The organism is Stenotrophomonas sp. YJH_SMC_110 (assembly GCF_059369255.1).
Genome location: NZ_JCAFSM010000004.1, coordinates 1 through 53019, shown reverse-complemented (window position 1 = coordinate 53019; position 53019 = coordinate 1). Strand labels below are relative to the sequence as shown.

Annotated in this window: 59 protein-coding genes, 6 tRNA genes, 1 pseudogene and 1 riboswitch (1 of these 67 only partly in view); of the genes and pseudogenes, 48 read left to right on the top strand and 18 right to left on the bottom strand. The window is 66.5% G+C overall.

Annotated elements, in window-relative coordinates; genetic code table 11:
- From uvrC to AC5P6H_RS09320, 9 genes are all read left to right on the top strand, one after another.
- Window positions 1–211, top strand: partial view of an excinuclease ABC subunit UvrC gene (uvrC, locus tag AC5P6H_RS09360; RefSeq protein WP_014646611.1) — the 3' portion only. It extends 1634 nt beyond the left edge of the window; 211 of the gene's 1845 nt are visible here — the last part of the coding sequence; the start codon falls outside the window, past its left edge; it ends in the stop codon at window positions 209–211.
- Window positions 212–229: 18 nt separating this feature from the next.
- Window positions 230–856, top strand: coding sequence for a CDP-diacylglycerol--glycerol-3-phosphate 3-phosphatidyltransferase (pgsA, locus tag AC5P6H_RS09355; RefSeq protein ID WP_012510614.1), 627 nt, complete (start codon window positions 230–232; stop codon window positions 854–856).
- A gap of 249 nt (window positions 857–1105) precedes the next feature.
- Window positions 1106–1181 (top strand) — tRNA-Gly (locus tag AC5P6H_RS09350).
- 139 nt (window positions 1182–1320) lie between these two features.
- Complete coding sequence (locus AC5P6H_RS09345) at window positions 1321–2427, top strand: NAD(P)/FAD-dependent oxidoreductase (protein ID WP_478406377.1); 1107 nt, start codon at window positions 1321–1323, stop codon at window positions 2425–2427.
- 114 nt (window positions 2428–2541) lie between these two features.
- A tRNA-Gly gene (locus AC5P6H_RS09340) sits at window positions 2542–2617 on the top strand.
- A gap of 368 nt (window positions 2618–2985) precedes the next feature.
- The gene (locus AC5P6H_RS09335; protein ID WP_495202547.1) at window positions 2986–4449 is read left to right on the top strand and encodes an efflux transporter outer membrane subunit; all 1464 of its coding nucleotides are present in this window, start codon (window positions 2986–2988) and stop codon (window positions 4447–4449) included.
- On the top strand, window positions 4446–5585 hold the full coding sequence (locus AC5P6H_RS09330; protein WP_032959316.1) for an ABC transporter permease: 1140 nt from the start codon (window positions 4446–4448) through the stop codon (window positions 5583–5585). Before AC5P6H_RS09335 ends, AC5P6H_RS09330 begins: the two co-directional genes overlap by 4 nt.
- Window positions 5586–5595: 10 nt before the next feature.
- Window positions 5596–6324, top strand: a complete 729-nt coding sequence (locus AC5P6H_RS09325) for an ABC transporter ATP-binding protein (protein WP_049404602.1) — start codon at window positions 5596–5598, stop codon at window positions 6322–6324.
- Complete coding sequence (locus AC5P6H_RS09320; RefSeq protein ID WP_495202546.1) at window positions 6321–7235, top strand: HlyD family secretion protein; 915 nt, start codon at window positions 6321–6323, stop codon at window positions 7233–7235. Before AC5P6H_RS09325 ends, AC5P6H_RS09320 begins: the two co-directional genes overlap by 4 nt.
- A gap of 2 nt (window positions 7236–7237) precedes the next feature.
- On the opposite strand, the gene AC5P6H_RS09315 is transcribed toward AC5P6H_RS09320, so the two are convergent.
- Together AC5P6H_RS09315 and AC5P6H_RS09310 are read right to left on the bottom strand one after the other, a co-directional pair.
- Window positions 7238–7687 carry a hypothetical protein gene (locus tag AC5P6H_RS09315; RefSeq protein WP_014646638.1) on the bottom strand — a complete coding sequence of 150 codons (450 nt, stop codon included), beginning with the start codon at window positions 7685–7687 and terminating at the stop codon, window positions 7238–7240.
- A complete protein-coding gene (locus AC5P6H_RS09310) occupies window positions 7680–8081 on the bottom strand; it encodes a hypothetical protein (protein WP_046429875.1) in 402 nt (133 codons plus the stop codon). Before AC5P6H_RS09310 ends, AC5P6H_RS09315 begins: the two co-directional genes overlap by 8 nt.
- A gap of 130 nt (window positions 8082–8211) precedes the next feature.
- Here AC5P6H_RS09310 and AC5P6H_RS09305 point away from each other — a divergent pair.
- The 5 genes from AC5P6H_RS09305 to AC5P6H_RS09285 all read left to right on the top strand — a co-directional run bounded on the left by AC5P6H_RS09305 (window position 8212) and on the right by AC5P6H_RS09285 (window position 10168).
- Window positions 8212–8287 (top strand) — tRNA-Gly (locus tag AC5P6H_RS09305).
- Between the two features lie 142 nt (window positions 8288–8429).
- Window positions 8430–8505, top strand: a tRNA-Gly gene (locus AC5P6H_RS09300).
- A 66-nt stretch (window positions 8506–8571) separates the two neighbouring features.
- A tRNA-Cys gene (locus AC5P6H_RS09295) sits at window positions 8572–8645 on the top strand.
- 121 nt (window positions 8646–8766) lie between these two features.
- Window positions 8767–9681: an ADP-ribosylglycohydrolase family protein gene (locus AC5P6H_RS09290; protein ID WP_401729199.1), complete on the top strand. Its 915-nt coding sequence runs from the start codon at window positions 8767–8769 to the stop codon at window positions 9679–9681.
- Window positions 9682–9898: 217 nt separating this feature from the next.
- A complete protein-coding gene (locus AC5P6H_RS09285) occupies window positions 9899–10168 on the top strand; it encodes a hypothetical protein (RefSeq protein WP_032959304.1) in 270 nt (89 codons plus the stop codon).
- 175 nt (window positions 10169–10343) lie between these two features.
- Here AC5P6H_RS09285 and AC5P6H_RS09280 read toward each other — a convergent pair whose 3' ends face one another.
- On the bottom strand, window positions 10344–11417 hold the full coding sequence (locus AC5P6H_RS09280) for an alpha/beta hydrolase family protein (RefSeq protein ID WP_495202545.1): 1074 nt from the start codon (window positions 11415–11417) through the stop codon (window positions 10344–10346).
- Between the two features lie 260 nt (window positions 11418–11677).
- Between AC5P6H_RS09280 and AC5P6H_RS09275 the strand changes: the two genes are divergently transcribed.
- Together AC5P6H_RS09275 and AC5P6H_RS09270 are read left to right on the top strand one after the other, a co-directional pair.
- Window positions 11678–11974 (top strand): P-loop nucleotide/nucleoside kinase family protein, encoded by a 297-nt coding sequence (locus AC5P6H_RS09275; protein ID WP_495202544.1) that lies wholly within the window; start codon window positions 11678–11680, stop codon window positions 11972–11974.
- A gap of 365 nt (window positions 11975–12339) precedes the next feature.
- Window positions 12340–13173, top strand: a complete 834-nt coding sequence (locus AC5P6H_RS09270) for an AraC family transcriptional regulator (protein ID WP_014646671.1) — start codon at window positions 12340–12342, stop codon at window positions 13171–13173.
- A 3-nt stretch (window positions 13174–13176) separates the two neighbouring features.
- Here AC5P6H_RS09270 and crcB read toward each other — a convergent pair whose 3' ends face one another.
- Together crcB and AC5P6H_RS09260 are read right to left on the bottom strand one after the other, a co-directional pair.
- Window positions 13177–13569, bottom strand: coding sequence for a fluoride efflux transporter CrcB (crcB, locus tag AC5P6H_RS09265; protein ID WP_014646672.1), 393 nt, complete (start codon window positions 13567–13569; stop codon window positions 13177–13179).
- An 81-nt stretch (window positions 13570–13650) separates the two neighbouring features.
- Window positions 13651–13714, bottom strand: a riboswitch (Fluoride riboswitch).
- A 22-nt stretch (window positions 13715–13736) separates the two neighbouring features.
- Entirely contained in the window at window positions 13737–14138 is a 402-nt protein-coding gene (locus AC5P6H_RS09260; RefSeq protein WP_005415999.1) for a helix-turn-helix domain-containing protein, read from the bottom strand.
- Window positions 14139–14249: 111 nt separating this feature from the next.
- Between AC5P6H_RS09260 and AC5P6H_RS09255 the strand changes: the two genes are divergently transcribed.
- Both AC5P6H_RS09255 and AC5P6H_RS09250 read left to right on the top strand, forming a co-directional pair.
- Complete coding sequence (locus AC5P6H_RS09255) at window positions 14250–14453, top strand: helix-turn-helix domain-containing protein (RefSeq protein WP_014646673.1); 204 nt, start codon at window positions 14250–14252, stop codon at window positions 14451–14453.
- A 359-nt stretch (window positions 14454–14812) separates the two neighbouring features.
- Window positions 14813–15049, top strand: a complete 237-nt coding sequence (locus AC5P6H_RS09250) for a hypothetical protein (RefSeq protein WP_005416001.1) — start codon at window positions 14813–14815, stop codon at window positions 15047–15049.
- Window positions 15050–15058: 9 nt separating this feature from the next.
- On the opposite strand, the gene AC5P6H_RS09245 is transcribed toward AC5P6H_RS09250, so the two are convergent.
- Window positions 15059–16114 carry a 4Fe-4S dicluster domain-containing protein gene (locus AC5P6H_RS09245; protein ID WP_111205967.1) on the bottom strand — a complete coding sequence of 352 codons (1056 nt, stop codon included), beginning with the start codon at window positions 16112–16114 and terminating at the stop codon, window positions 15059–15061.
- The gene (locus tag AC5P6H_RS09240; RefSeq protein WP_111205968.1) at window positions 16111–16398 is read right to left on the bottom strand and encodes a hypothetical protein; all 288 of its coding nucleotides are present in this window, start codon (window positions 16396–16398) and stop codon (window positions 16111–16113) included. The genes AC5P6H_RS09245 and AC5P6H_RS09240 overlap by 4 nt, the downstream gene beginning before the upstream one ends.
- 179 nt (window positions 16399–16577) lie before the next feature.
- Here AC5P6H_RS09240 and AC5P6H_RS09235 point away from each other — a divergent pair, with 179 nt between their 5' ends.
- Together AC5P6H_RS09235 and hemN are read left to right on the top strand one after the other, a co-directional pair.
- On the top strand, window positions 16578–17018 hold the full coding sequence (locus tag AC5P6H_RS09235; RefSeq protein ID WP_041863293.1) for a group III truncated hemoglobin: 441 nt from the start codon (window positions 16578–16580) through the stop codon (window positions 17016–17018).
- Between the two features lie 44 nt (window positions 17019–17062).
- Complete coding sequence (gene hemN, locus AC5P6H_RS09230) at window positions 17063–18472, top strand: oxygen-independent coproporphyrinogen III oxidase (RefSeq protein ID WP_041864131.1); 1410 nt, start codon at window positions 17063–17065, stop codon at window positions 18470–18472.
- A 21-nt stretch (window positions 18473–18493) separates the two neighbouring features.
- Here the strand turns inward: hemN and AC5P6H_RS09225 are convergent.
- A tRNA-Leu gene (locus AC5P6H_RS09225) sits at window positions 18494–18580 on the bottom strand.
- Window positions 18581–18711: 131 nt separating this feature from the next.
- Between AC5P6H_RS09225 and AC5P6H_RS09220 the strand changes: the two genes are divergently transcribed.
- The 4 genes from AC5P6H_RS09220 to AC5P6H_RS09205 all read left to right on the top strand — a co-directional run bounded on the left by AC5P6H_RS09220 (window position 18712) and on the right by AC5P6H_RS09205 (window position 22812).
- Complete coding sequence (locus AC5P6H_RS09220; RefSeq protein ID WP_014646679.1) at window positions 18712–19146, top strand: BLUF domain-containing protein; 435 nt, start codon at window positions 18712–18714, stop codon at window positions 19144–19146.
- Between the two features lie 134 nt (window positions 19147–19280).
- On the top strand, window positions 19281–20567 hold the full coding sequence (locus AC5P6H_RS09215) for a nucleotide sugar dehydrogenase (protein ID WP_014646680.1): 1287 nt from the start codon (window positions 19281–19283) through the stop codon (window positions 20565–20567).
- A gap of 55 nt (window positions 20568–20622) precedes the next feature.
- The gene (locus AC5P6H_RS09210; RefSeq protein WP_134808709.1) at window positions 20623–22245 is read left to right on the top strand and encodes an FMN-binding glutamate synthase family protein; all 1623 of its coding nucleotides are present in this window, start codon (window positions 20623–20625) and stop codon (window positions 22243–22245) included.
- A 105-nt stretch (window positions 22246–22350) separates the two neighbouring features.
- The gene (locus AC5P6H_RS09205) at window positions 22351–22812 is read left to right on the top strand and encodes a GNAT family N-acetyltransferase (protein ID WP_032959291.1); all 462 of its coding nucleotides are present in this window, start codon (window positions 22351–22353) and stop codon (window positions 22810–22812) included.
- A gap of 91 nt (window positions 22813–22903) precedes the next feature.
- Here the strand turns inward: AC5P6H_RS09205 and AC5P6H_RS09200 are convergent, their stop codons facing one another.
- Window positions 22904–24151, bottom strand: coding sequence for a TIGR03862 family flavoprotein (locus tag AC5P6H_RS09200; RefSeq protein WP_495202543.1), 1248 nt, complete (start codon window positions 24149–24151; stop codon window positions 22904–22906).
- Window positions 24138–24572 carry an FKBP-type peptidyl-prolyl cis-trans isomerase gene (locus tag AC5P6H_RS09195; RefSeq protein WP_014646684.1) on the bottom strand — a complete coding sequence of 145 codons (435 nt, stop codon included), beginning with the start codon at window positions 24570–24572 and terminating at the stop codon, window positions 24138–24140. Before AC5P6H_RS09195 ends, AC5P6H_RS09200 begins: the two co-directional genes overlap by 14 nt.
- A gap of 69 nt (window positions 24573–24641) precedes the next feature.
- Between AC5P6H_RS09195 and AC5P6H_RS09190 the strand changes: the two genes are divergently transcribed.
- The 4 genes from AC5P6H_RS09190 (at window position 24642) to AC5P6H_RS09175 (ending at window position 27839) form a co-directional block, all read left to right on the top strand.
- Window positions 24642–25007 carry a DUF6164 family protein gene (locus AC5P6H_RS09190; protein ID WP_032959288.1) on the top strand — a complete coding sequence of 122 codons (366 nt, stop codon included), beginning with the start codon at window positions 24642–24644 and terminating at the stop codon, window positions 25005–25007.
- A gap of 313 nt (window positions 25008–25320) precedes the next feature.
- Entirely contained in the window at window positions 25321–26088 is a 768-nt protein-coding gene (locus AC5P6H_RS09185; RefSeq protein WP_164077625.1) for a sulfurtransferase, read from the top strand.
- Between the two features lie 190 nt (window positions 26089–26278).
- Window positions 26279–27274 (top strand): LLM class flavin-dependent oxidoreductase, encoded by a 996-nt coding sequence (locus AC5P6H_RS09180; protein ID WP_495202542.1) that lies wholly within the window; start codon window positions 26279–26281, stop codon window positions 27272–27274.
- Window positions 27275–27341: 67 nt separating this feature from the next.
- Window positions 27342–27839 carry a pyridoxamine 5'-phosphate oxidase family protein gene (locus AC5P6H_RS09175; protein ID WP_014646688.1) on the top strand — a complete coding sequence of 166 codons (498 nt, stop codon included), beginning with the start codon at window positions 27342–27344 and terminating at the stop codon, window positions 27837–27839.
- Window positions 27840–27931: 92 nt separating this feature from the next.
- Here the strand turns inward: AC5P6H_RS09175 and AC5P6H_RS09170 are convergent, their stop codons facing one another.
- Window positions 27932–28591 (bottom strand): exopolysaccharide biosynthesis protein, encoded by a 660-nt coding sequence (locus AC5P6H_RS09170; RefSeq protein WP_014646689.1) that lies wholly within the window; start codon window positions 28589–28591, stop codon window positions 27932–27934.
- Window positions 28575–29879 (bottom strand): hemolysin family protein, encoded by a 1305-nt coding sequence (locus AC5P6H_RS09165; RefSeq protein WP_032959200.1) that lies wholly within the window; start codon window positions 29877–29879, stop codon window positions 28575–28577. Before AC5P6H_RS09165 ends, AC5P6H_RS09170 begins: the two co-directional genes overlap by 17 nt.
- Window positions 29880–30171: 292 nt before the next feature.
- Here AC5P6H_RS09165 and AC5P6H_RS09160 point away from each other — a divergent pair, with 292 nt between their 5' ends.
- Together AC5P6H_RS09160 and AC5P6H_RS09155 are read left to right on the top strand one after the other, a co-directional pair.
- Window positions 30172–30798 (top strand): DUF47 domain-containing protein, encoded by a 627-nt coding sequence (locus AC5P6H_RS09160; protein ID WP_004152833.1) that lies wholly within the window; start codon window positions 30172–30174, stop codon window positions 30796–30798.
- A 13-nt stretch (window positions 30799–30811) separates the two neighbouring features.
- Complete coding sequence (locus tag AC5P6H_RS09155) at window positions 30812–31933, top strand: inorganic phosphate transporter (RefSeq protein WP_014646691.1); 1122 nt, start codon at window positions 30812–30814, stop codon at window positions 31931–31933.
- Window positions 31934–32198: 265 nt separating this feature from the next.
- Here the strand turns inward: AC5P6H_RS09155 and AC5P6H_RS09150 are convergent, their stop codons facing one another.
- The 3 genes from AC5P6H_RS09150 to parE all read right to left on the bottom strand — a co-directional run bounded on the left by AC5P6H_RS09150 (window position 32199) and on the right by parE (window position 36452).
- On the bottom strand, window positions 32199–33695 hold the full coding sequence (locus AC5P6H_RS09150; protein WP_046429900.1) for a S10 family peptidase: 1497 nt from the start codon (window positions 33693–33695) through the stop codon (window positions 32199–32201).
- Window positions 33696–33805: 110 nt separating this feature from the next.
- The gene (locus AC5P6H_RS09145) at window positions 33806–34384 is read right to left on the bottom strand and encodes a GNAT family N-acetyltransferase (protein ID WP_111205705.1); all 579 of its coding nucleotides are present in this window, start codon (window positions 34382–34384) and stop codon (window positions 33806–33808) included.
- A 178-nt stretch (window positions 34385–34562) separates the two neighbouring features.
- The gene (gene parE, locus AC5P6H_RS09140) at window positions 34563–36452 is read right to left on the bottom strand and encodes a DNA topoisomerase IV subunit B (RefSeq protein ID WP_032959196.1); all 1890 of its coding nucleotides are present in this window, start codon (window positions 36450–36452) and stop codon (window positions 34563–34565) included.
- Window positions 36453–36623: 171 nt separating this feature from the next.
- Here parE and AC5P6H_RS09135 point away from each other — a divergent pair, with 171 nt between their 5' ends.
- The 10 genes and pseudogenes from AC5P6H_RS09135 to truD all read left to right on the top strand — a co-directional run bounded on the left by AC5P6H_RS09135 (window position 36624) and on the right by truD (window position 44517).
- Window positions 36624–36857: a hypothetical protein gene (locus AC5P6H_RS09135; protein ID WP_014646695.1), complete on the top strand. Its 234-nt coding sequence runs from the start codon at window positions 36624–36626 to the stop codon at window positions 36855–36857.
- Between the two features lie 400 nt (window positions 36858–37257).
- Entirely contained in the window at window positions 37258–38922 is a 1665-nt protein-coding gene (pyrG, locus tag AC5P6H_RS09130) for a CTP synthase (protein ID WP_014646697.1), read from the top strand.
- An 89-nt stretch (window positions 38923–39011) separates the two neighbouring features.
- Window positions 39012–39842: a 3-deoxy-8-phosphooctulonate synthase gene (gene kdsA, locus AC5P6H_RS09125; protein ID WP_005408999.1), complete on the top strand. Its 831-nt coding sequence runs from the start codon at window positions 39012–39014 to the stop codon at window positions 39840–39842.
- Window positions 39839–40186: a hypothetical protein gene (locus AC5P6H_RS09120; RefSeq protein ID WP_032959194.1), complete on the top strand. Its 348-nt coding sequence runs from the start codon at window positions 39839–39841 to the stop codon at window positions 40184–40186. The genes kdsA and AC5P6H_RS09120 overlap by 4 nt, the downstream gene beginning before the upstream one ends.
- Window positions 40186–40515, top strand: a pseudogene (locus AC5P6H_RS09115) (hypothetical protein). Before AC5P6H_RS09120 ends, AC5P6H_RS09115 begins: the two are co-directional and overlap by 1 nt.
- A 96-nt stretch (window positions 40516–40611) precedes the next feature.
- Window positions 40612–41904, top strand: coding sequence for a phosphopyruvate hydratase (gene eno, locus AC5P6H_RS09110; RefSeq protein WP_014646700.1), 1293 nt, complete (start codon window positions 40612–40614; stop codon window positions 41902–41904).
- A 4-nt stretch (window positions 41905–41908) separates the two neighbouring features.
- Window positions 41909–42262, top strand: a complete 354-nt coding sequence (gene ftsB / locus AC5P6H_RS09105) for a cell division protein FtsB (RefSeq protein WP_005412924.1) — start codon at window positions 41909–41911, stop codon at window positions 42260–42262.
- Window positions 42259–42957, top strand: a complete 699-nt coding sequence (gene ispD / locus AC5P6H_RS09100) for a 2-C-methyl-D-erythritol 4-phosphate cytidylyltransferase (RefSeq protein ID WP_111205682.1) — start codon at window positions 42259–42261, stop codon at window positions 42955–42957. The genes ftsB and ispD overlap by 4 nt, the downstream gene beginning before the upstream one ends.
- Window positions 42958–42991: 34 nt before the next feature.
- Window positions 42992–43489: a 2-C-methyl-D-erythritol 2,4-cyclodiphosphate synthase gene (ispF, locus tag AC5P6H_RS09095; RefSeq protein ID WP_014646702.1), complete on the top strand. Its 498-nt coding sequence runs from the start codon at window positions 42992–42994 to the stop codon at window positions 43487–43489.
- Window positions 43486–44517: a tRNA pseudouridine(13) synthase TruD gene (truD, locus tag AC5P6H_RS09090; RefSeq protein WP_262224881.1), complete on the top strand. Its 1032-nt coding sequence runs from the start codon at window positions 43486–43488 to the stop codon at window positions 44515–44517. The genes ispF and truD overlap by 4 nt, the downstream gene beginning before the upstream one ends.
- A 70-nt stretch (window positions 44518–44587) precedes the next feature.
- Here the strand turns inward: truD and AC5P6H_RS09085 are convergent, their stop codons facing one another.
- Complete coding sequence (locus AC5P6H_RS09085; protein WP_032959185.1) at window positions 44588–45127, bottom strand: Smr/MutS family protein; 540 nt, start codon at window positions 45125–45127, stop codon at window positions 44588–44590.
- A gap of 209 nt (window positions 45128–45336) precedes the next feature.
- Between AC5P6H_RS09085 and surE the strand changes: the two genes are divergently transcribed.
- The 5 genes from surE to AC5P6H_RS09060 all read left to right on the top strand — a co-directional run bounded on the left by surE (window position 45337) and on the right by AC5P6H_RS09060 (window position 49032).
- Entirely contained in the window at window positions 45337–46116 is a 780-nt protein-coding gene (gene surE, locus AC5P6H_RS09080; protein ID WP_032959183.1) for a 5'/3'-nucleotidase SurE, read from the top strand.
- Window positions 46113–46790 carry a protein-L-isoaspartate(D-aspartate) O-methyltransferase gene (locus tag AC5P6H_RS09075; protein WP_014646706.1) on the top strand — a complete coding sequence of 226 codons (678 nt, stop codon included), beginning with the start codon at window positions 46113–46115 and terminating at the stop codon, window positions 46788–46790. The genes surE and AC5P6H_RS09075 overlap by 4 nt, the downstream gene beginning before the upstream one ends.
- Window positions 46791–46808: 18 nt before the next feature.
- Window positions 46809–47423 (top strand): YqaA family protein, encoded by a 615-nt coding sequence (locus AC5P6H_RS09070; protein ID WP_014646707.1) that lies wholly within the window; start codon window positions 46809–46811, stop codon window positions 47421–47423.
- Window positions 47420–48205: a peptidoglycan DD-metalloendopeptidase family protein gene (locus AC5P6H_RS09065; RefSeq protein WP_046429908.1), complete on the top strand. Its 786-nt coding sequence runs from the start codon at window positions 47420–47422 to the stop codon at window positions 48203–48205. The genes AC5P6H_RS09070 and AC5P6H_RS09065 overlap by 4 nt, the downstream gene beginning before the upstream one ends.
- 338 nt (window positions 48206–48543) lie before the next feature.
- Complete coding sequence (locus tag AC5P6H_RS09060) at window positions 48544–49032, top strand: YqhG/Tai3 family protein (RefSeq protein ID WP_046429909.1); 489 nt, start codon at window positions 48544–48546, stop codon at window positions 49030–49032.
- Between the two features lie 27 nt (window positions 49033–49059).
- Here the strand turns inward: AC5P6H_RS09060 and AC5P6H_RS09055 are convergent, their stop codons facing one another.
- Both AC5P6H_RS09055 and yhbY read right to left on the bottom strand, forming a co-directional pair.
- Window positions 49060–49434, bottom strand: a complete 375-nt coding sequence (locus AC5P6H_RS09055; protein WP_495202541.1) for an Mth938-like domain-containing protein — start codon at window positions 49432–49434, stop codon at window positions 49060–49062.
- Window positions 49435–49447: 13 nt separating this feature from the next.
- Window positions 49448–49753, bottom strand: a complete 306-nt coding sequence (gene yhbY, locus AC5P6H_RS09050) for a ribosome assembly RNA-binding protein YhbY (RefSeq protein WP_004152868.1) — start codon at window positions 49751–49753, stop codon at window positions 49448–49450.
- Window positions 49754–49818: 65 nt separating this feature from the next.
- Here yhbY and rlmE point away from each other — a divergent pair, with 65 nt between their 5' ends.
- From rlmE to AC5P6H_RS09035, 3 genes are all read left to right on the top strand, one after another.
- Window positions 49819–50451 carry a 23S rRNA (uridine(2552)-2'-O)-methyltransferase RlmE gene (gene rlmE, locus AC5P6H_RS09045; protein ID WP_005409014.1) on the top strand — a complete coding sequence of 211 codons (633 nt, stop codon included), beginning with the start codon at window positions 49819–49821 and terminating at the stop codon, window positions 50449–50451.
- Window positions 50452–50520: 69 nt separating this feature from the next.
- The gene (gene ftsH, locus AC5P6H_RS09040) at window positions 50521–52455 is read left to right on the top strand and encodes an ATP-dependent zinc metalloprotease FtsH (RefSeq protein ID WP_495202540.1); all 1935 of its coding nucleotides are present in this window, start codon (window positions 50521–50523) and stop codon (window positions 52453–52455) included.
- A 99-nt stretch (window positions 52456–52554) separates the two neighbouring features.
- Window positions 52555–52740 carry a hypothetical protein gene (locus tag AC5P6H_RS09035; RefSeq protein WP_014646713.1) on the top strand — a complete coding sequence of 62 codons (186 nt, stop codon included), beginning with the start codon at window positions 52555–52557 and terminating at the stop codon, window positions 52738–52740.
- Window positions 52741–53019 lie beyond the last annotated feature (279 nt).

Here is a 53019-nt window from a genome sequence, read left to right as displayed (position 1 = left end):
CCAGAAGGCGCGGATGACCAGCAAGCTGGAGGATATCCCCGGCATCGGGCCGCGCCGCCGCGCCAGCCTGCTCAAGCATTTCGGCGGCCTGGTGGGCCTGAAAGCCGCTGGCGAAGCGGAAATCGCCAAGGTGGAAGGCATCAATGACGCCCTCGCGGCACGTATCTACGCTAACCTGCACGGGTTGGCCACGCCTGATGCGGCCGAGTAGAGAGAGAAGCACGCAAGCATGAAGTTGACCCTGCCCACCTGGCTGACGTTGTTGCGGATCGTGATGATCCCGGTGCTGGTGCTGGTGTTCTACCTGCCCTACACCTGGACCAACTTCGCTTCGGCGGCGATCTTCGGCCTGGCCGCGATCACCGACTGGCTCGATGGCTGGATCGCACGCCGTTACCAGCTGGAGTCGGCCTTTGGTGCCTTCCTCGACCCGGTCGCGGACAAGCTGATGGTGGCGGTGGCGCTGTTCCTGATCGTGCAGGGTCATCCGACGCCGTGGATGGCGTTCTGGGCGGCGGTCATCGTCGGCCGCGAGATCGCGGTGTCGGCGCTGCGCGAATGGATGGCCGAGCTGGGCCAGCGCGCGAAGGTGCGCGTGGCGATGATCGGCAAGGTCAAGACCACCGCGCAGATGGTCGCGCTGTTGTGCCTGCTGTATTCGGTGGCCCCGAACGTGCCGGTGGAAGACATCTGGATGGGCTGGCCGGTGTTCCATATCGGCGACTGGACCCTGGCCATTGCCGCCGTGCTGACCCTGTGGTCGGGCCTGCAGTACCTGCACGCCGCCTGGCCGAGCCTGCGCGACGATGAGCGCGCTGCGCGCGAGCGTGCGCGGCAGAAGAAGCTGGGCAACTGAGCCCGGGGTCTGAGCCCCGGGGTCGGATCCCTTTCCGAAGGAAAGGGCTCTGACCCCATCGATGCGCCTATCCCCGCATGGCGTGGACCTACTGGAAATGCTGCGTCCACGGATGGTGCGGATCCATCAGTTTGCGGAGACGCTGTGGTAGATCCACGCCATGCATGGATACGCGGTGCAAGGCGCCTCGCAGGCCCCGAAAAAACCGCTTGACGCCATCCTTGGAACAGGTAGAATTTCGCCTCCCAAGCGGGAATAGCTCAGTTGGTAGAGCGCAACCTTGCCAAGGTTGAGGTCGCGAGTTCGAGTCTCGTTTCCCGCTCCAGATTCAAGAAGAACGCTCCCGGAAGGGAGCGTTTTTTCGTTTGTGTGCAGGGCACTTCATCCCTGCTTCACCGCCACCCCATCGCCTCACCACGCGTGCTCGCGAAGCTGTATCTCCGTTCCAGCCCGGCGATGCCGCGATGCCTCATCAATCCTCTGCTTACGACCACGATGTGGTCATCGTCGGCGCCAGTTTCGCCGGCGCCGCCTGCGCATTGGCCGCTGTCCAGTACGGGCTGCGCGTCTGCGTGCTGGAACGCAAGGCCGACCCCGGTGAGCGCCTGCACACCACCGGCATCGTGGTGAAGGAAGCGATGGAGCAGACCTGGCTGGGGCGCATGCCCGAGCATCTGGTGCAGCGAGTCGCAAACGTGCGCCTGTATGCGCCGAACCTGCGCAGCGTGTTGCTGGCCGCACCGGGCTATTACTTCCTCACCACCGATACGCCGAACCTGATGCGCTGGCTGGCCCGTGAGCTGCGCGCGAATGGCGTCGACCTTCGCCTGCAACAGTCCTTCACCGACGCCCATCGCAGTGGTGACGGCTGGCAGGTGGAAGGGGCAGGGCGCTGCGCCTATCTGGTTGGCGCTGACGGCGCACGCTCACGCGTGGCACAACGCACCGGGCTTGGCCAGGTGCGTGACAACCTCTACGGCGTCGAGCGTGAGTTCGCCGGCCTCCAGGTGTCGCAGGGCGATGCACTGCATTGCTTCGTCAGCAAGCGCTACGCACCGGGCTACATCGGCTGGGTCGCGCAGAATCCGACCGGGCTGCAGGTGGGATTGGCGCTGCGTCATGACCCGCAACAGGTACGGCCGCCGGATATCGATGGCTTCCTCGACCACGTGCGCAATGTGGTCGGCATTCCGCCTTCGGCGCGTCCCTCGGCCACCCGCGCCGGCTTGGTCCCGTGCGGCCGGCCGGATGGGCCCTTCACCGGCCAACGCGTGATCCTGACCGGCGACGCGGCAGGCATCGTCTCGCCGCTGTCCGCCGGCGGCATCCACTCCTCGTGGCGGCACGGCTGGGCGGTCGGTGAGGCGATTTCCCGCCATCTGCGTGGGCAAGGGCCGGAAGCGGAACGGGTGGCGCGGCAGGTGGCGCCGGCATTCCACGGCAAGCGCCTGCTGCGCTGGGCGATGGACCATCTGCAGGCCGACTGGCCGCTCAACGCACTGCTGCACACGGGGGCCACGCGGCGCATCGCCGAGCAGGTCTACTTCCACCGCCGTGGCCTGCGAACCTGAGGTGTCGGTCCTGAGGGCCTGAACGCCTCCCGCAATGCCGGTGAAAATTCCTGTTGACGCCGTGCAGCAATATCGACACAATAGCGCTCCTTCGACGCAGGTCGAACGGAATCTGCGGGAATAGCTCAGTTGGTAGAGCGCAACCTTGCCAAGGTTGAGGTCGCGAGTTCGAGTCTCGTTTCCCGCTCCAGATTCAAGAAAAACGCTCCCGCAAGGGGGCGTTTTTCGTTTGTCATGACGTTGGCCAGGCGGGTCGCTACAGGCGGGCCACGACATTTTCATGGTGGGCGTGGTAAGTCTGCAGCTGGGGGCGATTCCGACATTGGTGTCGCAATCGGCATGACGGGGGGGCGCAGCGATCGTGGGGACGATCGGAAGCACCTGGCATGAGGGGCTGCAACAGACGCAATGACCTGGAATCCGCACCAGTGTTCCGCCTGCTGCAGGCACTGAAAGGCTGGCGAAAGGCCTGCGCCGGCGTTGCCTGAACCGCACGGGTGCTGTGACCTTTTTCGGACCATTTCTCCATGTTCGCTCCACAATCGCACGGTAGCCTTCATGCTCCTTCTACACGTTGGCGGGCTGGTGGTCAGGCGTATCACTTCAGTGGCAGTGCCCAGGACGGGGCGCGGACTCTCCCTGCAGGCAGTGCTGCGACCCGGCGCGCTGCTCGCAAGTCTCGCATTGGCGGGCTGCATGTCGGTGCCGGTTCCGGATCTGCCTGATCGCACGCCCAGCACCTGGACCCAGGTGCCGCAGGGCCAAGGCGTGGCGGTGGACGCCAAACAGTGGTGGAAAGTGTTGTCCGATCCAGCGCTGGATGGACTGGTCGATCAGGCCATTGCCGGCAACCTCGACCTGCAGCAGGCCACGCTGCGCCTGCAGGCCGTGCGGATTGTCGCCGGCACGTCCGATTCGCGCTTCCTGCCGGAAATCACCGCCAGCGCCAAGCAGGTGCAGGATGCCGCTGCGGTCGACACCTACTTCCACGCGGGTATCGAAGCGATCTGGGACCTGGGCCTGTTCGGCGCCGCCGAGAGCGCGCAGTTGAGCGCGCAGGCGTCGGCCGGCAACGCCGAGGCGCTGCGTGGTGCCGCGCAGGTCGCGGTGATCGCCGACGTGGTGCGCAGCTATCTGGATCTGACCGTGGCGCAGGCCCAGCAGGACCTGTTGGCCCGCCAGCAGGCGGTGGACGATCGCGGCGAACAGTTGGCCCTGGTACGCCAGCGCCTGCGCCTTGATGAGCCCGGCGAACTTGATCGCCTGCGTGCACGCCAGGCCGCCACCCGCGCGGCCACGGCGCAGGCACGGGAAAACGCGGACAACGCTGCCCGTGCGTTGGCTTTGCTGCTGGGACGCGATGGCCCGGACCCGGCTTGGCGTGCCTATCGCACGCCGCCGACGCTGGGTGCGTTCTCGCTGCAGCAGGTCCCGGCCGATCTGCTGCGCCATCGGCCGCAGATCCTGCTGGCCGAATCGGAGGTGATGCAGGCTGCTGCCAGCAAGGGTTCGGCACGCGCCGCGATGTATCCGCGTGTCAGCCTCGGTGGCTCCATCCTGTACGCCTACAACCTCACCCAGAACGCCCGCTCCAATTCCGATTCGAGCCCGTCGATCGGCCCGTACATCGATATTCCGCTGTGGGACTGGGGCCAGCGCCGCGCACGCTTCCATGCCGATGAAAAGCAGCTGGATGCCGCCTTGCTGGGTTACCGCAAGGCGGTGCTGGAAGGCGTGAGCGAAGTGGAAGGCGCGCTCGGCAGCCTGGCGCGCCAGGACAGCAGCATCCAGTCGCTGCGCGCGGCCGATGATGCCGCCGGGCAACAGGTCAAGCGGCAGGCGCGGCAGGTGCAGTTGGGGCTGTCCAGCGAATTCGACGAGCTTGACGGGCAGCGTGCGGCACTCGCCGCGCAGGCCGACCTGATCGGTGCACAGGGTGCGCGCGTGCTGGCCTTTGCGTCGCTCTACCGCGCCCTCGGTGGTGCTCCGTTGCCTGTCGAGGGTGAGGGCGAATCGCAATGATCGCGCTGGCCCGCAAGACCCTGGCCTATGAATGGCGCCGGTTCCTGCCGGTGGTGCTGGCGATGTGCTTCGCCGGTGTGCTGTTGATCGTGCAGGCGGCACTGGTGCTGGGCATCTTCGGTACCGCTGCGATCTACGTGAAAGCGTCCTCGGCCGACATCTGGGCCGGCTTCCCCGGCACCCAGAGCGTCAACTACGGCCATGCGATCAGCGCCGACGTCGAAAGCCACCTGCGCATGGACCCGGATGTCACCCGCGTCGAACCCTACGAGTGGGTCGATGGCGAATGGCGCTCGGGTGCGCAGGGTACCGGCAACGTGTCGGTGTACCTGTCCGGCATCTCCACCGGCGATGACGCAATGATGTTCGCGCGCATCCTGCCTGCCGACCTGCGCGCGCAGCTGCGCGAGCCGGGGGCGGTGATCGTCGACAGCGCCGACCTGGATACGCTCGGCGTGGACCTGCAGAGCAACCGTGCATGGATCAATGGCAAGGCGGTGCGTGTGGTCGCCGCGCAACCGGGCCTGCGTGGCCTCGGTGGCGTCAACGTGCTGGCCTCGCTGGATACCGCGCGTGCCATCGCCGGTACCGATCCGCACGAGGGCAGCACCTATTTCGTGGCGGGCCTGCGCTCGCCGGACCTGGCCGACCGCGTGCGCGACCGCCTCGCTGCGTCGATGGGCCAGGCCACGCCGGTCGAGTTCTGGACCGCGCCGGCGTTCGCCAGCCGTTCGCAGCAGTACTGGTTGTTCGACACCGGCGCCGGCATCGCGGTGCTGTTCATGGCCGTCATCGTCTGCTTCGTCGGCGCGGTGATCACCAACCAGTCGTTCGCCTCGGTGGTGGCTGGTTCGGTGCGCGAGTACGCCACGCTCAACGCGCTCGGCGCAGGTCGCTACGCGCTGGCACGGGTGGTATTCGAGCAGGCATTGCTGATCGGTGGCGTGGGCATGTTGCTGGCGGCGGCGTTCAGTACCGTCGTGCTGTTGATCGCACAGTCCCAGCGCGTGCCGGTGCAGCTGACGCCGATGGTCATCATCGGCTGCGTGGCGCTGGTCGCGGTGATGGCCATGCTGTCGAGCATCATGGCGGTACGCAGTGTGGTCCGCTCCGATCCATCGTTGCTGCTGCGTTGAGGACCGGCCGATGACCTCCAAACATGCCGTCGCCCCCACGTTGCAGGCCGACGCACTGGAAAAAGGCTTCATGTCCGGCGATATGCAGGTGCCGGTGCTGCGCGGCCTGTCGCTGGACATCTATCCGGGCGAGTTGACCCTGGTCTCGGGCCCTTCGGGGTGCGGCAAGAGCACGCTGCTGTCGCTGCTGTCCGGCCTGTCCGCGCCGGATGGCGGTCGCGTGCACGCGCTGGGCCAGGACGTGGGCCACATGACCCGCGGCGAGGTGGAGCGCTTCCGCCTGCACCATGTCGGCTTCGTGTTCCAGGGCTTCAACCTGTTCCCGGCGTTGACTGCGCTGGAGCAGGTGCAGCTGCCGCTGGGCTACCGCGGCATGCGCAATCGCGAAAGCGAGCCGCTGGCGCGCAAGGCGCTGGAAGAAGTGGGCCTCAGCCACCGCAGCCACATGCGTCCGGCGCAGCTGTCCGGCGGCGAGAAGCAGCGCGTGGCCGTCGCCCGTGCCTTCGCCAAGTCGCCGACGCTGATCTTCGCCGACGAACCCACCAGCGCGCTGGACGCCGAGAACGGCCAGCGCGTGATCGACATCCTGCACCGCTACGCACGTGCGCATGGCGCCACCGTGCTGTGCGTGAGCCACGATCCGCGCCTGATCCGGCATGCCGATCGGGTGATCGCCATGGAAGACGGCATGGTCCGTGATGACCGCCGCCAGAACGAAACCGTAGAGTCCGCCCCATGACCAAGACGTCGCACCTGCTTCCCCTCAGCCTGGTACTGTCCGCGGCACTGCTGCTTTGCGCCTGTTCCAGGGACGCGCCCGCCCAGGCACCTGCAGGTAAAGCCAGCACTGCCACCGCCGGCAAGGTTGCGGTGGCGCGCGGCATCATCGATGTCGAGGGTGGCCTGATCGCGCTGGCGCCGCCGGTGGATGGTTCGATCACCGCCGCGCTGGTGAAGGAGGGCGCCACGGTGAAGAAGGGGCAGCTTCTGCTGTCGCTGGACGGTGCGCTGCTGCAGCAGGAAGTGGCGATGGCCACCGCTGATCTCGCACTGGCCAATGACCGCCTGAAGGGCAGCCAGGCGCAGCTGCGCGAACTGGAGCGCAATGCCACCCGCCTGTCCACGGGTGCGAGCGAAGGCGTGTCGTCCAACCAGCAGGCCGATGCGGCCAAGCAGCAGCTGGCTGGCGTACGCGCCGATGTCGACGTGGCCGGTGCGCAGGTCGACATGGCCCAGCACAAGCTGGAACACGCCAGGCTGAAACTGCAGCAGATGTCGCTGAGCGCGCCGGAAGCCGGCACCGTGGTCGGCCAGGTGCCGGGCCTCGGCGCCTTCGTGCAGGCCGGCAAGCCGGCGATCTCGCTGCTGCCGGCACGCCCGCTGCAGGTGCGTGCCGAACTCAGTGCCGCCTATGCCGATGCGGTGCAGGTAGGCATGAAAGCGACGGTGGTACCGGACAGCGATGGTGCCGAGAACACCGGCACGCTGCCGACCGCACGCGTGGTACGCATCAGCCCGGTGTTCGCGCAGGCCCGCCTGCCTGAAGACGCGGGGCGTGGCGTGGCCAAGGTGGTGGAGTGCGTGCTGGAGTTCGACGGCGGGGCCAAGGCACGCTTCGGCCAGCATGTGCGGGTGGAGTTCCGGAAGTAGGCCTAGTGCTGCAACGGGGGCGCATCCGCGCGCCCTCGACGCCTGAACGCCCGCCACGCGCTCACCGCCGACACCATGCACAGCGCCAGCAGCAGGCCCACGTCCAACAGCAGCAGCCACAGCAGATGCATGCCTTGTACCGGCGGCTGATGCATCGCCGACAGCATCCACGGCACCGACCACAGCAGCAGAAGGGCGAAGGCGATCAGCAGGCGCAGCCACAGGCGTTTCAGTCTCCACGGCCGCACGATCAAGGCGGCTACCACCAGTTCGACGGTGCCCAGCAACGCGAAGACGATGACGGTGCTGGTCGGGTAGGGCAGTTCGGCGCCTTCCAGGTGGTGCAGCAGCCAGTAGTCCGGAGTGAAGCCGGCATTGACCAGTGCGGCGATCAGCGCCAGCCAGGTCAGCGCGACCAGCAGCCAGAACAGGCGGATGTAACGTCTAGGCATCGGTGGTGTCCGTGGTGTAGCGGGAGGTTGCCCGCGACGAATAGCGCAGGCTTGCGGCGATTGCGGCCAGTGCCAGCAGGCCAGGTCCAACGGTGAAGTACACCAGGCGCAGCGGATGGTCGTGCATCAGCGTCCAGCTGGCGAACGCCAGCGGCGCCGCCAGCACCAGCAGCTTGGCGAACAATGGCCGCAACACTGCGATCAGCAGTTGGGCGCCAATGAACATCCAGAACAGATGGAACTGGGCGATGCCCAGGCCGATGTCGCGATGGGCGGTGAAGCCGAAATGGTCGCGATACCAGTTCATTCCCAGCGGAATCAGTGCCCAGTACAGCAGCGCCACCAGCAGATGCAGCAGCAGGGCGATCAACAAGGGTTTGCCGCGAAGGAACATGGGCGCATGGGGCTGGGCGGGGCAGCGTACCCCAGTGCGGACGCCCGTGACCGCATGATGTGAAGACTGTTGACGGCGTGAAGGAATTTGGACACAATAGCGCTCCTTCGACGCAGGTCGAACGGAATCTGCGGGAATAGCTCAGTTGGTAGAGCGCAACCTTGCCAAGGTTGAGGTCGCGAGTTCGAGTCTCGTTTCCCGCTCCAGATTCTACAGGGCCCCGGCAGGGGCCTTGTTTTTCTCCCGCCACGGCAAGGCGGGGCACGTTGAGCCGCAAGGCTTTGCGCGCAGTCAGAAAGGTGAAATCGCTGGTGTGTTTTCCGGATTTCCGGTAGCATGTCGGCTTACGCGGGAATAGCTCAGTTGGTAGAGCGCAACCTTGCCAAGGTTGAGGTCGCGAGTTCGAGTCTCGTTTCCCGCTCCATGTTCCGACAGGCCCCATCATGGGGTTTTGTCTTGTCAGGGTTCCGTTCCTGGCGCGCAGTACGTTGGCCTCATGGCAGAGTGGCTATGCACCGGATTGCAAATCCGTTTACAGCGGTTCGATTCCGCTTGAGGCCTCCAATTGAAAAGCCCTGACTCCGGTCAGGGCTTTTTTGTTGGCTACGATTGCTTTCCCGCTTGCGCGATCGTTGCGCGGCCTGGCGGCCAGTCATGGCGGATCCGGTGGCGCTACACTGGTCTGATGAACCAGATTGATCACTTCCGCGGCGCCTTGCTCGGCCTCGCGTGCGGCGATGCCGTCGGTACCACGCTGGAGTTCAAGCCTCGTGGCAGCTTCACCCCGATCACCGACATGGTAGGTGGTGGGCCGTTCCAGCTGCAGCCGGGGCAATGGACCGACGATACCTCCATGGCGATGTGCCTGGCCGAGAGCCTGGTGCGTTGTGACACCTTCGATGTGCACGATCAGATGAACCGCTACGCCAACTGGTACCGGCATGGGTACTGGAGTGCGACCGGCGAGTGCTTCGATATCGGTATGGCAACGCGGGCTGCGATCGACCGGTTCCTGCAGGATGGCCATCCGCTGGCGGGTAGTGACGACCCACGCAGCGCTGGCAATGGCTCGATCATGCGTTTGGCGCCGGTGGCATTGCGCTACGCCGGGACCCCCGACCTGCAGGCAATGGCCGAGCTGAGTTCGCGAACGACGCACGCTGCGCAGGAGTGCCTGGAGGCGTGCCGCTTGCTGGCGGTCGCGCTGGAGCGGGCGTTGGCAGGTGGCACCCGTGACGCGGTGCTGGATCTCAGCAATGTCCCCGTTGAGAGCGCGCGGCTGCAGCAGATCGCGGCGGGCGGCTACCGCGGTGCCGTGCGTGAGCAGATCCGTGGCAATGGCTATGTTGTCGACAGTGTCGAAGCTGCACTCTGGTGCTTTGATCGCCACGACACCTTTGAAGCCGTCGTACTCGAGGCGGCCAATCTTGGCGAGGACGCCGACACCACGGCCGCCATCGCGGGGCAGCTGGCGGGCGCATTCCATGGTGCGCGCGGAATCCCCGGGCGGTGGTTGCAGCGGCTGGCCCTGCGTGCCGAAATCCAGGCGCTGGCCGATGCGCTGCACGCCTTGAACCAGGGCAGCGACCGCGCTGCGTGAGTCGGGTTCCCTGCCTGTGAACTGCGCCGGCAGGACGCTCCCTGCCGTCGCCATTTCCGACGCCGCGAGGGAACCCGTGCGGCAGCTCGCATGCCGCGGCCGCCAGTCTCAGCCGGCCACGACATGGAAAGGCGCTATGGTCGGGTTCCACGTCTCAGGGAGCCGCAATGTCGAGCAAGGACATCACGCGTCGCTTCAGCCACGGAGCGAAACGGAAATGAGCAAAGTCATGGCAGATGTGCGTTGGCTGACCTTTCGGTTGAAGAACGGGCAATCCATCGGGCCGGAGCGGCTGAAGGACGGATGGGTGATTGCCTCGGAAACCGCCCGCTGCGAGGTCCGCCGCGAGCATATCGAGGGATCGGGCCTGGTGTATGCGCTGTATGCGCCGGCCAGCCTGGCCTCACCGCGGCGCGCGGAAATGCGCATGCGCGAATTCCTGATGAGCTCGGGCTACACCTTCACGATGGGCACGCTGGGCGGCTGACTGGGCCCGTCATGGTCGCGCTCGCACGGTCAGCGCCTGGCCCTGCATGCCGATCGGGCGGCGTGCATCGTGCAGCACCATGCTGGTCAGGCCGAGGCCTTGGCGGCTGAACAAGACACGCCACCCGAGCAGCCCCTTCCGGCACGGTGGTGATGCGTTGCGGCACGCGATGGACTCAGCGTTGCACTGCTTTCAAGGCGTCGACCACCTGTGCCCCAGAAAAACCACAGTGTCCTTCGCCCACCGGCGGCAACACGCGTGGCAGCGGGCGTGCGCCAGCCCGTACGGCCAATTGCGGATACACCGTCTGCATGTGCGGCACGATGGTCGGGTCGTTGTGGTTGAGCTGGATCACCAGCGGTCGCTTCAGTGCGCCGGTCATTGCCAGCGTGTCGCGGACATGCGCCTGTGCCGCAGGCACGGGATCGATGCGCTGAACGCCGGCATTGAACGCGGCGTCGTCACCGAATCCGCTGTACACCACCCCCAGGTTGCCGACCGGCATGCCGCCGCTGCGCGTGGCCAGTTCGTGCAGGACCAGCGCGTGCAGGCTGATCGTGCCGGCCAGTGCATCAGCGGAGACCTGCAGCCGCCGCGCCAGCACTGCGGCGTGCGACGGATCACGTTGCAGGGCATTGGCGATGCCCTGGTACAACTCGCCCTGTGGCAGCGCGGCGGCTTCGCGCGATACCAGGCCGGCGGCCGGCAGCCCATCGGCCTTGCGGAAGAAGTAATCGAATGCGACCAGCGTGGTCAGCAGATCGGTCGCGATCTGTTCGCCACCGAGATTGGCACCGCACAGCGATACACCGCCGGTGTAGTGCTGCGGGAAGCGTTCGAGGCTTCCGATGGTCACGGCACCGCCCATCGAGAATCCCAGCATCCAGGTGTGGCGGACATGCTTGAGTTCACCCACTGCCTGCTGGCGCAGGCGTTCCATGTCGGTGATCGCATCGGCCACCGCCCAGCCCTGGCTGGCATAGGCGCTCTGCGCGACGGCGTAACCTGCTGCCAGCAGTGGTGCGGTGCTGTCATTGGCCGCCATGGGGGCGGTGCGCGGCACGCCGACCGGTTCATAGCCATGGGCCAGCATTACCAGGTCGCCGTTCCAGTCGGCAGGCACATCCAGCCGCCACGGTGCGCCCTGCCGCTCGCCGCTGAGCGTACGCGCTGCTGGCGGCGGTGCAGCCAGCGATGTCATCCAGGGCAGCAGGCAGAGGGCAAGTGCGCATCGAAGCAAGGGTCGCATCGGGGTCATTCCATGCGGGAATGGCGCCGAGCATAGATCCCTGCACCACCTTGCGCGCGCTGCACTGCCGCAGGGCATTGCCGGTCGGCGGTGCCGCGCTCTACGCTGGCGCCATGGCCCTGCACAGCATCGCGTCGATTATCCGCATTCCCCACGGGAAGGCGGGGTAGCGCGCGGTCATCACGGCCAAGCAACCTGCCCGGGAAGGCGGGTTGCATGCAGCGCTCTCCCGGGTAATGAATCCACCAAGGAGAATGCAGATGCACGACCTTTCATCGAACGACGCTGCGCCGACCCTGCACCTGGTGTGCGGCAAGATCGGTGCCGGCAAATCCACCCTGTCGCAGCAGTTGGCGTTGAAGCCGCGCCACGTATTGATCAGCGAAGACACGTGGCTGGCGGCGCTGTATCCGGGCGAAATCCATTCCATTGCCGACTATCTGCAGCGTGCAGCCACGTTGCGCAATGTGCTGGCCGATCATCTGCGCACATTGCTGCAGGCCGGTGTTTCGGTGGTGCTCGATTTTCCATTCAATACGCCAGCCAGCCGCGCGTGAGCACGTGAAGTGTTCTCGCCGGTTGGCGCTGCACATCAACTGCATTTCCTCGACATTGCCGATGAGGTCTGCAAGGCGCGGCTGCGCGCGCGCGCAATGCTCTCGGCGAACATCCGTTCCAGGCCAGCGACGAGGAGTTCGAACGTATCACCCGCCACTTCGTTGCACCGGCCGCGGAAGAGCGCTTCGTGGTGATGCGCTATACCGAGGCAGGCCCGGCGTAGCGCAGCACCAGGCGGCCGTCGTCATGCTGGCGCAGCTGCATGAATTCGAGACGGATCACTCAGCCAGTGCCGCCCCCTCAACCGCCGATTCCGATACGATCTGTCACATTGCGTTAGTCTCGCTTGACCCGGAGTCCCGTCATGGTCGACCGTCTCGCCATTCTGCTGGAACGTTTTTCGGTCACCGCCTCGGTGTTCCATGCCGGCGCGCTGTGCGGCATCAACACGCTGGAGGGCGAGGATGAAGCCGGGCAGTTACACCTGGTGCGACGTGGCCCGCTGCAGGTCAGCCACGGCCAGCAGACCGTGCAGGTCGAGGTGCCGAGCCTGCTGCTGTACCCGCGGCCGATGCCGCATCGGTTCAGCACCGATCCGCAGCACGGCGCCGACATGGCCTGCGCCAACCTGCATTTCGAGGGCGGACGGCTCAACCCGATCAGCGCCGCATTGCCCGATTTCATCTGCCTGCCGCTGGCCGATCTGTACGGCGGCAACGCAGCGCTGGAACTGCTGTTCGAGGAAGCCTTCGAGCAGCGTTGCGGGCGTGCGGCGATGGTCAACCGGCTGTTCGAGGTGGTGATGATCCAGGTGTTGCGGCAGCTGATGGAAGGGGGCGAAATGCGTGGTGGCCTGTTTGCCGGGCTGGGGCATCCGCGGCTGCGGCTGGCGCTGGTGGCGATGCATGAAGCGCCCGCACAGTCCTGGACCCTGGAAGACCTGGCCGAGGTCGCCGGCATGTCACGCAGCGTGTTTGCTGCCAGTTTCCGTGAGGCGATGGGCACCACGCCCGGTCAATACCTGCAGGGCTGGCGGGTGGGCCTGGCGCAGCAGGCACTGCGCCAGGGCAGACCGCTCAAGCGGATTGCCGACGATGTGGGGTACGGCAGCGAAGCCGCGCTGTCGCGCGCATTCAAGGCGCACACCGGGCAGTCGCCGCGCGAGTGGCGCGGGCAGGCCCGCGCCGGCGCGGCCTGAGTCTCAGCCCAGCACCAGCCGGGCCAGTTTCATGCCACCGAACAGGCCGACCAGGCCCAGTGCCACCGAACCGCCGGCGTACAACGCTGCCAGGCCGTGCTGGCCGCGCTGCAGCAGCACGCCGATTTCCAGCGCATAGGTGGAGAACGTGGTGTAGCCGCCGAGAACGCCGGTGGCCAGCAGCAGGCGCAGCTGCGGCGAGGCGCCATTGCGCAGGGCGAAGGCTTCGACCAGCACGCCCATCAGCAGCGCGCCGCTGATGTTGATCAGGAAGGTCGACCATGGCCACGGGCTGCCGACTGCCACCCGCGTACCGATCAGGTTGCAGGCATGGCGAAGGCAGGCGCCGAGCCCGCCGCCGATGAAGACCAGCAAGTAGTTGTTCAATGCGTGCATCACGTGCCTCGGGTACGGGTTCGCTGATTCGATGGCGAACGCCGAGGGCAGGCACGGCCTGCCATCGACGAACGCCGGTTCGTCCTGGCAGGAGCCATCAGCCCTTTCAGGCGGTTATCGGGGGAGCCCCATCCCCATCGGCGACCATGCTACCAGCGGTAGTGCATTCACGTCATCGAGGTCGTCAGCACCCGGATGACCTTGCTGCGGCTGAAGCCGTCCATCAGCAGTTCGAAGGCCAGCAGGTCCAGGGCCGCGTGGCGGCGGTGGTCGATCTCCAGGCCCTTCTCTTCCACCAGATGGCTGACCAGTTCGTAGGCGTCCTGCCAGACATCCAGGTGGGCCTGGCTGGGGATATAGGTATTGCCCCGCTCACCGACGCCAAGCCCGCTCACGCCATACAGCAGTTCACGCGCGTCCAGCTTGGCCGCATCGGCGATGCGGAACAGCTGTTCGGCCTTCACATGGGCGGGGCTGACGTGGTCGTTGAGCCAGTTGCTGATGGTTGCCGTCGTCGAATCGGCGGCGCGGGCCAGATCGGCCGGGCGAGGGTGCCCGGCTTTCTTCATGGCAATGGCGAGTCGTTGGCCGAGAGTATTCATCTATGCAAGCCAGCTTAACGCGTGGATCGCAAAGATCCCTTGTTCCAAGAATAAGTCTGGTTAATAGAAGGACCGACCGTGACCGAATTCTGGAGCAAGGGGCAGGTGCGCACCCGGCTGGGTTTCCGCACCGATGCCGAACTGGCGCGCTTCTTTGGCATAAGCCGATCTGCAGTGTCGCAATGGCCCAAGGATTTCCCGATTCCTGCGTTACGCCAATACATCCTGCATCAGCGCTATCCCAACCTGTTCCCGGCAACTGAAGCCACGCAGGGCGAATAAGCCTCAACTGCGCCGCCTTTTGTCGCATATAGCACTCTAAGTGCCATTTGCTAAGTATGCTTAGCAACATAGGAAACTTCGATGGAACGGGGTCGGGCTATCGATGAGGCCTACCAGGGCACAGGCTGGAGGAATCGGGTAGGTTGTCGGCTCCGGCCCATCCGGGAAGCCTGTCATCCCGTATGTGGTTTCGTGAACGATTAATAATTTCGATCACGAAAGTCGCTGCATGTAATTGACCTGTCGTGAAATCTATGACTAATTGGCATCAACCGGGCGTGAAGCCCGGGAGTCTTTCAGTAGCTCGCAAGTGAGTCGGTAGACCGTCAACGATGCAGAACAGGTCCAACGGAGGTCGTATGGAATACGGCATGCATGGCTTGGCTGAACGGGTACGCCGCGAACTGGAAGCCAGTTATCACAAACACGGATGCGGTCCGGCGTTCTGGGATACCTACCAGCAGGTGCTGGACCGCCTGGTCCCGCAGGGGACCGAGCGTACCGAAGTCACCAATGAAATGGCGCTGATCATCGAACAGCTCGGCATCGTCCGACGTGCGCAGCTGGTGCCGCCGCACGCCAACGGGCCGCGTTGACCCGTTGATTCAAAGCAGGCGCCAGGCGCCACAGGCCAACAGCGCCAGCAGCATTGACAGCAGTGCCAGGGTCCGCGGTCGCCACCATTGCCGCGGTTGCCCGGCCATGGCCTGCGGACTGCAGTAGCGCACCAGCCCCGGGCCGAAACCGGCCTGGTGCTGCTGCCGCGAGCAGGCGTCCAGGCAGGCGCCGCAGGCCAGGCAATCGGCCTGCGGTCCCTGGCGGATGTCCAGCTGCATCGGGCAGGCGCTGACACACGCGGCGCAGTCGGTGCAGTCGCCCAGGCGATCGGCGCTGAAGGTGGGCATCGGTCCGGCCAGCAGCGGATGTGCGGCGCGGAACACGTAGTCCTGTGCGGTGGTCGGGTCGAGCAGGCCGCGTCCGCGTCCGAGCACGCCCCCCATGCCCGGAGGGCGCATGCCGCGCGGTTCGCCGCGGCGCGCGTCGTACAGCATGCGTGGTGTATGTGGATCGATCAGCAGTGGTTGCATGCGCGCGAACGGGCACAGCGAACGGCACACCTGCTCGCGCAGGAAGCCGGCATTGCCCCAGGTGGCGGCGGCATAGAACAGCACCCAGAATGTTTCCCAGCCGCTCCAGCCGGCATGCGGAGCGGCGGCCAGCAGTCCGGCGATCGGGCTGAACAGGCCGACGAAGGTGATGCCAGTCCACAGCGACAGCAACCCCCAGGCGACCTGGGTGGCCGGGCGCACGGCTGGCACTGGCAAGACCTTGGCCATGCCGTGCGCGATCCAGTCGAAGGCACGACGCCACAGCGTCTGCGGGCAGGCATGACCGCACCAGATGCGGCCGGCGAGGTGGGTGAGCAGCGCAAGGCCCACCGCCAGCACCGCCAGCAACCCGATCAGCACGCCGACATCGCCGGGCCACAACGTCCAGCCGAACAGGTCGAAGCGCCGTGCGTTGATGTCCAGCAGCAGGGCCTGGTGTCCATTCCAGCGCAGCCATGGCAGGGCATAGAACAGAATCAGCAAGAGCGCGCTGAGCGCGCCGCGCCAACGCCAGGGGCGTGGGGTTCCGGTTCCGGTACAGGGCGTACTCATCCCAGCGGCAGCTCGTCGTCGTCATCGCTCGGCAGGGGCCGCTGCAGGTACCAGGTGACTGCGCTGGAAAGTGCGGTCACCGACCAGAACATGAAGAATCCTGTCGTATAGCCCAGTTCACGGCTGATCGCCTTGCCCGGGAAGCTGATCGCCTGCAACCGCAGCGGGTCGACGAAGGCGAAGAACACCACGCTGGCCAGGCCGGCAGCGATGAAGCTGGGCCAGAGGATGGCGCCCCAGTGCTGGATCAGCTGCTGGCGGCGGCTGGGAGAGGGTCTGTTCATGCTGTCCCGGATCGGAATGAGGGCGGCGCGTATACTCCGCCGAGGCCGGCGCAGCATCCGCAGGGCATGCTTCCTGCAATCGTGGCAGCCTAGGTGCAGCGGACTGCGCCGACATTGATCTGGATCAACGGCGGTGCCGGCCGGCTGCGGCACACTGCCGGCACGCTTTGGGTACCCCGATGAACGCAATACCGCCACCTGTCCTGCCCGTCGCCTCGCCCGGGCTGTGCACCGAGCAGGAAGTGACCCGCCTGGTCCACGACTTCTATGCGCGCGTGCGCGAGGAAGAGCGGTTGGGGCCGGTGTTCCAGGCGCATGTCCACGACTGGCCGGAACATCTGGCGCAGCTGGTCGATTTCTGGTCGGCGATGCTGCGCGGCACGCGCCGCTTCAAGGGCTCGCCGATGTCCAAGCACATGGCCATCGAGCTGGACAAGGACTTGTTCGATCGCTGGCTGGTGCTGTTCCGGATCACCACCGCCGAGTGCGGCAACCCGCCGATGCAGGAGCTGGCCAACGACGTCGCCGCGCGCATCGGTGACACCTTCTGGAAGCGCTACCAGATGCTGCGCTGGCCGCAGGTGGGTCTGCCGGTGCTGGGAATCCCCACCCGCGATTGATCTGGGTCAAGGCGGTCATGGCCGTCCGGCGCGATGCTGGCGGCATGGACACGTTCTCTCCCGCCGCCGGTGGCCTGGCCTGGACCTTCGACCCCGACCTGCTGCGCCGGCATGACCGGCCGGGGCCGCGCTACACCTCGTATCCGACCGCGCCGCACTTCCACGATGGCTTCGACGCGCCGGCGCTGCGCCAGGCGATCGCCGACAGCAACCAGCTGGCGCGCGCGCTGTCGCTGTACGTGCATGTGCCGTTCTGCTCCAGCCCCTGCTTCTACTGCGGCTGCAACCGGGTGATCACCCGCGACCGCGGTCGGGGCCACAGCTACGTCGCGCGCGTGCTGGCCGAGGCCGACCTGCTGGCGCCGCAGTTCGAGGACGGCCGTGAGGTCATCCAGCTGCATCTGGGCGGTGGTACGCCGAACTTCCTCGAGGCCGAGGCGATGACCACGCTGGTGGAGGGGCTGCGCCGGCGCTTCGATTTCAGCGATTCGCCGCAGCGCGATTTCTCGATCGAACTCGATCCGCGCTTCATCGATACCCGCGATGTCGCCATGCTGGCGCGGCTGGGCTTCAACCGGGCCAGCCTGGGCGTGCAGGATTTCGATCCGCATGTGCAGGAATCGATCAACCGCATACAGGGCGTGCAGCAGACGCTGGACATCCTGCATGCCTGCCGCGACAGCGGCATGCGCTCTGTCAACGTCGACCTGATCTATGGGCTGCCTGGACAGAGCCTGCAGGGATTCGGCCGCACCCTGGAACGAGTGCTGGCATTGCGACCGGATCGCCTGGCGGTGTATGGCTACGCACACCTGCCACACCTGTTCCGCGCGCAGAAGCAGATCGACGAGCGCCGGTTGCCTTCACCGGAAGACAAGCTGGCGCTGCTGGGCCTGGCGGTGGAGAAGCTCTCTGCTGCGGGTTACCAGTACATCGGCATGGACCATTTCGCACTGCCGGAAGAGGACCTGTCGCGCGCGCAGCGTGCCGGCCAGCTGCATCGCAACTTCATGGGCTATACCACCCACGCCGATACCGACCTGCTCGGCCTGGGCGTGAGTGCGATCAGTCATATCGGTGCCACCTACAGCCAGAATCCGCGCGACCTGCCGTCGTGGGAGGACGCGGTGGACCAGGGCCAGCTGCCGGTCTGGCGCGGCGTGGCACTGAGCGCCGACGACCAGCTGCGCGCTGAACTCATCCAGCAGCTGATGTGCCAGGGCGAGGTGGACGGTGCCGTGCTGGGCCAGCGCCATGGCGTCGATTTCGAGCAGTACTTCGCCGAGGACCTGCGTTCGGTGCAGCGGTTGCAGGAAGACGGCCTGGCCGAATACCGCGACGGTGTAGTGCGCGCCAGCGAGCCGGGTCGGCCGCTGCTGCGGCTGCTGGCGATGTGTTTCGACCCCTACCTGCGCGCGGCGCATGAACAGCCGCGTTACTCGCGTGCAATCTAAGGTGTACTCGCGCAGCGCGGTTGGTGCCCGGAGCCGGAATCGAACCGGCATGGGGTTGCCCCCGGCGGATTTTAAGTCCGATGCGTCTACCAGTTTCGCCATCCGGGCCTGCAGCGCGGCGCCGATTGTAGCCCAGCTGCAGAATCGCAGCCGGATTGCCGTGGAGCGGCAGCGTGTTTAACTGTCGCTCCCATTCATGTCATAGTCCCAACCATCGTTCCCAGGGGGGGAGCCGCACGATGTCGCTGCACGCGATTGCCTATGCCAGTGAGGCCCGCGCCGATCTGCAGACAACCGATCTTGACCGCCTGCTGGCCGATGCCACGGCATTCAACCGTGTAGCCGGTGTCACCGGTGTGCTGATGTTCGATGGCAGCCGTTTCCTGCAGTACCTGGAAGGCCCGGAGGACGGTATCGATTCGGTGTACCAGCGCATCGTCAATGCGCGCAGCCACGGCCAGCTGAAGGTGCTGTGCCGCGCGCCGGTGGCGCAGCGGGCGTTTCCGCGCTGGTCGATGGGAACCCGGCGCATTGATGCGGAGCTGCTGGCACAGATCGTTGAATCGGCGTGGCCGGGCTTCCTGCTTGGCAGCGGTGGCTTCGAGCGCCTGCGGCAGGCCTGGACCGGCGCCGATGGCGAACTGGAACCGGCCGCGGTCGCACTGGGCTCCTGATCCCATCTTGGCGGGCAGGCGCCCGGGCCGTTACGCTGTCGCCTTTCTGGCGTGGAATTACACGGAGTGGTGCAGCGAATGAGCAGGTCGGCCGAATCCATGGCGGCATGCATGCCGTTGCGCGGGACATGCCAGTGAGCGCGTCCCTTGCGGCAGCGGAGACCCCGCGTTTTGCGGTGATCGGCCTGGGCTACGTCGGCCTGCCGTTGGCGGTGGCCTTCGGTCGGCACTGGCCGACGCTGGGCTTCGACATCGATGCCGATCGCATCGCCGAGCTGCGCGATGGCCAGGACCATACGCTGGAGGTGGAGGCCGACGAGCTGGCCAGTGCTCGGCAGCTGCAGTACGGCAGCGATCCGGCCTTGCTTGATGCATGCAACGTCTACATCGTCACCGTGCCGACGCCGATCGATGCCTATGAGCAGCCCGATCTGGAGCCGTTGCGTTCGGCGACGCGGCTGATCGCCAGCCATCTGCGCGCGGGTGACCTGGTGATCTACGAATCCACGGTGTACCCCGGCACCACTGAAGAAGTCTGCGTGCCGCTGCTGGAAGAAGGCTCGGGCCTGCGCTTCAACGAAGACTTCTACTGCGGCTACAGCCCGGAGCGGGTCAGTCCCGGTGACCGCCAGCGGCGCCTGGCCGACATCCGCAAGATCACCTCGGGGTCGACAGCGGAAGTGGCTGCGGTGATCGATGGCCTGTACCAGCGCATCATTGCCGCCGGCACGTTCCCCGCGCCATCGATGCGCGTGGCCGAGGCGGCCAAGGTGGTCGAGAACATCCAGCGCGATGTGAACATCGCGCTGGTCAATGAGTTGGCGCTGATCTTCGACAGGCTGGGCATCGATACCCAGGATGTGCTCGATGCCGCCGGCAGCAAGTGGAACTTCCTGCCATTCCGGCCGGGCCTGGTCGGCGGCCATTGCATCGGCGTGGACCCGTATTACCTGCTGCACAAGTCCGAGAGCGTGGGCTACCACCCGGACCTGATCCACACCGCGCGGCAGGTCAACAACCGCGTCGGTGAGCATGTGGCGTCGCGGGTGCTGGCGATGCTGGCCGAACGCGGCCGCGAACCAGTGCAGTCGCGCATCCTGGTGCTCGGTGTGACCTTCAAGGAGGATTGCCCGGACCTGCGCAACAGCCGCGCGCTGGAGCTGGCGCAGCGCCTGCGTGATGCCGGCGCTCAGGTCGAGGTCAGTGATCCCTGGGTCGGCCCGGCGGCATTGGCCGATGAGGGCGTGCAGTGGCTGGCCGAACCCGTGGCAGGGGCCTATGACGCGGTGGTGCTGGCGGTTGCCCATGCCCGCTTCAAGGCGATGGACGAGGCGGGTATCCGGTCGCTGCTGGCGCCGGGCGGCCTGGTCTACGACGTCAAATCGGCCTGGCCACGCAACGTGGTTGACGATCGCCTGTAAACGCGGGCGGCGGGCAGCACGGTAGACTCGCAGGCAGTTGCAACCAAGGAACGCCATGCACCGGTATATCGTCTACCTGCTCGCCATCCTGATGTTCCCCATCTGCCTGTGGTTGGCCACGATCTGGCCGGCCTGGTACTGGGGCGTCGGCCTGACCGCCGCGATGGTGGCTCTGGGGACCTGGGACCTGCTGCAGAAGCGCAGCACGCTGCGCCGCAACTATCCGGTGATGGCGCACTTCCGCTACGGCCTGGAATCGATCGGTCCGGAAATCCGCCAGTACTTCGTGCAGAGCGACCTGGAGGACGTGCCGTTCTCGCGCCAGCAGCGTGCACTGATCTACCAGCGGGCCAAGAACGAGATGGACACGGTGCCGTTCGGCACCCTGCGCAGCACCTACGCGGTGGATTACGAGTGGATCAACCACTCGCTGGCGCCGACCGCCATCGCCAAGCACGATTTCCGCGTGCTGATCGGCGCCAATTGCACAAAGCCGTATTCGGCGAGCGTGTTCAATATTTCGGCGATGAGCTTTGGCTCGCTGTCGGCCAACGCGATCCGCGCACTGAACGAAGGCGCGCGACGTGGTGGCTTCTACCACGACACCGGTGAAGGTTCGATTTCGCCATACCACCGCGAGATGGGCGGCGATCTGGTGTGGGAGATCGGCTCGGGCTACTTCGGTTGCCGTGACGAAAAGGGCGGTTTCAGTGAAGAGCGCTTCGTCGCCAACGCCACCCATGATCAGGTCAGGATGATCGAGATCAAGCTGTCGCAGGGCGCCAAGCCCGGTCATGGCGGCGTGCTGCCGGCGCCAAAGGTGACCGCCGAGATCTCGGTCACCCGTGGCGTGCCGATGGGCGTGGACTGCGTATCGCCGTCGCGTCACTCGGCATTCTCGACGCCGGTCGAACTGCTGCAGTTCGTCGCCCGTCTGCGCGAACTGTCCGGTGGCAAGCCGGTCGGTTTCAAGCTGGCCATCGGCCACCCGTGGGAGTGGTTCGGCATTGCCAAGGCGATGCAGGAAACCGGCCTGCTGCCGGACTTCATCGTGGTCGACGGTGCCGAAGGCGGTACTGGCGCAGCACCGGCGGAGTTCGTCGACCATGTCGGCGTGCCGATGCACGAAGCACTGCTGCTGGTGCACAACACGCTGGTCGGCCTGGACCTTCGCGAGCGGATCCGCATCGGCGCGGCGGGCAAGATCACCAGCGCCTTCGACATCGCGCGCACCATCGCGCTGGGTGCCGACTGGTGCAATGCCGGCCGTGGCTTCATGTTCGCGCTGGGCTGCATCCAGTCGTTGAGCTGCCATACCGACAAGTGCCCGACCGGCATCGCCACCCAGGACCCGGCGCGCTGGAAGCACCTGGATGCACCGGACAAGGCCACCCGCGTGTACAGCTACCACGAGCACACGCTGCACGCCCTGAAGGAGCTGTTGTGTGCGGCCGGCCTGAACGATCCGGCCGAACTGGGGCCGGAGCACATCCTGCGTCGTGTTTCGCCTGTCGAGATCCGCTCGCTGGCGTCGCTGTACCGCTACCTGGAACCGGGCGAGCTGCTGCACAAGGTGCCGGATCATGCGGTGTTCCATGCATTCTGGGCCGATGCACGCAGCGATTCGTTCCAGCCGCCGCCGAAGATCCAGGCGCTGCGCGCCAGCAAGTCGCGATAATGTGTTGCTGTAGAGCCGAGCCCATGCTCGGCTGCTTCTCTCATCGCGATGTTGGAACGAAGAACAGCCGAGCCGAGCATGGGCTCGGCTCTACAGGGAGATGTCATGCGGTTCAGGACCGGCACCATCGACGATGTCGCCATGCTGTGGGCACTGCGCACGCGTTGCGTTCGCGAGACGTGCAGCAGCCACTACCCGGCGGAGGTGATCGATCCGTGGTCTGCTTCGCCGCCGCCGTCGCAGTACGCACGGCTGCTGGGGCAGGGAGGCTGCGTGGTGGCCGAGGACGGGCAGGGTGTCCTGCTCGGGTTCGGCGTGTTTGATACCGACGCCAATGAAGTCGATGCGCTGTTCGTCGATCCGGATCGTGGCGGCACGGGCATCGGCCAGGCGCTGATGCAGCGTCTGCTGGCGATGGCCGATCGTGAGCGCGAGGTGGTGCTGTCAGCCTCGCTCAATGCGGTGCCGTTCTACCAACGGCAGGGATTCATTGCCGTGCGGGAGGAAGCCTACCCGCATCCCAGCGGCGTGGCGCTGGCTTCGGTGAGCATGCGCAGACCATGGTGAGCGCCGGGGATTGCAGAGTCGAGCCATGCTCGACTGCTTCATCGCCTGAATCAAAGGCCGTCGAGCATGGCTCGACTCCACAATGCGGGCGTCACCGCCCAGCCAGCCACCCGATCACGCCCTCGGCGGCGCGCAGGCCACTGGCATAGCACGCCGTCAGCAGGTAGCCCCCCGTGGGGGCCTCCCAGTCCAGCATCTCGCCGGCACAGAATACGCCGGGTGCTGCCCGCAGCATCAGGCCATCATCCAGCGCAGCCAGGCGCACGCCGCCGGCAGTGCTGATCACCTCGGCCATCGGCCGTGGACGCAGAAGGCGCAACGGCAGGCGCTTGAGCGTGGTAGCCACGGCAGGCAGGTCGTGGCCCGCATCCTTGCCAAGGATCTCGAACACCAGGGTGGCCTTCACCGCATCCAGGCCGGCCTGGCGGCGCAGATGCTCACCAAAACTGCGACCCTTGCGCGGCCGCGAAAGATCGGCCAGCAGGCGTGCTTCATCGCGTCCCGGCACCAGGTCCAGCCACAGCATGGCATGGCCATCACGGTTGATGGTCTCGCGCAGGTCTGCGGCCAGCGCGTAGATCAGGCTGCCTTCGATGCCGTACTCGCTGGCTACGCATTCGCCCTGCAGCGACTGCGGTTGTCCGGCCAGGTCGAGCCAGTGCGCGACCACCGGCTTCAACGGTGCGCCTGCATTGCGCTGGGCGAAGAACGGCGTCCAGTCGATGTCGAAGCCGCAGTTGGCCGATTGCAGCGGCGCAATGTCCACGCCTCGTGCCTGCAAGGGGGCGACCCAGGCGCCATCACTGCCCAGCTGCGGCCAGCTGCCGCCACCCATCGCCAACACGCTGGCATCGGCGTGGACATCGATCTCGCCGGCTTCGGTGGCGAAGCGCAGCGCGCCGTCGTTGCCCCAGCCGATCCAGCGGTGGTTGGCATGCAGGCGCACGCCCTGTTCCTTCAGTCGGCGCACCCAGCCGCGCAGCAGCGGCGCAGCCTTGCGGTCGACCGGAAACACGCGGCCGGAGCTGCCGACATAGGTCTCCACGCCAAAGCCGGCAGCCCAGTCGCGCAATGCCTGCGCATCAAAGCCATCCAGCCAGCGACCCACGGCCGTGGATTGCTCGCGGTAGCGGCTGTCGAACAGCGGCCGCGGATCGGAATGGGTGAGGTTGAGACCGCCCTTGCCGGCGATCAGGAACTTGCGGCCGGGTGAGCCCTTGGCCTCGTACAGGTCCACGTCCAGCCCCGCGGCGCGCAGGCGCTCGGCGGCGAACAGGCCGGCCGGGCCACCGCCGATGACGGCGACCCGATGGGGCAATGCGGTATTACGGCTTGACATCGAGCAGCTCGACATCGAACACCAGCGACGAACCGGCCGGAATCGGCCCGACCCGGCGGTCGCCGTAGCCGTAATCCGGCGGGATCATCAGCGTGCGCTTGCCGCCGACCTTCATGCCGGCCACGCCCTCATCCCAGCCGCGGATGACCTGGCCGGCGCCGAGCGCGAAGGTGAACGGCTGGCCGTGCTTGAAGGAGCTGTCGAAGGTCTTGCCGTGCTTGGTTTCGGTGCGGTTGTCGTAGATCCAGCCGGTGTAGTGCACGGTGACCTTGCTGCCGGGAACGGCTTCGGTGCCGGTGCCAGCGACGGTATCGATGCGCTCGAAGGTGGTCAGGGTGCCGCCCGGCGGCGGACCGGAGGGCTCGCTCGAGCAGCCAGCGGCGGCGAGGGACAGCAGCAGGGGAAGCAGCAGGCGGCGCATCGGGCGTCTCCAGGAGGGCGCAGGGCGAGGGCGGCAAGGGTAGCGCATCGGCGCGGGTATCATGGCGGCATGGCAAAACTCCTGCTCAATCTGCGCAATGTCGGCGACGACGAATATGCCGATGTCTGCACGCTGCTCGACCAGCACGGCATCGCCTGGTACCGCACCGAACCCAGCCCCTGGGGCATTTCCAACGGTGGCCTGTGGCTGCGCGAGGACGCCGATCATCCGCGCGCGAAGGCGCTGATGGCCGGGTACCAGGCGGCGCGCGGTGTGCGCGTGCGGGCCGAGCGTGAGCAGGCGTTGCGGGATGGCACGGCGGAGACCTTTGGCAGCCTGTTCCGGCGGCGGCCGGTGTTCGTGGTGCTGGTGCTGCTGGGCATGGCCGCTGCGGCGGCGCTGGTGCTGTTGCCGTTCATGCTGTTGCGGGGGTAGGGGGGCGCGGCCGGGTTGCACCCGGCACCCGCGGTAGTGCCGGCCGCTGGCCGGCAACAGCAACAGCAACAGCAACAGCAACGGCAGGCAATCCGTGGCGGGCAGGGCGGTGTCGGCAGGCGGGACACGCCGTAAACCCATCCTTGGGGGCTCGATGGCGCCATCCATGGCGCCAACGGTCCCGCCTGCCCACACCGCCCCGCCTCTGACAGATTTCGGGTGTCTGCCGGGCTTGGGGTCGGATCCCTCTGCTGCGCAGAGGGCTCTGACCCCTGAATCTGTCTGTGCGGGCGGGAGGCGCTAAAATGGCAGGATGATCGCCAACACCGCTGCCTACCATTTCGCCGTCATCGACGCCCCCCAGGCCCTGTGCGACCAGCTGCTGTCGCGTGCCCAGGCGGCCGGGTTGCGGGGCACGATCCTGGTGGCGGGCGAGGGACTGAACCTGTTCCTGGCCGGTGAGCCGGAGGCGGTCGAGGATTTCTACGCCGCGCTGCATGCCGATGCGCGTTTTGCCGGGATGCGGGTCAAGACCAGCCTGAGCGAGCACCAGCCGTTCGCGCGGCTGAAGGCCAAGGTGAAGGACGAGATCATCAGCTTCCGCCGCGATGACGGCCAGCCGCTGGACTATCCGCGTGCACCGGCGGTCGATCCGGCCACCGTGCAGCGCTGGCTGCGGCAGGGCCACGATGACGCCGGCAAGCCGGTGGTGATGCTCGATACCCGCAACCTGCAGGAAGTGGAGTACGGCACGTTCAAGGATGCGCTGGTGCTGCCCATCCACAAGTTCACCGACCTGCCCGAGGCGCTGGCGCCGCATCGCGAGGCGCTGAAGGACAGCACCGTGGTCAGTTTCTGCACCGGCGGCATCCGCTGCGAGAAGGCCGCACTGTGGATGGCCAACGATGGCATGGACAACGTGCTGCAGCTCGATGGCGGCATCCTCGGCTACTTCGAGGAGGTCGGCGGCGAAGGTTATGAAGGCCGCTGTTTCGTGTTCGACGAGCGCGTGGCGCTGGATGCCGAACTGAAGCCGATGGTCGACCAGCCGCTGCCGGAGCCGCGCCCCAGCGCGTTCTGACACGCTTCTGTAGAGCCGAGCCCATGCTCGGCTGCCTTTTGTTGATCAACAGCAGCCGAGCATGGGCTCGGCTCTACACGGTCCGGCAGGCCCTGAACCGGCTCCGCGGGAATCAGCATCCCGCCACCGTCACTGGCCGCTGCGCCTGGCCGACCCCATGCAGGGGAGATCCTGAGACGGAAAACCGCTGATGATCCCGTTGTCGATCCTTGACCTGGCCCCGGTCTGCGAGGGCAGTGACACCACCGCCGCCTTCGCCAACATGCTGGAACTGGCCCAGCACGCCGATGCGCTGGGCTACCGCCGTTACTGGCTGGCCGAACACCACAACATGCCCGGCATCGCCAGCGCGGCCACGGCCGTGCTGATCGGCCACGTCGCGGGCGGCACCCGGCGTATCCGCGTCGGTGCCGGCGGCATCATGCTGCCCAACCATGCGCCGCTGCAGGTGGCCGAGCAGTTCGGCACGCTGGCTTCGCTGTATCCGGACCGCATCGATCTCGGCCTCGGCCGTGCGCCGGGCACCGATCAGCCCACCGCGCGTGCACTGCGCCGCTACTTCGACAGCGCCGACCAGTTCCCGCAGGACGTGCGCGAGCTGCTGCACTACTTCAAGCCGGTACAGCCCGGGCAGGCGGTGCAGGCGGTTCCGGGCGGTGGCCTGCGGGTGCCGACCTGGATCCTGGGGTCCAGCCTGTTCGGCGCGCGCATGGCCGCCGCGATGGGCCTGCCCTATGCGTTTGCCTCGCACTTTGCGCCCGATGCCATGGACGAGGCGCTGGCGGTGTACCGCCGAGAGTTCCGCCCCTCGGCCACGTTGAAGCAGCCGCACGCGATGCTGGCCCTGAATGTCGTCGCCAGTGACAGCGAGGCCGAATCGCGCCGCCTGTTCACCAGCCAGCAGCAGAGTTTCGTCAACCTGCGCCGCGGCCGGCCGGGCAAGATTCCGGCGCCGATCGAGGACATCGAAGCCTTCTGGGAGCCGCACGAAAAGCTCGGCGTGGAGCGGGCCCTGGCCTGCACCGTGCTCGGTGATCCGCAGCAGGTGGCCGATGGCATCGCCGCGTTCGTTGAGCGTCACTCGCCGGACGAGCTGATGCTCACCGCCAACCTGCATGACCACCGTGCGCGCCTGCGTTCGTTCGAACTGGCGATGCAGGCCTGGCATGCCCGCCACGCGGGCTGAACAATGGCGTCACGGCCCGTTGCAGCCGCGACGGGTCTGATGGGGGCTCTTCCCATTGGAGCCTCCCATGGCGGATACCCGCGCCGAACACATCGCCCAGCTGGCAGAACTGATCAAGGACGTGGAGGTGGCGATGTTCACCACCACCGGCGTCGACGGACGACTCTACAGCCGGCCGCTGGCCACCCAGCAGGTCACCTTCGACGGTGACCTGTGGTTCGTCATCACCGCCGACAGCCCGAAGGTTGCCGAGATCGCGCTTGATCCGCACGTCAACGTGGCCTATGCCTCGCCGTCGAAGAACACCTACGTATCGGTGGCAGGGCGCGCGCGCATCGTTGATGACCGTGCGAAGATCGAGGAACTGTGGTCGCCGGCGATGAAACTGTTTTTCCCGGGCGGCAAGGACGACCCGAACCTGCGCCTGATCCACGTGCGGGCCGACTCGGCCGAGTATTGGGATGGTCCGGGCACGCTGCTGGGCAAGGCGTTGAATTTCGTGCTGTCGGCGGTGCAGGACGAGCCGGCGCAGTTGGCCGACAATGGCTTCATCGATCTTCGGTGAGGATCGATATCCGGTATTGGTAGTGCCGGACGCTGGCCGGCAGACCTGGAAACGTGGCAGCCGGCCAGCGGCCGGCTCTACCGGATTCCGGCTCAGAACCAGCGCTGGAACAGGTCCACCGTGTAGCCCACCAGCTGTCCCGAACTGAAGCCGAAGAACGCGATCGCCGCCAACGCGGCGATCCAGTTGAACAGCATCAGCGCGCCATCGCGTTCCAGCAGCGCCAGCGAGAACAGCAGCAGCTGGAAGCCGAACAGGAAATTGGTGAAGGGGATCGGCAACGACAGCAGCAGGCCCAGCAGCACCAGCAGCAGGCCGCTGAAGGCGTGGGCGGGGAGGGGTGTCAACAGCTGCGGCAGGCGTGGCCTCAGCATCCTGTCCAGGCGCCGCAGTGGGCGGTCGATGCGGTCCAGGAAACGGTGCATGGTGCCGCGCTTGGGTCCGCGGCGGGCAATGAAGCCGGGCAGCCACGGCCGGCGCAGGCAGAACAGCATCTGCAGGCCGATCAGGATCACCAGCGGGCCGCTGACCGCGCCACCCATGCCCGGGATCGGGATGAACGAGGGCAGGATCGCCACGAACAGGAACACGCCGAACGCGCTCTGCTGCAGGTTGCTCAGGATCTGGCCGAGCGGCATGTGCTCGGCGGGGTCGCCGGAAGCGAACATCTCCAGCAGGGTGCGGATGCCCTCGTTGCGGTAGGCCGGGCGCTCGGCGCCTGGACCCTGGCCGGCCTCAGGCGGTGAGCTCATCGGCCTGCTCGTCGGACAGCGTGCGCAGCAGCAGCTTGTCCACCCGCGCACCGTCCAGGTCGACCACTTCGAAGCGCCAGCCGGCCCAGTCGAAGTACTCGCCTGCGTGCGGGATGCGGCCGAAGTAGTGGATGCACATGCCGGCCAGGGTGTAGTAATCGCCGTCCTCGGCATCGGGCAGCTCGTTGCTGCCGATCAGTTCGCGCAGGTCTTCGATCGGCAGCGAGCCATCCACCAGCAGCGAACCGTCCTCGCGGGTCACCACCAGCGCATCTTCATCGGCATTCTCCACCGCCTGCAGGCGGCCGACCACGGCGCCCATCAGGTCGCTGATGGTCACCAGGCCCTGGATCTCGCCGTACTCGTCCACCACCAGCGCCATCGACTGCTGTTCCTCGCGGAAGATCTCCAGCAGCTTCATCGCGTGGGTCGATTCGGACACGTAGAGCGGTTCGCGCAAGGTCTGGAACAGCGCGTTGTCGCCGCGTGCCATGCGCGTGGCCAGCGATTTCAATTCAAGTACGCCGACCACGTCCATGTCGTTGTCGCGGTACACCGGGTACCGCGAGAACTCGTGCTCGGCCATGATTTCCAGGTTGCGCTCCAGCCCGGCCTGGGTGTCCAGCCAGGCAATGCGGTTGCGCGGGGTCATCAGGCTGTCGGCGGTGCGGTCGCCCAGGCGCATGACGCGGTTCATCATGTCACGCTCGTGGGCGTCGATCACACCGGCTTCGTGGCTCTCGGCCACCAGCATGCGGATCTCTTCTTCAGTCACCGAGGCGACTTCATCCTTGCCCAGGCCGAACAGGCGCAGCACCAGCTGGGTGGTCTTGGACAGGAGCCAGACGAAGGGCAGGGCCAGCTTGGCCAGCCAGCTCATCGGCATCGCGACCAGGCCGGCAATGGCCTCCGAGCGGGTCAGCGCCAGGCGCTTGGGCACCAGTTCGCCGAAGATCAGCGTGATGAAAGTGATCAGGCTGACGGCCAGCGCGGTACCGATGTTGCCCGCGTACGCAAACCCCGGCATCAGCCCCTGGATCCAGCCGGCGAAGGCCTCGCCCAGCGCCTCACCGCCGAGGTAGCCGGTCAGCACGCCGATCACGGTGATGCCGATCTGCACGGTGGACAGGAAGCTCTCCGGCTTCTCGGACAGCTCCAGCGCCTTGGCCGCGCGCTTGGAGGTGGCAGCCATCTGCTTCAGGCGGCTCTTGCGCGAGGTCATGACCGACATCTCGGACATGGCGAAGAAGCCGTTCAGCAGAACAAGCGCGAAGACAATCAGGATCATTTCAAACACGGGCGTCGTCCCCGGTTGGTGGCAGGGAGGGCGGGTGCTGGCGATGGCGGCAGGCGCTCAGGAACGGGATCCGGCGCGGCGCAGGGGGATAAGGGTCGTCGTCCATAAGGTGCGCCCGAAGGCGCGCTGGCATCTTAGCAAAGGGGCATGGCAGGGTGGCAACCGCCTGTTCAGGTTGGGGGTTCCAAGGCCTCGAAAGGGGGCGGGGATACCCGTGATGGTCATCTAGCCGTCATAATTCCATCTGGTGCCGTCCTTCCCGCGACGGCTGACAGGTTTCTCAATGTTCTCTCTGCAGACCATTTTCGGTTCCGGCAAACAGTTCTACACCCTGCTCGATGAGGCTGCCGTCGCGGCTTCCGACGCCGCCAAGGCGCTGCATTCCATGCTGCGCGAGGCCGACCGCCAGCCCGCGCTGGACGCCTTCAAGCTGGCCCGCCTGCGCGAACGCGCGGCCTCGGACAAGATCAGCCAGGCGCTGGTGGACAGCTTCATGACCCCGATCGAGCGCGAAGACATCGAAGCGCTGGGCTCGGCGCTGTACAAGATTCCCAAGCAGATCGAGAAGTTCGCCGACCGCTATTCGCTGGCCACGACGCACCTGGAGCACATCGACTTCGCGCCGCGCGCGGCGATGCTCGAACAGGCCGCCGGCGTGGTGGTGGAGATGGTGGCCGACCTGCGCCACATGAACCTGGACCGGATGACCGCGCTCAACGAGAAGCTGCGCTCGCTGGAGAACGAGGCCGACCGCCTGATGCTCGAGCTGTACCGCGACATCTATTCGGGCCGCCTGGACAACCTGCAGATGTTCCTGCTGAAGGAATTCTTCGAGATCCTGGAAAAGGCCATCGACCGCTGCCGCGAGGCTGGTGTGGTGGCGTACCAGATCGTGTTGAAGAACAGCTGACGGACGCCGCCGCATGTTGACCCTTGTCCTGGTGGTGATCCTGGCCGCGCTCGTCTTCGAGTTCATCAACGGCTTCCACGACACTGCCAACTCCATTGCCACCGTGGTGGCGACCAAGGTGCTCTCGCCCGGCTGGGCGGTGATGCTGGCCGCCTTCATGAACCTCATCGGTGCACTGACCGGTACCGCGGTGGCGCTGACCATCGCCTCGGGCCTGCTCAACACCAACGTGGTCGAGGTCACCCCGCAGGTGATCCTGTGCGCCCTGCTGGGCGGCATCATCTGGAACCTGATCACCTGGTGGAAGGGCCTGCCGTCCTCGTCCTCGCACGCCCTGATCGGTGGCCTCTGCGGCGCCGGCCTGGCTGCCGCCCACAACAACTGGGACGCGCTGATCTGGTCCGAGCGCCTGGGCAGCTGGGCGCAGAACAAGGGCCTGCTGTGGAAGGTGTTCGTGCCGATGATCACCTCGCCGATCGCCGGTTTCCTGCTCGGCATCGTGGTGATGGTGCTGCTGTGGGCGCTGATCGCCGGCCTGGCCAAGATCGGTGGTGCCATCGGCCGCCTGGCGCGTCCGCGCATCGTCAACGCCTTCTTCGGCAAGGCGCAGATCGCCTCGGCGGCCTACATGGGCTTCGCCCACGGCCACAACGACGCGCAGAAGACCATGGGCATCATCGCCATGACTCTGATCGGTGCCGAAGCCACCGGCGCATTGAACGACCTGCCGTCCTGGCTGGCCTTCATGCACCCGGACGCGCATGCCGGTGATGGCATCGCGATGTGGATCGTGCTGACCTGCGCGGTGGTGATGGCGGCCGGTACCGCTTCGGGCGGCTGGAAGATCATCAAGACCCTGGGCCACAAGATGGTCAAGCTGCACCCGATCCACGGCTTCGCCGCGGAGACCAGCTCGGCAACCATCCTGACCCTGGCGGCCCACTTCGGCATGCCGGTCTCGACCACGCACAGCATCTCCACCGCGATCATGGGCGTCGGCTTCGCCAAGAACCCGCGCTCGCTGAAGTTCGGCGTGATCGAGCGCATCGTCTGGGCCTGGATCCTGACCATCCCGGCGGCCGGTGGCTGTGCGTACCTGATCCTGAAGCTGTTCGAGCTGTTCGGCTGGACCTGATCGCCACGCCAAGGTTGCAAACGAAAAAGCCCGCCGTATCAGGCGGGCTTTTTCATGGGCAAGAATTTTCCGCACCCACCGTGTCGACCAAGGTCGACACCTGCCAGAGCAGAACCAGGGTCAGAGCCCGTTGCCAAGCAACGGGATCCGCCCCCGTGCCGACCAACGGTCGGCACCCACCAACAGCCCTCAGGAAGCCAGCTTTTGCAGTTGCCGTTGCCGTGGCTGTCAGCGGGTGCCGGGCCGCAGGCCCGGCCAAACCCCTTCAATTACGCTGGAACAACGCCTGTACATCCTTGCGGAACGCCGCCTGGCTGTCCGCCCGGCTGTAGAACATGTGCCCGCCCGGATAACTGCGCACCTGCACCCGGTCCGGATTGCTGCCCATCGTCGGCATCTGGTCCACGGTCAGGATCGAGCCCATGAACGGGCACGACAGGTCGTTCCAGCCATGCACGATCAGCACCTGCAGATGCGGGTCGATCGCCACCGCCTGGCGCAGCTGGGTCACCGCACCCTGGCGCAGTTCGCCATTGCGGTCCCACAGCCGGTTCACGTCGTAGTTCAGCGCCTGGTAGCGCGCATCTACTTTCCAGCCGACCACGCGCGTCACGAAGTCGACCATCGCCGTGGTGGTCGGCGCGATGATGCTGTCCAGCAGTGGATCGTTGGCGCGCTGCTCCGGATCATTCGGGAACGGATCGAACGCGGTCACGTTGGAGTCGTAGCGGCTGCCCAGCGTGCCCTTGTCGCGGAACACTTCACGCAGGTAGGCCTGGGTCTCCAGGCGCCCGCCAGCGCGGCGCACGAACTGCGGGTCCAGTCCGGTCAGCGCGGTGACCCGGCGCAGCATGGCTTCCGTAGCCTGCGGATCGCTGCGGCCCTTCATCAACGCGGTGGCGTAATCGCCACGGGTGTACTCCACCACCTCGCGCATCGCCGCATCGGTCAGCTTGCCCTGGCGCTCCAGGTGCGCCGCGGCGATCGACGGCAGCGTCTGCATCCACGCCATCGGCGAGACATCGGCGTTGTCTTCCAGGGTCGGGCTCAGGTAGGGCGAGACCAGCACCAGTCCGTTCATTGCCACGCCCAGCCGGGTCTGCAGGAAGTGGGTGATGCGCGGGCCGCGGTAGCCACCGTAGCTCTCGCCGGTCAGGTACTTGCGCGAGGCCATGCGCTGGTTGCGCAGCAGCCAGTCGTAGATCGAGCGCGACAGGTATTCGACGTCGGCACTGGGGTTGTAGAGCGCTTTCTTGGCTTCATCGTCGCCGATCCGCGCGCGGCTGAAGCCGGTACCGACCGGATCGATGAACACCAGATCGGTGAAGTCCAGCCAGGTGCCCGGGTTGTCGTGCAGGGTGGCCGGCGCCGATGCGCTGTCACCCTCGGAGCCGAAGGTCACCACCTTGGGCCCGATCGCGCCCATGTTGAGGTACACCGACGACGCACCGGGGCCGCCATTGAGCGCGAAGGTCACCGGCCGGTCCTTGCCCGGCATCGTGTAGGCGGTGAACACCACATCGGCGATCACCTTGCCCTTGGCATCGCGTACCGGCAGGGTGCCGACGGTGGCGGTGTAGTCCAGGGTGCGGCCGGCCAGGCGCATGCTCTGGCGGGCCGAGGCGTCGGCGGGCAGCGCAGGCGCTTCGGTCTTGTCGTCTTTCGGGTCGGGCTTGCCCTCGGCGTCGGACGCGGCCAGCACGCTGGCAGGGGCGATGAGCAGGCCGACGCAGAGCGCGGCAGTGTGCAGCAGGGACTTCATGGCACCGGTTCGGCAGCGGAAGGGGGTTCCGATGCTAGGCCGGTGGCGGGCCATGCCGTATGTGTCCAAAGGCATGGCCGTGCGTTGAGCCCGCTACTGGCCAGATTGGGTCAAGCGGGGAGGGTGGCTGCGGCGGCGTCGTCGGCCAGCAGGCCGTAGACGGCCGAGTCGGCCAGCTGCCCCTGGATGCGCCAGCGCTGGCGCAGCACCCCCTCGCGGTGGAAGCCCAGGCGTTCCAACACGTGCGCGGACGGCGCATTGCGCGGGTCGATCTCGGCTTCCACCCGATGCAGGTGCAGGGTGCGGAACAGGTAGGCCAGTACCTGTTGCAGGGCCTCGTGCATATAGCCCTGGCCCTGGCGATCGGGTGCCAGCAGGTAGCCGATCTCGGCGCGCGCCGCATCGCGGTCCACCGCGAATACCACGCAGATGCCCAGCAGCGGACCTTCCAGCGACTCGCGTACGGCCAGCTTCAGCTGGGTGCCGATGGCATGGGCGGCGAGGTCATCGTCGATCTGCTCGCGCGCTTCGGCCAGTCGCGTCCAGGCTGGATGGTTCCACCATCGCATGACATCCGGGTTGGACTGCAGCGTGAACAGCGCGGCGGCGTCGTCACGACGGATCGGGCTCAGGACCAGCCGTGCACTGTGCAGCGGCAGGCCGGGGAACAGCAGCGAGTGGCTGGCCAATACGATGGTCCACACGGGTGGACGCGCATTATGGCGCTGCCGGGTTTGCCGATGGGGGCGGATGGGGTCGGAGCGCATGGGGTCGGATCCGTTTCCTGACAGGAAACGGCTCTGACCCCACTGCCGCCAACCGGGTCAGAGCCCTTTCCTGCGGAAAGGGATCCGACCCCGCTCCGGATCAGACCTCCAGCGAGGCCAGATCGCCCTTCGACTCCAGCCAGCCCTTGCGGTCGGACGCGCGCTTCTTGGCCAGCAGCATGTCCATCAGCGAACGGGTCTGCTCGCCATCGTCCACGGTCAGTTGCACCAGGCGGCGCGTATCCGGATGGATGGTCGACTCGCGCAGCTGGTTCGGGTTCATCTCGCCCAGGCCCTTGAAGCGGGTGACGTTGACTGCGCCCTTGATCTTCTCGCGCTCGATCTTGTCCAGCATCGAACGCTTCTCTTCCTCATCCAGGGCGTAGAACACCTGCTTGCCCACGTCGATGCGGAACAGCGGCGGCATTGCCACGAACACGTGGCCGGCATCGACCAGCGCCGGGAAATGCCTGAGGAACAGCGCGGTCAGCAGGGTGGCGATATGCAGGCCGTCGGAGTCCGCGTCGGCCAGGATCACCACCTTGCCGTAGCGCAGGCCGGTGATGTCGTCCTTTCCGGGGTCGCAGCCGATGGCTACGGCCAGGTTGTGCACTTCTTCGGAGGCCAGCACGCTGTTGGACGACACTTCCCAGGTGTTGAGGATCTTGCCGCGCAGCGGCAGGATCGCCTGGAAATCCTTGTCGCGCGCCTGCTTGGCGCTGCCGCCTGCCGAGTCACCTTCCACCAGGAACAGCTCGGTGCGCGACAGGTCCTGGCTGATGCAGTCGGCCAGCTTGCCAGGCAGGGCCGGGCCCTGCGTGACCTTCTTGCGGACGACCAGCTTCTCGGTCTTCAGGCGCGCACTGGCGCGCTCGATGGCGATCTGCGCGATCTTCTCGCCCAGCTCCACGTTCTGGTTCAGCAACAGGCTGAACGCATCGTGCGCGGCGCCCTCTACAAAGCCGGCGGCCTGGCGCGAGGACAGGCGTTCCTTGGTCTGGCCGCTGAACTGCGGGTCGGTCATCTTCAGCGACAGCACGAACGACACCCGGTCCCACACGTCTTCCGGGGCCAGCTTGACGCCGCGTGGCAGCAGGTTGCGGAAGTCGCAGAACTCGCGCAGCGCCTCGGTCAGGCCGGTACGCAGGCCGTTGACGTGGGTGCCATGCTGGGCGGTCGGAATCAGGTTGACATAGCTTTCCTGGACCAGCTCACCTTCCGGCAGCCAGGCCACGGCCCAGTCCACCACCTCGGTGTCCTTCTTGAGGTTGCCGACGAACAGGTCGGCCGGCAGCGATTCGCGCTCGCCCAGTTCCAGCTTCAGGTAGTCGCGCAGGCCGTCTTCGTAGTACCAGGTATCGACTTCACCGGTGGCTTCGTCGGTCAGCTTGACGGTCAGGCCCGGGCACAGCACGGCCTTGGCGCGCAGCAGGTGCTTCAACGCGCGCACCGCGAACTTGGGCGTGTCGAAGTACTTCGGGTCCGGCCAGAAGCGCACGCGGGTACCGGTGTTCTTCTTGCCGACGGTGCCGACCACCTCCAGCGGCGTGGCGCGGTCGCCATTGCGGAAGGTGATGCGGTGTTCGGCACCTTCGCGCTTGATGTGCACCTCCACCAGGGTCGACAGCGCGTTGACCACGCTGACGCCGACGCCATGCAGGCCGCCGGAGAAGGTGTAGTTGTTGTTGCTGAACTTGCCGCCTGCATGCAGGCGGGTGAGGATCAGTTCGACGCCCGGGATCTTCTCTTCCGGATGGATGTCCACCGGCATGCCGCGGCCGTCATCGCTGACCTCCACGCTGCCGTCCTTGTACAGGGTGATCTCGATCGAGCGGGCATGGCCGGCGAGGGCCTCGTCCACCGAGTTGTCGATCACTTCCTGCGCCAGGTGGTTCGGGCGCGCGGTGTCGGTATACATGCCGGGACGGCGCTTGACCGGGTCAAGGCCGGACAGGACTTCAATATCGGCGGCGTTATAGCGGGCGTTCATCTATCTTCTAAAGCGCGGAGCGACGCGCAAGTGTGCGGTCTGGACGGCGATTTTGCACGCCTGCGGTTCAGCCTCGGCGCCGGGGAGGGGGTAAAATGGCAGCCGCTGGAATCTGAACGCCGGCGGCCCCATCGGGTCGAAACATCCAAGCCATACCGCGAGGAGGACCTCATGAAGAAGTTGCTGACCGTTGCAATCCTGGCCGCTGCCGCCGTTGCAGTGCCGCTGGTGGTGGCGCAGAACGCGGGCCAGCCGGCCCCGCAGCAGGGTGACCAGGCCGACAAGGCGCAGGCCGAGGCCGATGCCAAGGCCAAGCGTCGTGCCCAGGCCAATGCCGAAATGAAGGCGCAGGGCCAGCCGGCCCCGCAGAAGGAAGAAGAGGAAGAAGCGCGCAAGAAGCGCTGATCCCGCAACCTGCCAAGCGCCCTTGCGACAAGGGGTGCGCAACGGAACGCCCCGCTCAGCGGGGCGTTTCTTTTTAGGAACGTGGCGTCTGCCCCTTGGGTTGGCGGCCATCAATCTGTAAACTATGGCTTTCCGGGAGTAAGTGCGTGTCCACCCTTTGCGAATGGGCTGGAGCGGCCAAGCGTGGCTTCCAGCATGGCGGGTCGCAGGTGACGGTCGATTTGGCCGGCACGGCCGCCCCGACCTCGCACGATGGTCCCCGTCCGGCGCCTGCCGCCGCACGGATCCGCACCTCCCTCGCTGTCCCAGCGAACCGGAAAACCCCCTCCGAGCACCATGCCCGCCCTCCGGGTGCGCGTGGTGTTGCCGTGTTCCATTTCCAGACAGGATGCTTGCAGCCATGACTCCCTTGATTTTCGTAACCGGCGGCGTGGTGTCCTCGCTCGGCAAAGGCATTGCCGCCGCGTCGCTGGCCGCCATTCTCGAAGCCCGGGGCCTGAAGGTCACGATGATGAAGCTCGACCCTTACATCAACGTCGACCCGGGCACCATGAGCCCGTTCCAGCACGGTGAGGTGTATGTCACCGATGACGGCGCCGAGACCGACCTCGACCTGGGCCACTACGAGCGCTTCGTGCGCACCCGCCTGAGCCGCAAGAACTCGGTCACCACCGGCCGCATCTACGAGAACGTGATCCGCAAGGAGCGCCGCGGCGACTACCTGGGCGCGACCGTGCAGGTCATTCCGCACATCACCGACGAGATCCGCCGCTGCATCGACGAAGCCACCGAAGGCTACGACGTGGCGCTGGTCGAGATCGGTGGCACCGTCGGCGACATCGAGTCGCTGCCGTTCCTGGAAGCGATCCGCCAGGTGCGCACCGAGCGTGGCCCGGAGAAGGCGCTGTTCATGCACCTCACCCTGGTGCCGTACATCGGCGCCGCCGGTGAGCTGAAGACCAAGCCGACCCAGCATTCGGTGAAGGAACTGCGTTCGATCGGCATCCAGCCGGACGTGCTGCTGTGCCGTTCCGAGCAGGCCGTGCCGGATTCGGAGCGCCGCAAGATCGCCCAGTTCACCAACGTCTCCGAGCGCGCAGTGATCAGCGTGCCGGACGTGGACGTGCTGTATCGCATTCCGTCGGGCCTGCACGCGCAGGGCCTGGACGAGATCGTGGTCAACCAGCTGAAGCTGGCCGACAAGGCCGGTCCGGTCGATCTGTCGATGTGGGAGGACGCAGTCGATGCGACCCTGCATCCGCTGGATGAAGTGACCATCGCCGTGGTCGGCAAGTACGTGGATCACCAGGATGCCTACAAGTCGGTCGGCGAAGCACTGAAGCACGGCGGCCTGCGCCAGCGCACCAAGGTCAACCTGAAGTGGCTGGAAGCACAGGATCTGGAAGGCACCGACATGGCCGCACTGGCCGATGTCGACGGCATCCTGGTGCCGGGTGGCTTCGGTGACCGTGGTTTCGAAGGCAAGGTGCTGACCTCGAAGTTCGCCCGCGAGCAGCACGTGCCGTACTTCGGCATCTGCTACGGCATGCAGGCGGCCGTCGTCGATTACGCGCGCAACGTGGTCGGCCTGGAAGGCGCCAACAGCACCGAGAACGACCGCCAGTCGCCGAACCCGGTGATCGGCCTGATCACCGAATGGCGCACCGCCACCGGCGATGTCGAGAAGCGTGACGACAAGAGCGACCTCGGCGGCACCATGCGCCTGGGCCTGCAGGAACAGCGCCTGAAGCCGGGCACGCTGGCCCGTGAGCTGTACGGCAAGGACGTCGTCGCCGAGCGCCACCGCCACCGCTACGAGTTCAACAACCGTTACCGCACCCAGCTGGAAGATGCCGGCCTGGTGATCGCCGGCAAGTCGATGGACGACACCCTGGTGGAAGTGGTCGAACTGCCGCGCGACGCGCATCCGTGGTTCCTGGCCTGCCAGGCGCACCCGGAATTCCTGTCCACGCCGCGTGACGGCCACCCGCTGTTCATCGGTTTCATCCGTGCCGCGCGCGAGCGCAAGGCCGGCGGCAAGCTGCTTTCCGAAGCGCGCGCCTGACTTGTGAATGGGGGCTTCGGCCCCCATCCTGCATGCTTCAACCCCCAGCGCACCGGCCCGGCCGGTGCTGCGGACAACAAGGAAACGCCATGAAACTGTGTGGATTCGAGGTCGGGCTGGACCAGCCCCTGTTCCTGATCGCCGGCCCCTGCGTGATCGAGTCGATGCAGCTGCAGCTCGATACCGCCGGCAAGCTGAAGGAAGTCACCGACAAGCTCGGCGTCAACTTCATCTTCAAGTCCAGCTTCGACAAGGCCAACCGCACCTCGGGCACCGCGTTCCGCGGCCCGGGCATGGAAGAGGGCCTGAAGGTCCTGGCCGAGGTCAGGAAGCAGATCGGCGTGCCGGTGCTGACCGACGTCCATGAGTACACCCCGATGGACGAAGTGGCCTCGGTGGTGGATGTGCTGCAGACCCCGGCGTTCCTGGTCCGCCAGACCGACTTCATCCGCAAGGTGTGCTCGGCCGGCAAGCCGGTCAACATCAAGAAGGGCCAGTTCCTGGCGCCCTGGGACATGAAGCCGGTCGTGGAGAAGGCCAAGGCCACCGGCAACGAGCAGATCATGGTCTGCGAGCGCGGTGCCAGCTTCGGCTACAACAACCTGGTCAGCGACATGCGCTCGCTGGCGGTGATGCGCGATACCGGTTGCCCGGTGGTGTTCGATGCCACCCACTCGGTGCAGTTGCCGGGCGGGCAGGGCACCAGTTCCGGTGGCCAGCGTGAGCACGTGCCGGTGCTGGCCCGTGCTGCCGTCGCGGTGGGCATCTCCGGCCTGTTCGCCGAGACCCATCCGGATCCGTCCAAGGCCCTGTCCGATGGCCCCAACGCGTGGCCGCTGGACCAGATGGAAGCGCTGCTCGAGACCCTGATGGAGCTCGACGCGGTGACCAAGAAGCACGGCTTCTCGCGCTTCGCGTGAGTCGTGACCCGAGGGTGGCGCTGGAAGCCCAGCGTCATCGCCGGCACTGGAAACAGTGGCCCTGGGGCCTGATCGCACTGGGCTTGGCCGTGCTGTTCACCGTGGGCATGTTTGGCCTGGTGCTGATCGGTGCGGCGTCGGTGCGCCCCCCGGGTGATGGCAGCAGCGCGCTTGATCTGCGTGCGTATTTCATTGCGCTGCTGGTCGCGGAGCTGCTCGGTGCCGCGGGCTGCCTCGCGGCCGCGGTGCTGGCCTGGCGGCTGAATCGCGGCAAGGTGGCGGCTGGCTTTGCGATCATCCTGCTTTCGCTGTGGCTCGGCGCCCTGTTCTACGGATTGCTTTGATGAATACGAGCACGTCGGCGCGCGGCTGGCCCTGGGGCCTGGTCGCGCTGGGGCTGTCCGTGCTCGCCTGGGCGTCCCTGCTGCTGGGAGTAATGGCCTTTGCGGCCAGCTTCGGCTCGCCGGGTGACGGAAACCATGGCATCCAGGCCATGTAGTACTGGATCGTGGCCGCGCTGGTCGCGCTGGGTGTGTCTTTCGTCGGCAGCCTGGTGGCGATGGCGCTCGCCTGGCGACGCCGTCGTGGACCCGTCGCGGCGGCGGTGGCCGGTGCGTTGCTGGTGATGCTGGTGTCGCTGGCCCTGATCGTGATCGGGTCCAGCTGGGGCTGATGCCGCCCAGGCCATTTGGCAAGTGGCGGGCAGCCGGGGATAATCACGCGGCATTCGTTTTGTCGCCCCCTCTCCAGACAGGTAACCGGCCCGACCATGAGTACGATCCGCAGCATCCACGCCCGTGAAATCCTTGACAGCCGTGGCAACCCCACGCTGGAAGCCGAAGTCATCCTGGAGGACGGTTCGTTCGGTCGTGCCGCGGTTCCCTCCGGCGCCTCGACCGGCACCAAGGAAGCGGTCGAGCTGCGTGACGGTGACAAGACCCGTTATCTGGGCAAGGGCGTGCGCAAGGCCGTCGACAACGTCAACACCACGATTGCCGCCGCGCTGAAGGGCTTTGAGGCCACCGACCAGGCCGGCCTCGACCGTCGCCTGATCGATCTGGACGGCACCGAGAACAAGGGCCGCCTGGGTGCCAACGCGCTGCTGGGTGTTTCGATGGCCGCCGCGCATGCCGCCGCGGCATCGAACAAGCAGGCACTGTGGCAGTACCTGGCTGCCAGGACCGGCGTGACCCCGGCGCTGCCGGTGCCGATGATGAACATCATCAATGGCGGCGCGCATGCCGACAACAACGTCGACTTCCAGGAGTTCATGGTGCTGCCGGTTGGCTTCACCTCGTTCTCCGAAGCGCTGCGTGCCGGTACCGAAATCTTCCATTCGCTGAAGTCGGTGCTGAAGGGCCATGGCCTGAGCACCGCGGTCGGCGACGAAGGTGGCTTCGCGCCGGACTTCCGCAGCAACGTCGAAGCGCTGGACACCATTCTCGAAGCGATCGGCAAGGCGGGCTACACCGCCGGCGAAGACGTGCTGCTGGGCCTGGACGTGGCCTCCAGCGAGTTCTTCGAGAACGGCAAGTACAACCTGGTCGGCGAGAACAAGCGCCTGACCTCCGAGCAGTTCGTCGACTTCCTCGCCGACTGGGCCGCGCAGTACCCGATCATCACGATTGAAGATGGCCTGGCCGAGAACGACTGGGCCGGCTGGAAGCTGCTGACCGACCGCATCGGCAAGAAGGTGCAGTTGGTTGGCGACGACCTGTTCGTGACCAACCCGAAGATCTTCCAGGAAGGCATCGACTCGGGCACCGCCAACGCGATCCTGATCAAGGTCAACCAGATCGGCACCCTCAGCGAAACCCTGGAAGCGATCGCCATGGCCGACCGTGCCGGCTACGCCGCCGTGGTCTCGCACCGTTCGGGCGAAACCGAAGACACCACCATCGCCGACATCGCAGTGGCCACCACCGCCACCCAGATCAAGACCGGTTCGCTGTGCCGCAGCGATCGCGTGGCCAAGTACAACCAGCTGCTGCGCATCGAGGAAGCCCTCGGCGCCGGCGCGCGTTACGCCGGTCGTGACGCGTTCGTTTCGCTGAAGCGCTGAGCCGATGCGCGACTGGCGCTGGATGCTGCTGGTGCTGGCCCTGTTGCTGGGCTGGCTGCAGTACCGCTTCTGGTTTGGTCCGGGCAATTCGGGTGAAGTGATGATGCTCGAAGCCCAGGTCGCCAACCAGGAGCGGGACAATGAGGGCCTGCAGCAGCGCAATGATGCGCTCGCTGCGGAAGTGAAGGACCTCAAGGAAGGCCAGTCCGCCATCGAGGAACGCGCGCGCAGCGAGCTGGGCATGATCAAGCCCGGCGAGAAGTTCTATCGCGTGGTCGAGGATGCGCCGGTCCACCCGGCGCAGCCTGCGGCAGGTGTCAGTGCGCAGGTTGGCGACCACCCGGCGGACGTGCCATGAGTGCGGCGATCTGGGTCGTGGTTCCGGCTGCTGGCCGTGGCACCCGCTTTGGCGCGCCGTTGCCCAAGCAGTACCTGCAGGCGGGCGGGCAGATCCTGCTCGCCCATACCCTGGACGCCCTGCTGGCGCATCCGGCCGTAGCCGGGGCAATGGTAGTGATCGGCCCGGACGACGCCGACTGGCCCGGCTGGAACGAGTGGGCGGGCAAGCCGGTGCTGACCTGCATCGGTGGCGCGACCCGTGCCGCTTCGGTGCTGGCTGGCCTGCAGGCGCTGCCGGAGACGGTGCGCGCTGATGAATTCGTGCTGGTCCACGATGCCGCGCGGCCGAACCTGTCGCTGGCCGACCTTGGCCGCCTGCTTGAAGTCGGTCGTGCCGATCCGGTCGGGGCGATCCTGGCCGCACCGGTGCGTGACACCCTCAAGCGTGCGGGCGACGACGGTGGCATCGATGGCACCGAGCCGCGCGAGCGGCTGTGGCGCGCACTGACACCACAACTGTTCCGCCGCCACCAGCTCAGCCGCGCGCTGTCCGAAGCCGCCGCCGCCGGTGTTGAAGTCACCGATGAGGCCATGGCCATGGAGCGCCAGGGCCAGCGCCCGCTGCTGGTGGAAGGCAGCGAGGACAACTTCAAGGTCACCACCCCGGCCGATCTGGACCGGTTTGAATTCGTACTTTCCCGCCGCGCCGGCTGACCGTCCGCGCGGCCCTGCAGCAAGGGTTGCATCCATGAGCACCGCACCGTTCCCGCCCGTCCGCATCGGCCAGGGCTACGACGTCCATGCCTTCGGTGAAGGCGACCACATCATGCTTGGCGGAGTGAACGTGCCGCACAGCTGCGGCGTGCTCGCACACAGCGACGGCGACGTGATCCTGCATGCCCTGTGCGATGCCATGCTCGGCGCGCTGGCGCTGGGCGACATCGGCCAGCATTTCCCGCCCAGTGACGACCGCTGGAAGGGGGCCGACAGCAGCGAGTTCGTGCGCCACTGCGACAGCCTGCTGCGTGAGCGCGGCTGGCGCGTCGGCAACACCGACATCACCGTGATCTGCGAGCGGCCGAAGGTCGGCCCGCATGCGCTTGCGATGCGTGAGCGCATCGGTGGGTTGCTGCAGCTGCCGCTGGACGCGGTCAGCGTCAAGGCCACCACCTCGGAGAAGCTGGGCTTCACCGGCCGTGGTGAAGGCATTGCCGCACAGGCGGTCGTGTTGCTGGTGGCGGCATGATCCCGCTGCCGTTGGCATTTGGTGCGCCGTTGTTGACGGCGCGCATCCGCACCACGCCAGACGATTTCCAGGTGGATGAACTGCCGGCGTTCGAGGCGAGCGGTGAAGGCGAGCATCTGCTGCTGCACATCCGCAAGCGCGGCGCCAACACCGTGCATGTGGCCAAGGTGCTGGCAAAATGGGCGGGCCTGCCGGAAATGGCGGTGAGCTACGCCGGGATGAAAGACCGCCACGCGGTCACCACCCAGCGTTTCAGCGTGCACCTGCCCAAGCGCAATGCGCCGGACCTGGCCGAGTTGGCCAGTGACGAAATCGAAGTCATCGAGGCAACCTGGCACAACCGCAAGCTGCAGCGCGGCGCACTGGCCGGCAACCGCTTCAAGCTGGTGCTGCGCGAGGTGCAGGGCGATCCCGCCGCGATCAGCGAGCGCCTGCAGCAGATTGCCGCGCGCGGCCTGCCGAACTGGTTTGGTGAACAGCGTTTCGGCCGCGACGGTGGCAACGTGCCGGCTGCACTGGCGATGTTCGGTGGCCGCCGCATGCGCAAGGACCAGCGTTCGCTGCTGCTCTCTGCAGCCCGTTCGGCGCTGTTCAACCGCGTGCTGGCCGCGCGCGTGGAGCAGGGCAGCTGGGACCAGCCGCTTGATGGCGAAGTCTGGATGCTCGATGGCAGTCGCAGCGTGTTCGGCCCCGAGCCGTACACGGATGTGCTGGCCGAGCGGCTGGCGCGTTTCGACATCCATCCCAGCGCGCCGTTGTGGGGCGAAGGCGAGCTGCGCAGTGCCGACGCGGCACGTGAGCTGGAGCTGGCCGCGCTGGACGACGACGAGTCGAAAGCACTGCGGGCCGGCCTGGAAGACGCGCGCCTGAAGCAGGAGCGACGCGCGTTGCGCCTGCGTCCGGCGCTGCTGCAGCACCAGTGGCTGGCCGACGACGTGCTGGAACTGTCGTTCGCGTTGCCGCCAGGCTGCTACGCCACCGCCGTGCTGCACGAACTCGGCCCCGTCGAAGACGCCTCGCAGGCCTGACATAAAAAAAGGGGACGGAGGGAATTAAGTCGTTTGTGGCACAAACGACTTAATTCCCTCCGTCCCCTTTTCAACGCCGCGCCAGCAGCACCAGTACCGCGCCGGTGCCGCCTTGTCCGGTCGGTGCCGAATGGAATGCCAGCACGTCGTTGCGCAGCCGCAGCAGGCGATCGACCAGGTTCTTCAGCACCGGTGCGCCGCCATCGGACTGCAGTCCCTTGCCGTGGATGATGCGCACGCAGCCGTACTCGTGTGCATGCGCTTCCAGCAGGAACTGGCGCAGCAGGGCTTCGGCCTGTGCGGCGGTGGCGCCGTGCAGATCCAGTTCGTCCTGCACCGAGTACTGGCCGCGCTTGAGGCGCTGGAACAGGCGTGGTGGCAGGTTGTCGCGGCGATAGCTGGCCACGTCGCCGGCTTCCAGTGGCGCACTGTCGCGCAGCAGCCGGGCGAACTCGCCGGCCGCTTCGGCCTCGTCACGTTCGGCCATGCGCGCACGCGGTTTCGGCCGGGGCGCGGCAGGTGCCGGCTCGGCATCCTTGCGCAGCGGCTTCACTTCGCCGATGGCCGCACGGAACAATGCGGCCGGATCTTCATCATCAGGGTGCGACATGCGCACAGGGTAAACCGCCGGCGCAGGTCTGCCTATGACGGTTCGATGTCGGCCGTGACCGCTGACAGGGTAGGACCGGCGGCCCGCATGCGGCACAATAGACGATGCCCTTGCAGGGTCGACCGCTTCCGCAGGGGAGCGCGACGGTCCCGCCCACACTGCACGGTGATGGAATCGAATTCTTGGAAAATCAAGCGGTTAAATCGAAGATGCGAATCCTGGTCAGCAATGACGATGGTGTCGACGCCGCAGGCATCCGGATGCTTGCCGCGGTCCTGCGCGAGGCCGGTCACGAAGTCACGGTGGTTGCGCCCGACCGCGATCGCTCCGGCGCCAGCAACTCGCTGACCCTGGACCTGCCGATCCGGCTCAAGCGCATCGACCATTACACCGTTTCGGTGGCCGGTACACCCACCGACTGCGTGCACCTGGCGCTGACCGGCCTGCTTGAATTCGAGCCTGACATTGTCGTGTCCGGCATCAACAACGCCGCCAATCTCGGCGACGACGTGATCTATTCCGGCACCGTCTCGGCGGCGATGGAAGGTCGCTTCCTCGGCCTGCCGGCGGTGGCGGTCTCGCTGGTCAGCCGCAACCACGATCCGAAGCACTTCGAGACCGCCGCGCGTGCTGCGGTGGAGATTGTCGCCCGGCTCAAGGCCGATCCGCTGCCGGCCGACACCATCCTCAACGTCAACGTGCCGGACCTGCCGTGGAGCGAGGTCAAGGGCTTCGAGGTCACCCGCCTCGGCAACCGCCATCGTGCCGAAGGCTGCATCGCGCAGAAGGATCCGCGCGGCAACGAGGTGTACTGGATCGGCCCTGCCGGCCGTGAGCAGGATTCCGGTCCCGGTACCGATTTCCACGCGGTGCGCACCGGCCACATCTCGATCACCCCGATCCAGGTCGACCTCACCCGCTACCAGGCGCTGGAGAAGGTCGCCAGCTGGGTCGGCGGCCTCAGCGCCGCGCTGGACCAGCCGGCATGAGCCCACGCCTGCGATTGCAGCCGGAAGCCGTCGGTATCGGCATGACCTCGCAGCGCGTGCGTGACCGCCTGGTCGACCGCCTGCGCGAAGCCGGCATCGTCGACGAGCCGACCTTGAACGCGATCCGGGTGGTGCCGCGCCATCTGTTCATCGATGAAGCCCTGGCCTCGCGTGCCTATGAAGACACCGCGCTGCCGATCGGCCATGGCCAGACCATCTCGCAGCCCTGGGTGGTTGCGCGGATGACCGAGGCAGTGCTGCAGGTCTCGCCGAAGCGGGTGCTGGAAGTCGGCACCGGTTCCGGTTACCAGGCCGCCATCCTTGGCGCGTTGGGCCTGGAGGTCTACACCGTGGAGCGCATTGGTGATCTGCTGCGCCAGGCCCGCAAGCGCTTCCGTGCGCTGGGCATGAACATCCGCACCAAGCACGACGACGGCCGCGTCGGCTGGGCCGAGCACGGCCCGTTCGATGCCATCGTGGTCACTGCGGCGGCGCCGGCACTGGTCGACGCCCTGATCGAGCAGCTGGCCGAAGGCGGCCGCCTGGTGGCGCCGGTCGGTGGCCCTGGGGCGCAGTCGCTGGTACAGCTGGACCGCAAGGCCGACGGCAGCATCGAACAACACGTGCTGGCGCCGGTCACGTTCGTGCCGCTGCTGTCTGGCATGCTCGACTAATCCACGGAGCAGGGTTGCATGAAGATTTTCGGGCCGCTGTACGAGCGGGCGATGAAGTGGGCGGCGCACGAACGCGCGCCGACCTATCTGACGGTGTTGAGCTTCTTCGAGGCGATCATCTTCCCGGTGATGCCGGAGGTGATGCTGGCGCCGATGTGCGTGGCCCAGCCCAAGCGCGGCTGGTGGTTTGCCACCCTCAGCCTGGCCGGCTCGATGGTCGGTGCGCTGGTCGGCTACGCGCTGGGTCACTACGCTTTCGAGGCGATCAAGCCGCTGTTTGAAGTGCTGGGCATGCTGCCGGCGATCGAGCAGGGCATCACCACCGTGCAGGCGAAGATGGCCGAATCGCCGTGGGCGGTGTTCACCTTCCTGGTGCTGGGCGGCTTCATGCCCATACCGATGAAGGTCTTCACGTGGGCATCGGGTATCGTCGGCGTACCGATGCCGCAGTACCTGTTGAGCATGCTGATCGGTCGCGGCAAGCGCGTGTTCGTGCTGGCTGCGGTCATCCGTATCGGTGGTGCGCGTGCTGAAGCGGCACTGCGTCGCTGGATTGAACCGCTGGGCTGGATCGCCACCGCGTTGGTGGTGGTGCTGATCGCCTGGCTTGTATGGAGGTCGAAGTTCGCATGAGTCCTGATCGTCTGAGCAAGGGAGTGCGCATCGGCGCGCTGGCGTTGCTGGTTTCCACCCTGGCCGCCTGCGGCACCGCCACTGTGGTTCGTCCTGGTGGTGGCAGCACCGGTGGTGGTGTGACCACGCCGAAGACCTCGGTGCCCAAGCCCGGGCAGACCGTGGTGGTGCGCAAGGGCGACACCATCTATGCGCTGGCCCGCATCCATGACATCACCCCGGCCGACCTGATTGCCTGGAACAGCCTGGACAACCCCTCGACCATCCATCCGGGGCAGGTGATCCGGCTGTATCCGGCCGGTGCCAGCGGCGGCCGCGCGCCGACCACGGTGGTCACCGCGCCGCGCCCGGGTGGCAGCAGCGCCGGCAGCACGGCGCCAACTCCGGCGCCGGCCGGTCCGGTGAAGAGCAACATCGCCTGGCGCTGGCCGGCCGATGGCGCGATCGTCGGCCGCTACGTTGCCGGCGATGCGACCAAGCAGGGCGTGGACATCGCCGGTACCAGCGGCCAGCCGGTGAAGGCCACCGCCAACGGTGTGGTGGTGTACTCCGGCGCCGGCCTGGTCGGCTACGGCGAGCTGATCATCATCAAGCACAGCGACCAGTGGCTGTCGGCCTATGGCCACAACCGCAAGCGCCTGGTGAATGAAGGGCAGAGCGTGAAGGCCGGTGAGCAGATCGCCGAGATGGGCCGCACCGGTGCGAACCGCGACATGGTCCACTTCGAGATCCGCTACAACGGCAAGCCGGTCGACCCGCAGCAATACCTGCCGGCGCGCTGATCGTCGATTCATAATCCGGGCGGATCCCCGGCCCGGCGCAGCGCGCCGGGCGTTTGCCGACGGTGCGGCCCATGGGCCGCAAACACCGCCGGCTCACCCGCTACAACGGCAAGCCGGTCGACCCGCAGCAGTACCTGCCGGCGCGTTGAGGCAGTGGGATCGGGTGGCGCCGGGCAATGCTCGGCGTTCCCGACCTGTAGCGTCGAGCCGTGCTCGACTCACTGTACGCTGGCCGCCGTGGGTGGCCGTTTGCGACCTTGAGTGGCACATCTCAAGCTTCCCGACAAGCCAGGGAAGCGGCATGCTTCAACGGAACCAGCCTCCCGATCCGGTGCCGCATGTCTCGCCCAACAGCCCTTTTCGCGCTGCTCATCGTCGCGCCGTTGGCGACCGCCGCCAGCGATCCACGTGACGTGGTCACCCGCCTCTACGACGCCATCCAGGCGCCGCAGTCGAACGAAACGGCGATTGCTCCGCTGCTGGGTGATGCCCTCCGCTCAGCCATCGATGCGCAGCGTGCATATGAACAGGCCTGCACCGCACTGGCCGCGCCCGACGAGAAGCCGCACATGCTCGACCAGAGCCCGTATCTGTTGGCGCCGGACCGGCCGGAGACGATAACGGTGGGAGCGCCAGGATCGAGCGGTGACGCCACCTGGGTCCATGTCGACATGGCCGTGGGCGACTATCGCTGGACCGACCGGGTCCTGCTGCAGCGGCAGGGCCCGGACTGGAAGGTCATGGATATCCGCTGGGGGCAGGGTGGCAACCTGATCGGTCGGCTACAGGCGTTCTCCGCGTTCCGCTGCACACCTTCGGGCAGCTAGTGCCGGGGCGCACCCGGCGGCTCGAACTCAGCCTTCCAGGATGAAGGCGGCCGCGACCTTGCGGCCTTCGCCGGCCAGAATGTTGAAGGTGCGCGCGGCGGCCGGATTGTTCATCACCTCCAGGCCGATGCCACGCGACAGACAGGCGGCCATCACCACCGCGGGCGGGAATACCTGACGGTCTCCCGTGCCGAGCACGATCAGCGCCGGATTCAGCGCCAGGATCGGCTCCAGGTCCGCCAACTGCAGCGCGGCGGCACTTGCCACCGGCCAGTGCGTGACCAGTTGGTCCGGGGTGAGGAAGAAACTGCCGCCCAGCACCTTCTCATTCACCTTGGCCGAGCGGCCATCTGCGGCACGCAGGCTGTAGGCGTAATCCGGCGGTTCGTGGTTCAGCTGCATGACGGTAGGGCGATCAGCCGCGCGGCAGCACGATCTGGCGCTGTTCCTTGCTCGGGCGGTACAGCACGGCGACGTGGCCGATGCGCTGCACCAGCGCGCTTTCGGTGGCTTCGACGATCTCGCCGATCATCACATCACGGGCGTCGCGATCCTCTGCGGCGACCTTCACCTTGACCAGTTCGTGGCGCTCCAGCACTTCGTTCAGCTCCGCGATGAAGGCTGGGGTCACACCCTTGCCGCCGGTCTGCAGCAGGGCCTTCAGGTCGTGGGCTTGGCCGCGCAGGAAACGGGTCTGGGAGGCGGTCAGGGCGATGGACATGCAGGAAAACACGGTTGAATGGGACGATCAGGGTATCATGAGGACCCCATCAGCCCCTATTTTCAATGGCTACCCGCAGCAAAAGCAGCCAGCGCTGGCTCAAGGAACACTTCTCCGACCCCTTCGTGAAGAAGGCGCAGGCCGAGGGCATGCGCTCGCGCGCCGCCTACAAGCTCGAAGAGCTGCTCGAACGTGACCGCCTGCTGAAGCCGCACATGGTGGTGGTCGACCTTGGCGCGGCCCCCGGCGGCTGGTCTCAGCAGGTTCGGAGACAGATCGGGGACACCGGTCGTGTGCTGGCGCTGGACATCCTGGACATGCCGCCGCTGGCCGGCGTGGAGTTCCTTCATGGTGACTTCAGGGAAGAAGCCGTCCTATCGCAGTTTGAAGCCATGCTCGGGGATCAGCCGGTAGACCTTGTGCTGTCGGACATGGCCCCCAATAAGAGTGGTGTGGGTGCGGTCGACCAGCCGCGGATGATGCACCTGGCGGAGCTGGCCCTGGATTTTGCCGACAACCACCTGAAGACCGGTGGGGCGTTCCTGATCAAGCTGTTCCAGGGTGAGGGCTTTGACGACTACGTGCGCGACATGCGCCGCCGTTACGACAAGGTCTCCATCCGCAAGCCGGAGGCGTCGCGCAAGCGCTCTCCCGAGGTGTATGCCTTGGGTCAGGGAAAACGCGCCCACATGAAGTAAGCTCGCAACGTACGCAAGTTCGACCCCAACGCAACGCCAGCACTGAGAGGAACACCGGAGCCAATGAGGATGAACGACTTGACCAAGAACCTCCTGCTATGGGTGGTCGTCGCCGTCGTGCTGATGGTGGTCTTCCAGAGCTTCTCGCCGAAGTCCTCCGGGGCCGGCGCGCAGGGCGCGTCGTACTCGCAGTTCCTGGACCAGGTGGACAGCGGCAACGTGCAGAAGGTCGCCTTCGGCGACGACATGCGCGGGGGCACCAGCCAGCTGACCTACACCACCCGCAGTGGGCAGTCGTCCACCATCACCGCGCCGTTCGATCGTGACCTGATCAACGTGCTGCGCACCAAGAACGTGGAGATCGTGCAGGAGGAGCCGTCCAGCGGCATTTCCCTGGGCGCGATCCTGATGAATTTCCTGCCGGTCATCCTGATCATCGGCTTCTGGCTGTTCATCATGCGCCAGATGCAGGGCGGTGGCGGCGGTGCCAAGGGCGCGATGTCCTTCGGCAAGTCGCGCGCCAAGCTGCAGGGCGAGGACCAGATCAAGGTCACCTTCGCCGACGTCGCCGGCTGCGACGAGGCCAAGGAAGAAGTGGGCGAGCTGGTCGACTTCCTGCGCGACCCGTCCAAGTTCACCAAGCTGGGCGGCAAGATTCCGCGCGGCGTGCTGATGGTGGGCCCGCCGGGTACCGGCAAGACGCTGCTGGCCAAGGCCATTGCCGGCGAAGCCAAGGTGCCGTTCTTCTCGATCTCCGGTTCGGACTTCGTGGAAATGTTCGTCGGCGTGGGCGCCAGCCGCGTGCGTGACATGTTCGAGCAGGCCAAGAAGCACGCCCCGTGCATCATCTTCATCGACGAAATCGATGCCGTCGGTCGCCACCGTGGCGCCGGCCTGGGCGGCGGTCATGACGAGCGCGAGCAGACCCTGAACCAGCTGCTGGTCGAGATGGACGGTTTTGAAGGCGGCGAAGGCGTGATCGTGATCGCGGCGACCAACCGTCCGGACGTGCTGGATCCGGCGCTGCTGCGTCCGGGCCGTTTCGACCGCCAGGTGGTGGTCGGCCTGCCGGACGTGAAGGGCCGCGAGCACATCCTGAAGGTCCACATGCGCAAGCTGCCGCTGGCCGACGATGTCGAGCCGATGGTGATCGCACGTGGTACCCCGGGCTTCTCCGGCGCCGACCTGGCCAACCTCTGCAACGAGGCGGCCCTGTTCGCCGCGCGCGGCAACGAGAAGGAAGTCCGCATGGACCACTTCGACCGTGCCCGCGACAAGATCCTGATGGGTGCCGAGCGCCGCTCGATGGCCATGAGCGAGGACGAGAAGACCCTGACCGCGTACCACGAAGCGGGTCACGCCATCGTCGGCCGCCTGGTGCCCGAGCACGATCCTGTCTACAAGGTCACCATCATTCCGCGCGGCCGTGCGCTGGGCGTGACGATGTACCTGCCGGAAGGCGACAAGTACTCGATGAACCGCGTGGCGATCCAGTCGCAGCTGTGCTCCCTGTACGGCGGCCGTGTCGCCGAAGAGCTGATCTTCGGCGAGGACAAGGTCACCACCGGCGCCTCCAACGACATCGAGCGCGCAACCAAGATGGCCCGCAACATGGTCACCAAGTGGGGCCTGTCGGAGCAGCTCGGCCCGATCGCCTATGGCGAAGAGGACGACGAGGTGTTCCTGGGGCGTTCGGTCACCCAGCACAAGAGCGTGTCCAACGACACGGCGCGCCGGATCGACGAGGAAGTGCGCAACATCCTCGACAAGGCCTATGCCCGCACCACCCAGCTGTTGACCGAGAACATCGACAAGCTGCATGCGATGTCGCAGCTGCTGCTGCAGTACGAGACCATCGACGCACCGCAGATCGACGCCATCATGGAAGGCCGCGATCCGCCGCCGCCGGCGGGCTGGAGCAAGTCGAACAAGGACGGTGGCAACGACAAGGGCGGCGACGCCCGCCCGCTGCCGCCGATCGCAGGCCCGGCCGAATCGCATTGACGGCCCGCTGCACGTGACACCAGACGAGGCCGGGGAAACCCGGCCTTGTCGTTTCCGGGCCTTCGGCCCCTTCCGAACCGAACTGATGCTGGAGCCTGCATGTCCGCCCCGAAGCCCGAACCGATTTCCCACACCGCCGAAATGATCATCGCCACCGTGGTCGGCGTGGGCGTAGGGCTGGGCGCCGACAACCTGCTGCTGGGCTGCGTGGTGGGTATCGGTGTCGGCATCGTGCTGAGCATCGCCAGAACCCTGTACGTGGACCGCAAGCGTCGGCGGCGTTGACGGCGCCGCGGCAGGGCTGCGCCCTGCACCCGCGGTAGTGCCGGCCGCTGGCCGGCAACCTCAGCAGCAACAGCAACAGCAACGTTCCGTGGGGTGGCGGGGCGGTGTCGGAGTGCGGGGACGCCGCAAGTACGCCCCTGTAGCAACTGTGTTGATGGAGGGGCTTGGCCCCTCCAGGAGACGGGCACGGTAGTGCCGGCCGCTGGCCGGCAGCCTTTGGTCTGCGCCCTGGCTGGCCTTAGGCAGGGACCAGCCCGTTTTCAGCGTCGCGCACCCGGG

Excerpts from the sequence above, each read along its gene's own strand:
- pgsA (WP_012510614.1), top strand. The coding sequence starts at position 230 with ATGAAGTTGACCCTGCCCACCTGGCTGACGTTGTTGCGGATCGTGATG.
- AC5P6H_RS09345 (WP_478406377.1), top strand. The coding sequence starts at position 1,321 with ATGCCTCATCAATCCTCTGCTTACGACCACGATGTGGTCATCGTCGGC.
- AC5P6H_RS09335 (WP_495202547.1), top strand. The coding sequence starts at position 2,986 with ATGCTCCTTCTACACGTTGGCGGGCTGGTGGTCAGGCGTATCACTTCA.
- AC5P6H_RS09330 (WP_032959316.1), top strand. The coding sequence starts at position 4,446 with ATGATCGCGCTGGCCCGCAAGACCCTGGCCTATGAATGGCGCCGGTTC.
- AC5P6H_RS09325 (WP_049404602.1), top strand. The coding sequence starts at position 5,596 with ATGACCTCCAAACATGCCGTCGCCCCCACGTTGCAGGCCGACGCACTG.
- AC5P6H_RS09320 (WP_495202546.1), top strand. The coding sequence starts at position 6,321 with ATGACCAAGACGTCGCACCTGCTTCCCCTCAGCCTGGTACTGTCCGCG.
- AC5P6H_RS09315 (WP_014646638.1), bottom strand. The coding sequence starts at position 7,687 with ATGCCTAGACGTTACATCCGCCTGTTCTGGCTGCTGGTCGCGCTGACC.
- AC5P6H_RS09310 (WP_046429875.1), bottom strand. The coding sequence starts at position 8,081 with ATGTTCCTTCGCGGCAAACCCTTGTTGATCGCCCTGCTGCTGCATCTG.
- AC5P6H_RS09290 (WP_401729199.1), top strand. The coding sequence starts at position 8,767 with ATGAACCAGATTGATCACTTCCGCGGCGCCTTGCTCGGCCTCGCGTGC.
- AC5P6H_RS09285 (WP_032959304.1), top strand. The coding sequence starts at position 9,899 with ATGAGCAAAGTCATGGCAGATGTGCGTTGGCTGACCTTTCGGTTGAAG.
- AC5P6H_RS09280 (WP_495202545.1), bottom strand. The coding sequence starts at position 11,417 with ATGCGACCCTTGCTTCGATGCGCACTTGCCCTCTGCCTGCTGCCCTGG.
- AC5P6H_RS09275 (WP_495202544.1), top strand. The coding sequence starts at position 11,678 with ATGCACGACCTTTCATCGAACGACGCTGCGCCGACCCTGCACCTGGTG.
- AC5P6H_RS09270 (WP_014646671.1), top strand. The coding sequence starts at position 12,340 with ATGGTCGACCGTCTCGCCATTCTGCTGGAACGTTTTTCGGTCACCGCC.
- crcB (WP_014646672.1), bottom strand. The coding sequence starts at position 13,569 with ATGCACGCATTGAACAACTACTTGCTGGTCTTCATCGGCGGCGGGCTC.
- AC5P6H_RS09260 (WP_005415999.1), bottom strand. The coding sequence starts at position 14,138 with ATGAAGAAAGCCGGGCACCCTCGCCCGGCCGATCTGGCCCGCGCCGCC.
- AC5P6H_RS09250 (WP_005416001.1), top strand. The coding sequence starts at position 14,813 with ATGGAATACGGCATGCATGGCTTGGCTGAACGGGTACGCCGCGAACTG.
- AC5P6H_RS09245 (WP_111205967.1), bottom strand. The coding sequence starts at position 16,114 with ATGAGTACGCCCTGTACCGGAACCGGAACCCCACGCCCCTGGCGTTGG.
- AC5P6H_RS09240 (WP_111205968.1), bottom strand. The coding sequence starts at position 16,398 with ATGAACAGACCCTCTCCCAGCCGCCGCCAGCAGCTGATCCAGCACTGG.
- AC5P6H_RS09235 (WP_041863293.1), top strand. The coding sequence starts at position 16,578 with ATGAACGCAATACCGCCACCTGTCCTGCCCGTCGCCTCGCCCGGGCTG.
- hemN (WP_041864131.1), top strand. The coding sequence starts at position 17,063 with ATGGACACGTTCTCTCCCGCCGCCGGTGGCCTGGCCTGGACCTTCGAC.
- AC5P6H_RS09220 (WP_014646679.1), top strand. The coding sequence starts at position 18,712 with ATGTCGCTGCACGCGATTGCCTATGCCAGTGAGGCCCGCGCCGATCTG.
- AC5P6H_RS09210 (WP_134808709.1), top strand. The coding sequence starts at position 20,623 with ATGCACCGGTATATCGTCTACCTGCTCGCCATCCTGATGTTCCCCATC.
- AC5P6H_RS09205 (WP_032959291.1), top strand. The coding sequence starts at position 22,351 with ATGCGGTTCAGGACCGGCACCATCGACGATGTCGCCATGCTGTGGGCA.
- AC5P6H_RS09200 (WP_495202543.1), bottom strand. The coding sequence starts at position 24,151 with ATGTCAAGCCGTAATACCGCATTGCCCCATCGGGTCGCCGTCATCGGC.
- AC5P6H_RS09195 (WP_014646684.1), bottom strand. The coding sequence starts at position 24,572 with ATGCGCCGCCTGCTGCTTCCCCTGCTGCTGTCCCTCGCCGCCGCTGGC.
- AC5P6H_RS09190 (WP_032959288.1), top strand. The coding sequence starts at position 24,642 with ATGGCAAAACTCCTGCTCAATCTGCGCAATGTCGGCGACGACGAATAT.
- AC5P6H_RS09185 (WP_164077625.1), top strand. The coding sequence starts at position 25,321 with ATGATCGCCAACACCGCTGCCTACCATTTCGCCGTCATCGACGCCCCC.
- AC5P6H_RS09180 (WP_495202542.1), top strand. The coding sequence starts at position 26,279 with ATGATCCCGTTGTCGATCCTTGACCTGGCCCCGGTCTGCGAGGGCAGT.
- AC5P6H_RS09175 (WP_014646688.1), top strand. The coding sequence starts at position 27,342 with ATGGCGGATACCCGCGCCGAACACATCGCCCAGCTGGCAGAACTGATC.
- AC5P6H_RS09170 (WP_014646689.1), bottom strand. The coding sequence starts at position 28,591 with ATGAGCTCACCGCCTGAGGCCGGCCAGGGTCCAGGCGCCGAGCGCCCG.
- AC5P6H_RS09165 (WP_032959200.1), bottom strand. The coding sequence starts at position 29,879 with ATGATCCTGATTGTCTTCGCGCTTGTTCTGCTGAACGGCTTCTTCGCC.
- AC5P6H_RS09160 (WP_004152833.1), top strand. The coding sequence starts at position 30,172 with ATGTTCTCTCTGCAGACCATTTTCGGTTCCGGCAAACAGTTCTACACC.
- AC5P6H_RS09155 (WP_014646691.1), top strand. The coding sequence starts at position 30,812 with ATGTTGACCCTTGTCCTGGTGGTGATCCTGGCCGCGCTCGTCTTCGAG.
- AC5P6H_RS09150 (WP_046429900.1), bottom strand. The coding sequence starts at position 33,695 with ATGAAGTCCCTGCTGCACACTGCCGCGCTCTGCGTCGGCCTGCTCATC.
- parE (WP_032959196.1), bottom strand. The coding sequence starts at position 36,452 with ATGAACGCCCGCTATAACGCCGCCGATATTGAAGTCCTGTCCGGCCTT.
- AC5P6H_RS09135 (WP_014646695.1), top strand. The coding sequence starts at position 36,624 with ATGAAGAAGTTGCTGACCGTTGCAATCCTGGCCGCTGCCGCCGTTGCA.
- pyrG (WP_014646697.1), top strand. The coding sequence starts at position 37,258 with ATGACTCCCTTGATTTTCGTAACCGGCGGCGTGGTGTCCTCGCTCGGC.
- kdsA (WP_005408999.1), top strand. The coding sequence starts at position 39,012 with ATGAAACTGTGTGGATTCGAGGTCGGGCTGGACCAGCCCCTGTTCCTG.
- eno (WP_014646700.1), top strand. The coding sequence starts at position 40,612 with ATGAGTACGATCCGCAGCATCCACGCCCGTGAAATCCTTGACAGCCGT.
- ftsB (WP_005412924.1), top strand. The coding sequence starts at position 41,909 with ATGCGCGACTGGCGCTGGATGCTGCTGGTGCTGGCCCTGTTGCTGGGC.
- ispD (WP_111205682.1), top strand. The coding sequence starts at position 42,259 with ATGAGTGCGGCGATCTGGGTCGTGGTTCCGGCTGCTGGCCGTGGCACC.
- ispF (WP_014646702.1), top strand. The coding sequence starts at position 42,992 with ATGAGCACCGCACCGTTCCCGCCCGTCCGCATCGGCCAGGGCTACGAC.
- truD (WP_262224881.1), top strand. The coding sequence starts at position 43,486 with ATGATCCCGCTGCCGTTGGCATTTGGTGCGCCGTTGTTGACGGCGCGC.
- AC5P6H_RS09085 (WP_032959185.1), bottom strand. The coding sequence starts at position 45,127 with ATGTCGCACCCTGATGATGAAGATCCGGCCGCATTGTTCCGTGCGGCC.
- surE (WP_032959183.1), top strand. The coding sequence starts at position 45,337 with ATGCGAATCCTGGTCAGCAATGACGATGGTGTCGACGCCGCAGGCATC.
- AC5P6H_RS09075 (WP_014646706.1), top strand. The coding sequence starts at position 46,113 with ATGAGCCCACGCCTGCGATTGCAGCCGGAAGCCGTCGGTATCGGCATG.
- AC5P6H_RS09070 (WP_014646707.1), top strand. The coding sequence starts at position 46,809 with ATGAAGATTTTCGGGCCGCTGTACGAGCGGGCGATGAAGTGGGCGGCG.
- AC5P6H_RS09065 (WP_046429908.1), top strand. The coding sequence starts at position 47,420 with ATGAGTCCTGATCGTCTGAGCAAGGGAGTGCGCATCGGCGCGCTGGCG.
- AC5P6H_RS09060 (WP_046429909.1), top strand. The coding sequence starts at position 48,544 with ATGTCTCGCCCAACAGCCCTTTTCGCGCTGCTCATCGTCGCGCCGTTG.
- AC5P6H_RS09055 (WP_495202541.1), bottom strand. The coding sequence starts at position 49,434 with ATGCAGCTGAACCACGAACCGCCGGATTACGCCTACAGCCTGCGTGCC.
- yhbY (WP_004152868.1), bottom strand. The coding sequence starts at position 49,753 with ATGTCCATCGCCCTGACCGCCTCCCAGACCCGTTTCCTGCGCGGCCAA.
- rlmE (WP_005409014.1), top strand. The coding sequence starts at position 49,819 with ATGGCTACCCGCAGCAAAAGCAGCCAGCGCTGGCTCAAGGAACACTTC.
- ftsH (WP_495202540.1), top strand. The coding sequence starts at position 50,521 with ATGAACGACTTGACCAAGAACCTCCTGCTATGGGTGGTCGTCGCCGTC.
- AC5P6H_RS09035 (WP_014646713.1), top strand. The coding sequence starts at position 52,555 with ATGTCCGCCCCGAAGCCCGAACCGATTTCCCACACCGCCGAAATGATC.